This window comes from Acinetobacter sp. GXMZU3951 (assembly GCF_054457875.1).
The window spans coordinates 1-57671 of the sequence record NZ_JBTLFO010000009.1; the positions used below are offsets into that span (position 1 = coordinate 1).

Below are 57671 nucleotides of genomic sequence, written 5' to 3' on the forward strand. Positions count from 1 at the left end.
AAAACTTATTCAATCAACTTAAAAATTTAACTCTTTCGCTAAATCCTTGTTAATCAACAAGTTTTTATCTGCATCACCGCCGATGGATGTGCATTCTACAGCATTTCAGATACGTTGCAAGCATGTTTTTATAAATAATTTGACTGATGTTTATTTTTCAAACCATAAAATTTATAAGTTATTGTTTTTCAATATTAATTATTTTTAAATTTTTTCAATTTATTCTACTCTTCACTATGCATTTAAATTTAAATCTTTGTTTTTAATAAATATATTTATAGATCACCTTTATTATTAGGCGTTATTTTAGTCAACTTGACTTTTATTCCATCAACTTATGCTGTTTATGTGATCACAATTCAAATTTACACCTCATTTTTCATCATTGTCTTATACCAAAACAAAAAAAAGCCATCCTTTTACAAGAATGGCTGTGTCACATCTAAGATGATCTCTAGAACTTCATACTGATGCGTGCCCAGTAGTTACGTCCTATATTGTTGAATTGTTCTGTTGCAGCATAACCAAAGCCTGAACTTCCCAATTTATTCAAATGTTCGGCATAGTTCTTGTCAAAGACATTATCAATCCCCACAGAAAGATCGATCCCTTTTTGCAAGTTATAGGTGCCATTTAAAGACAATGTGCCAAAGCCTTTGCTGTCTGCGACATCATATCCAATAATATTGCCCTCACGGTAACTGGTGCGATCTTGTGCTGCGACCACACGCCAGAGTAGACCGAGATTATATTTATCTTGTACGTAACGCAGGTTAAAGCGTCCTTCCAAGGGTGCAATTTGCGGCAATGCAGTATGGTCGGTAGTATTTTCACCCCAAGCATACATCGCACTTAAGTCTGCCTGAATCTGATCCGTCAACTGGTATCCTACACCAGCTTCTGCACCTGCAATGGTCGCATCTACATTACGGCTTTTGGCTTCAAGTTTACCCATCATGCCAGTAGGTGTGTATGCCACCAAAATATAATCTTGGATTTGACCCGCATAAGCTGAAGCCCATGATTTAAATGCACCGTGCTCATATTGATAACCAATATCCAACTGTGCCGTTTTTTCATTCTCTAAATTGGCAAAGGTCGTACCTGTACTTTGATGGTATTTAGTACTAAACAATTCCCAATAATCTGGCACACGCTCTACATAACCAAGACCTGCATAAGTTTTAATGTGATCCGCCCATTGGCTTTCCAACCGAACAAAACCACTCGGTAAGGTTTCTTTACGTTCAGTATCCGTTGTCAGATTATCAATTTTGGCTTGATCAATACGCGCACCTGTCACCAATTTTTGCTGTTCATTCAAGACATAGCTTAATTCACCAAAAGCTCCATAAGATTCAAAGTTCATATTGGTTGCAAAAGGAGAGTTCATACTCGGCATGGCGTACATAATCATATTGCCGCCATGTTTATTTCGCTGTGAATCTATTCCCGTTATTAGAGTTGTCTTGCCCCATTCTGAAGTCATGGCTGCACGAGCATTTAAAGTACGACGGGTCACTTCCATTTCCATTTTATTAGGAACGGCACTATTCATCCCTCCCATACCCATTCCCCCCATACTCATCGTAGTCATAGGCGGGGTTCTTAAGCGGAAGTTATCCATGACATGATCGTTATAGCTATAGTCCACCTGAGCTTCAACTTTCTTGATCACATCACTGAGGTTTTTCTTTTCAAGATGTAGTCCTAGACTTTCACGGGCAAATTTCGAGCCGTCCATTGGTCGTCCAGCATAGACTGCTTCGCCATCACTCTTACCGCCCTTCAGTTCTACCCATGTATCTTTATTGGGTGTCCAACCGAATGCCAGATCCGCATTCCATTTTTCCCAGTCCGAAGGCACCGTATTACCAGCTCCATCCTGATAACTATCGGCAACTGAACGGTTGGCATTTAAACGTGCATATTTGTTTTCATCCCCCACGGCAGTTTCAATATTATGATCTAAACGTCCATAAGAGCCTGCCATGACACTGGCTTGACCACGATATGACTTCTCGGAAGTGAGTTGTTCAGGTTCACGCTCAAATATGACAGTCGCAGCAGAACCAGTATGCGCATATTGCACCGTTTGCGGTCCTTTCACCACGGTAATTTTGTCGTAGCTTTCGGGTGAGATATAAGATGCTGGATTATCCATCCTTCCAGGACATGCACCCAGATTTTCCGTGCCATCGGTTAATATTTTAATGCGCGAACCGAACATACCACGGAAAGTCACATCCCCATTGGCACCGCCATTTTTAATTTGATTAAAACCGACAATGCTTTGCAAATAAGCAGCTCCATCTACTGCGGGAATTGGTTGTGTCGGTTGTTTCGGATCCGCCTGTACAATTAAACCATTCGCATCATTACCTTGCTGGGCCGTCACCACAATTGGGGCAAGGTTTTGCTGTACGACCATTTCTTCCGCAAGAACGGTCCCTGAATAACATGCAACACAAATCGCAGCCGATAAAGGCTGTAACAAGAATTTTGGCTGAGCCATATCTATCTCTCAAATACATAAATAACACTGTGCTTAAGTCCAACGACCCAAGCGTAATAAAGCGGATTTATGCAAAAAGAGGCGGTGCCCGTCCCTGCGGAATCAGGAAGAGTTGCTGAAGAACAAACCAAACATGACGATAGGCCCGTTGCAACGCAATCAGACGAATCTGAATCCGATCAAGCACTGGCTTCACTTGAAGTTCTGGCGGTAAAACCAGATTGCCGTAAACGGTACAGTACTGACATTGGTGATGGGCGTCGTGATGATCATGCATTTGCTGCTGATCGATCTGTTCGACTTGATGATGATGTCCATGCTGCATCATTGCACTGTGTGCAGAAGTCTGCATGGCAGAAGGAAGTAAAAGTGCACGCGTAATGGTTTCACAGACCGGAGCAACTTGATATTGCTTCGGCAGCAAAGGCTGTAAAAATACAGCGATCTGTAAAAATACTGCAGCACAGGCCAGCAGCAAACCACTACGAAAAAGCAAAAATTATCATCCTGCAATTTGTGCTGGGCAAGTATAACAAAACCCAATCGAAATTGGGTTCATTCTTAAGGATGAGTCCGACTGAAAATCTGTTTAGCCGCGCTTGACTGCAACTTTTTCCTTTTGACGCTGACGGGTCACTTTTTCGACCTTTTCACGTGCACGCTGGCGCTTCAATGGCGATAAATAATCGACAAATAATTTGCCGTTTAAGTGATCCATTTCATGCTGAATACAAACAGCGAGAAGTCCGTCCGCTTCTAACGCAAAGGATTGACCTTCAAGATTAATTGCCTCAATTTTTACGCGTGACGCACGCTCAACTTTGTCGTATATTTGAGGCACTGATAAACAGCCTTCTTCATACGGCTGGGTTTCTTCAGTCAATGGGGTAATTTTGGGGTTAATGAACACCATGGGCTGATCTTTATGTTCAGAAAGATCCATAACAATCAACTGAATGTGACGGTCGACTTGCGTAGCGGCTAAACCAATACCTGGCGCTTCATACATGGTTTCAAACATATCTGCAGCAAGCTGACGAATTTCATCAGTAACTTCTTCGACTGGTTGTGCAATGGTACGAAGACGGGGATCGGGGAAACTTAAAATAGGTAATAAGGCCATAAACGTCCTCACTTATGCCATTGATCAAAAAACCAAATGAAGGAATGCTTCATCAAAAAAATGTGTGTAATATCGTTATTATAACGCAAATTACCTACATAATTTTAGGAATTATGATAATGAAAAAGGTTTTGAAGGGCATGCCATCTTTTAGTGCCTTGGGGTTTAAACAGCAATTGCTGGCGCTGACTGTCGGTTTGGCAATCAGTGTTGGTTCTATCGCAGTGGTCGAAGCTGCACCTGCCCGTAACGTCAATCCACCTGCTCTCAAAGCAGGAGCACCGCATGTCTATGTGGTGAAAAAAGGCGATACGCTATGGGACATTTCTGGAAAATTTTTAGATAAACCTTGGCGCTGGCCGGAAATTTGGGCGAGCAACCGTCACGTGAAAAATCCACACTGGATTTTCCCCGGAGATAAACTTTTACTGTGCAGTTATCAAGGCAAACCTTTGATTGGTAAAGATGAGGGAGATGGCTGTGAAGGCATTATCCGTCGCTATACCGGTGGCACAAAATTACAACCGCAAGTCCGTGTTGAATCCCTGAATAATGCGATTCCTGTCATTCCATTAGAAAACATTAAACAATGGCTCGAGCATTCAACGATTGTGGCGCCAGAGTCGATTAACAATACGCCTTATGTTCTGGGTACTGCCGATCAACGTGTTTTGGCCGGTAAAGGGCAAACCATTTATGCTCGCGGTAACGGCTTAGAAGTCGGGCAGCAATATGCGGTCTATCGTGAAGGCGAACCGTACACCCTGATGAATGAAAAGGGTAAAAAATACACTGCCGGCCTTGAGCTGAATCAAGTTGCGACTGGCGTTGCCGTGGCAAGTGAAAATGACATCACCACCATTGAATTAACGGACAGCTTTAATGCTGAGGTGCGTCGTGGTGACCGAGTACTTCCAGTCTATGATCCAATGCTCCCGACCTTGTTCTACCCGACCATGGCTGAAGATGTCACCGCAGGTGGGCAGATTGTGCGTGTCATGGGTTCAATTGGTACTGCTGCCAAGCACAGTGTCGTGACCATTGATCGTGGAAATTTTGAAGGCGTTCAAGTCGGGCATGTCTTTAGCATTAACCAAAAAGGTGAACAGGTTCGCGATCCAAAAACCAAAGAAATGGTGCAATTACCAGGGCAACGTATTGGTAACCTGATGGTGTTCAAAACCTTTGATCATTTTAGTTTTGGCTATGTGCTCGATAGCTCATTACCAATCAAAGTTGGAGCCGCTATTCAACCACCATTGATGGACGATTAATTCGGAGTACCTCATGCTGCAACCATTATCACAAGAGCAAATGGACACCATTACCTTGTGGTATTTGGTTCAGCATTCTCTCAGCAGCTTTTATAAACTTGAACAGCACTTTGGTAGCATTCACCAAGCGGTACAAGCAGAAAATTTACCGCAATGGTCCAATCTGGGTTTACATAAAAATCATCTTCAACGCGCTCAGCAATTTTATAGCCCTACCGAACAATCAAAGTTCCAACGCATTTTACAAGATATTCAGCACAGCAGTGATTTTGTCCTAAGTTATCATGATCCTGAATATCCGCAGCAATTACTCCCATATAGCGATAAGCCTCCTATTCTGTTTGGACAAGGTCAGCGATCATTATTACGACAAGCTCAAATCGCGATTGTTGGTAGTCGCAAACCCAGTCCGCATGGCCGACAAATTGCGTATGATTTTGCCTACTATCTCAGTGAAAAAGGCTTTGTCGTGACCAGTGGCCTAGCCCAAGGCATTGATGAAGCAGCCCACCAAGGTGCTCTGCCGCATCAACGCACAATTGCAGTTATGGCCACGGGGCTAGATCAGACCTATCCAGCACAGCATCAAACGCTGAGACAGCAGGTCTTGCAACAATCAGGAACGGTGATCACTGAATTTTTACCGCACACACCCCCACTCCAGCACCATTTCCCTCGGCGCAATCGAATTGTTAGTGCCTTAAGTCTGGGCATCTTGGTGGCGGAAGCCAGTTTAAAAAGTGGCTCACTGATTACCGCCAAGCTCGCTGCTGAACAGGGCAAATTAATTTTTGCTATCCCCGGACATATCTATAGCGAATCACATCAGGGTTGCCATCAACTGATTCGGGAGGGCGCGATTTTGGTCGATCATCCAGAACAGATCCTTGAAGATGTAGCTTTGCCAACTCAATGGCAGGCTCAACAACAGACACCTGCCGTATCACATATAACAACGCCCGTGACCGAAGCCCAAGTACCAGAACATCTCAGCAGTCTCTATGCAGAATTAAACTGGAGCGGTCTTGCCTTAGATCATTTGGCGCTACAGCTTCAGCAAGATGCAGCAACTTTGACTGCACAGTTGATGGAGTTAGAGCTTTTAGGACTATATGTGCAACAATCTGGGGTATATTTGCGTTGTCGTCCTATTCAATAAGGTTCAGAATAAACCTTTGCTCAAATTAGGACACCATCATGATTACCACCTCTGTTGCTGAAGCAGCCGCCATGTTAAAAAACGGACAGGTCTTGGCATATCCGACAGAGGCCGTGTGGGGCTTGGGATGCGATCCCTATAATGAAAGTGCATTTAATGAAATCTTAAGACTCAAGCAACGCCCAATTGAAAAAGGGGTGATTCTACTGGCTGGCCATATTTCCCAAGTTGAACATCTGCTGACGGGATTAAGCACAGAGATGCGAGAGCAAGTGATCGCGTCTTGGAGCAATGCCAATCCGACCGAACGCGCCACAACATGGTTACTGCCTGCCAGTGCAGATATTCCCGTTTGGATTAAGGGCAATCATCCTAAAGTTGCGATCCGTGTCACGACCCATCCATTGTGTGTGGCCTTATGCAGCGCATTTAATGGTTTCATTGTCTCGACCAGTGCCAATCCTGCTGGGCTGGAACCTGCTCGCTCATTGCAACAAGCAAGTAAATACTTTAACAGCCAGCTGAACTATTTAAATGGTGATTTAGGCTTAAGCCAAGAGCCTAGCCGTATTCTAGATGCCGAAACCGGACAGGTTATCCGCGCATAAGTTTTATATGCAACAGCATGAAATTTTAGACAAAAAAAAGCTCAATCAAATAGGTTGATTGAGCATAAAAAGGATGTGTATTAATCACATCCAGAGGGTTCAAGAATCTCGCAGAACAATTGGCTAAACGTATTGTTAAGAAATACTTAACCATTCATTCGTGATGTGAACATTATCTAACATTTAAATCGAAAATACAAATAGATTATCTAACGCACGCTTTGGCTTAAATCCATGATTAAAATGTGAAATTTTTTCAAAAAGTCAAACTATCCTCCTATTTTTAAAATATTTTTAAATAAATAATCATTTGACAGCCGCTGAAATAGCCCTTATAACTGGTAGTTTACTCCAAGAAAAAATTTCCTAAATTCTATTTGTTTGCCTATTTATTAATCAGCTTGGCAGCTTTAAGCACCGCATTTTTTTCCGCCGCGGTTTTCATTTGCGCCATGACAATTCCAATAATAATAATAATCCCGCCTATACTATGCTGCATGGTCCAGATTTCACCTAACCAGAAATACGCCAAAACGGCAGTAAAAATTGGCATCAGGTTCATAAAAATACTGGTACGATTCGGCCCCAGTTTTTGTACGGCAAGCATCCACAGCCATGGGGCAATTAATGAGGCAAATAAGCCAGCATAAAAAACACTGGCACTATTCTGCCGATCTAAAGCATCCAATCCCAGCCAAAGGACAAAAGGCAGGTGATAAATTAAGGAAAATCCAATTTGTACATATAGGCTAATCATTAACGGGATTTTCAGCTGCCATTTTTTTAAAAAGACCCCATAAAACGCATAAAAGAACACCGCCACCACCATCAAGGCATCCCCCCAATGCCCGCCCAAATGCAATAAAGTCTGCAGATTGCCCTGTGCAATTACATACAGCAATCCTAAAAAGGAAATGAGACCGCCCACGATCGCGAAAAGATTGGGACGTTCTTTTAAAATCAGCATGGAAACCAAAATCGTGAAAATCGGGATAAAGGCATTCACAATGCCCATATTGGTTGCTGTCGTATAATGGGCAGCACTATATGCCAATCCTTGATAAAGCAGCATCCCAAATGCACTGAGCACCGCCAATTGCCGCCAATGTAGGCGTACCATCTCCCGCTGTTGCCAGACTTTCGGCAACATAAATGGAGTAAGCACAATAAATGCCACCAACCACCGGTAAAAGCTGATACTGACCGGCGAAATATAATCGGCAACATATCGTGTGACCGCAATATTCAGGGCCCAAATAAAGACCGCAACAAGCGGTAATAGGATTGCGAATTTAACTGCTTGCCGTTGCTGCATGTTGTGTCACTCATCACATCTTGAGTCTATTATTTTCGCTAAAGTCTGAAATAATAAAAATACGGTTTTTCAGACATCAATACCGTGGTTATGCCATGTTTTATCTGGATTCATCTAAAACGCCCTTTCCCCACAGGTTTAAGACGATGACTTTACCCTTATCAACATTGATTGAAGTGCATGAATATTTCTATGAACAGAATGATGAAATTGCAGCGCATGCTTGTATCTGGGGAGATTTCAATTTCAGCTTAAATGGCATTTTAGATTATGAAATTGAAGGTACACACTACCTATCACCCCCAAACTATGGGCTCTGGATTCCCCCACATACCCCACATGCCTGTATCGCCCGTGAGGTCAAAACCACGCACTATATTTGTATTCACCTACATCCTCAACTTTGCAGCTTATTTTCTGTAGATACCAAAACTGTCGAAATTAGTCCTTTTCTGCGACATTTAATTAAGGAAATCCTGCGGCAGCAAAACGCAACGACTACGGCAGAATATGAACATTTATTGCAAGTGTTGCTCGACCAACTCTGTGCCGCCCCAGCCTATAAACATTATCTTCCGCAAACCCAACATATTGTATTAAAGCCGATCTTGCAGCAATTGGCTGACCCAAATCGCTTTATGCAGAGCCTGCCACAAATCCTGAATACCAGTTCCTTAACGGAACGACATCTGCTGCGTTTAAGCCAGCAAGAATTGCAACTGAGTTTAGCGGAATGGCGCAATCGAGCAAAAATTCTCTATGCAATTGAACAATTGCATGCTGGTTCTTCGGTCAAAAAACTGGCGTATGATTTGGGCTATCAACACAGTTCTAGCTTTATTGAGTTTTTTAAACGCTATACAGGACAAACGCCTGCTCAACTACGTGACGCATAACCGCCGGCCATCTAATCTTTTTTCCGTTCAGTTGCAGGATTCAACTTGCAGTTCATCGCAATTCTCGTTACAACATGGAAACCCAATAAAAAATCAATGGATCTAGAGATGAGCCAGTCTGTTTATGATATTCCGATGAAAACCATTCAAGGCCAAGACATTACCTTGAATCAATACCAAGGCAAAGTACTGCTGATTGTGAATGTTGCATCAAAATGCGGTTTAACCCCGCAATACGAAGGTTTAGAAAAACTTTATCAGCAACAAAAAGATCAAGGTTTAGAAATTCTCGGCTTCCCTGCCAATAATTTCTTGGCACAAGAACCAGGCAGTGATAGTGAAATTCAAGAGTTTTGCTCAGTCAACTACAAAATCGATTTCCCGCTATTTTCAAAAATTTCGGTTGCAGGTGAAGACAAACACCCATTATACCAAACCTTAACGCAAGCCATTCCTGAGCGTATTGGTGAAGGACCTTGGTGGAAAGATCTCGTCGACTACGGCTTAACGCCAAATGAGCCACCAGAAGTCTTATGGAATTTTGAAAAATTTTTAGTGAATAAACAAGGACAGGTGGTAGCGCGTTTTGCACCAGACATCACTGCCGATGATCCACGCATTCTAGAAGCGATTCAGGCCGAATTGCAGAAATAAAATCTCAACACAATGATCAGGAAGTGAGACGATCACTTTCTGATATTCGTGTGCATTGTTTTACTTAATTTCTCCATAATTTTAATATTATTACAACACTAAATTCAAACTCACTCAGCGACTTACTGTTTTAATAACACGATCAGAACAAGATAAATAACATACAGGTAGATTATGAATCGTTTAGTACAAGCTGTTGTTTTGTCATTATCAACTGCATTGCTGGCTGCTCCTGCTTTTGCAGCACCGCAAAATTCGCAAGAGCATAAACAGCATGCGACTCAAAATCACAATGATGCAAATCATAAAGACATGCATCATGATGCCTCAAGTCATCATGATGCAAACAACAAAGCGAGCTATAACAAATCAGCTCGCCCATCAGCTGCGTGGAAACCGGGTAATCCAGTTCCAACACAATATCGTGGCAAAAGCTATCAAGTCGATCACACCAAATACAAAAAGCTCTACAAACCTGGCAAAAATGAACAGTGGATTAAGGTCAATGGTGACTATGTGTTAACTAACGTGTTAAACCACAACATCATTAAAATCATCCCAGGCATGTAATCCTCTGCCTTGCAAAAAAGAGTGCGATAGGCACTCTTTTTTTATGCACTGTACCTTTTTGTTGTTGCTTTGCAGCCTGACTTTAGAAAGTGAAGTACCCGTCCTATAATTGCTTTCCAGCGATATCCCCCTAGATTGAGATTCAGCAAGATGATGAAAAAACTTCTGCAAGGCGCCTTACTTCCTTTTGCCATTTTTGCGGCAGGAATAAGTTTGATCGGCTGCGATCAAGCCACTGACGAGAATCATGCATCTCCTGATACCTCAAATGTCCAAGAAAAAAGCACGGCACAAACAGATGAGGGAAGTTCAGAATTAAAAAGTGGCAATATGCTCTATGTGGTGAGTGATGTCGCGGATCTGCAATTGAAGGCAGGCGATTATGTACAACAACTTAAACAGACCCAAGCCGATTTAGAACACGCCTTACAAGCGCAAAATCCTGAATCCGTGCAAACTGCCGTCAATGCATTACGTCAGCAACTGACGGACTTTAATCGTGCTTTGGACAGCTTGAATTTAAAAAGTCAGGAAATCGAATCCATTCGTGAAAAAATTCGCTCAAGCAACCAACAAATCTTAGAGCTACCCTATTTAAATGGTCAACTCGACATGACCGCGGCAGAGCTGAAAAAAATTGAACAGCAACTTTCACTGGTACAGTCCGAAATGCTGACACTGGCTAAAATGCTCCTGTTAAAACCCGAATCAACAGAAAATTAAAGTTCAGCATCGAGTTCCCAAGAATGGATCAATCGCTAAAATTGAAATAGGATTGATCCCTTACATAGCGTCAAAGTTTAAAATCAATCACAATTCGCCCATCAATCTTGCCCTGCTCCATGCGTTCAAAAATATCATTAATATTTTCTAAAGCTTCGACATGAATATGCGCTTTGACTTTGCCACGCGCCGCAATATCTAAGGCTTCTTTAAGATCTAAACGGGTACCGACTATCGAACCTCGGACAGTAATCCCTTCTAATACCATATCAAAAATAGACAGATCAAACTTTCCTGGCGGCAATCCGTTCAGTACCATGGTGCCACCACGACGTACAATAGATACCGCTTGTTCAAAGGCTTTTGAAGAAACGGCTGTGACCAAGACTCCATGACAGCCTTCCCCTGTCGCCTTCAGCACCTCATCTTTGACATTCAGCTTCAGTGCGTTAATTCCCACATCTGCACCCAGCTGTTTTGCCAAGTCCAGTTTGCTATCATCAACATCAATAGCCACTACATTAAAGCCCATGGTTTTCGCGTATTGCACCGCAACGTGCCCTAGACCACCAATACCGGAAATGGCAACCCAATCCCCAGTTTTGGCCTCGGTCATTTTCAGTCCTTTATAGACCGTCACGCCTGCACATAAAATCGGGGCGATTTCTAACAGGTCGACCCCTGCAGGAATCACACCGACATAATCGCCATCCGCCAGACAATATTCGGCGAAGCTTCCATTGACAGAATAGCCCGAGTTCTGCTGCTGTTTACATAGGGTTTCCCAGCCTGCATAGCAATGGTCACAGTGACCGCAGGCGGAGTAAAGCCAAGGGACACCAACCAGATCGCCAACCTGTAAATGCTCAATGCCTTCACCAATTTCCACCACTTCACCAACACCTTCATGACCTGGAATAAATGGCAGATTGGGTTTGATCGGCCAGTCACCATGCATGGCATGTAAATCGGTATGACAGACGCCGGTAGCAATCATTTTCACCAGCACTTTGCCAGCGCTAATTTTTGGAATTTCAACTTGCTGAATTTGTAAAGGTTGATTAAATGCAGTCACGACTGCAGCTTTCATTGTGTTTGCCATTTTCACTCTCCATATACTCGAGTTGAGTAAAATACTTATCAAGCAATCTGATTCATGAGTAACATAAATGGTGGGGATGAAAGGTTGGAATTTGGTATATTTTTTAATCAACTTGAGGCAGATCATTCACGATCAGCGCCAAACCAACCATGTGCATAGCGCAACATGCTGTTCAAAAACTGATGCTTAAAGGAAAAGATCGGACGATGAAAGCAAATCACGCTAGTGGTTTTCTGCACGCCAATGTAAAAAAGCATTTTGCATGGCTGCTTTAACTGCTTCTGGAGCTTGATGCTGTTCTAAATAACTAAAATCACCGCGATAAACGGCATCAATAATGGTTTTAGCAAGATGATGAATACTGTCACAGCCGTGTTGCCAATAATTCTGAATTTGTTGCTGTGTCAGTACCAGTTCCCAACATGACACCACCGAACTCATATCAACAGCAATGGCGAGATAGAGTTGCTGATCATCCTGATAAAGTTCCCAAAAGTGTGGCGCATGTGCTATGAGTTGCATGAGATAGACTCGGTTTTAAGCAATACGATTTTATAGCATAAAAAAAGCCACCTTTCGGTGGCTTTTTCAATCTCAAACCGTCAATTACATTGCGCGGTTTTTGATTTTGCGGATAGTTTCGAGCTGAGCCGCAGTTTCTGCCAAAGCAGCTAACGCAGCAGCCGAGTCCAAATCGCTCTTTTGATTTGCTAACAATTGTTCAGCTTGTTTACGAGCTTCTAAAATTGCAGCTTCATCTAAGTTGTCAGCACGGATTGCAGTATCTGCAAGAACCGTAACAACGTGCGGTTGAACTTCTAACACACCACCAGATACATAGACGATCTCTTCTGTACCGTTCTCCAAAATCACGCGAATTGCGCCAGGTTGGAGTAAAGTTACAAGTGGCGCATGGCCAGGCATAATACCCAACTCACCACCTGCACCTTTAGCGATTAGCATGCTGATCGTGCCAGAGTAAATTGACTCATTAACACTTACCACATCACATTGCATAGTCGACATGAGATGATCTCCTTAAATTAGAGTTTCTCAGCTTTAGCAATCGCTTCGTCAATACCGCCAACCATATAGAACGCTTGTTCTGGAAGGTGGTCGTATTCACCAGCCAAGATACCTTTAAAGCCACGAATCGTTTCTTTAAGAGGTACATATTTACCAGGAGCACCAGTAAATACTTCAGCTACGTGGAACGGTTGAGAGAAGAAACGTTGGATTTTACGCGCACGGTAAACAATCAACTTATCTTCTTCAGACAATTCGTCCATACCCAAGATCGCGATAATGTCTTTCAATTCTTTATAACGTTGAAGAACGTTTTGAACTGAACGAGCAATACCGTAGTGCTCTTGACCAACTACTAATGGGTCTAACTGACGTGAAGTAGAGTCAAGTGGGTCGATCGCAGGGTAAATACCTTGAGAAGCGATGTCACGGCTTAATACAACAGTTGCATCTAAGTGAGCAAACGTTGTCGCAGGCGATGGATCTGTTAAGTCATCGGCAGGTACGTATACCGCTTGGATAGACGTAATCGAACCAGACTTAGTCGATGTAATACGTTCTTGAAGAACACCCATCTCTTCTGCAAGTGTTGGTTGGTAACCTACTGCAGATGGCATACGACCTAGAAGTGCTGATACTTCAGTACCTGCTAGTGTATAACGGTAGATGTTGTCAACGAACAATAATACGTCACGGCCTTTACCGTTTTCGTCTTTTTCGTCACGGAAATATTCAGCCATTGTTAAGCCAGTTAACGCTACGCGTAAACGGTTACCTGGTGGCTCGTTCATCTGACCGTAAACCATGGCTACTTTGTCAAGAACGTTAGAATCTTTCATCTCGTGGTAGAAGTCGTTACCTTCACGAGTACGCTCACCAACACCAGCGAATACAGATAAACCTGAGTGCGCTTTAGCGATGTTGTTGATTAACTCCATCATGTTAACGGTTTTACCAACACCCGCACCACCGAACAGACCAACTTTACCACCTTTCGCGAACGGGCATAGTAAGTCAATGACTTTAATACCAGTTTCAAGAAGGTCAGTAGAACCAGCTTGTTCAGCATAAGAAGGCGCTGCACGGTGAATTGCCCAAGTAGTATCAGTTGCTACTGGACCAGCTTCATCGATAGGGCGACCAAGAACGTCCATGATACGACCAAGAGTAGCCGTACCTACTGGAACAGAAATTGGTGCATTTGTGTTGGTTACGTTCAAACCACGCTTAAGACCTTCAGTAGATCCCATTGCAATTGTACGTACAACACCGTCACCAAGTTGTTGCTGAACTTCTAAAGTAGTTTCAGTGCCATCAACATGGAGAGCGTCATAGATCTTAGGAACGCTGTTACGTTCAAACTCGACGTCGATTACCGCGCCGATGATCTGAATGATACGACCGCTACTCATTGCTGTCTCCTCAATTCAAACTAATAATGTTAAACGGCAGCGGCACCGCCAACGATCTCGGAAATTTCCTGAGTAATCGCGGCTTGACGCAGCTTGTTGTAAATGAGTTGTAGGCTTTTGATCAAGTCACCTGCGTTATCTGTTGCAGCTTTCATTGCAACCATACGCGCAGACTGTTCACACGCGATGTTTTCAATCACGCCTTGATAAACCATAGACTCGATATAGCGAACCAATAAACCGTTCAGCAATTCTTCTGCTTCTGGTTCATAGATATAGTCCCAACCGTATTGACGGTTAAGGCTGTCGCTGTCTTCTGCTGGAGCAAGTGGAACCAGTTGTTCAACTTGAGGCTTCTGCGTCATTGCGTTAACGAAACCATTTGACACTAAATAGATGCGATCAAGTTCGCCCTTGTCAAATGCATCAAGCATAACTTGTACAGAACCTGTCAACTGTTCAAGAGTCGGTGCATCACCGATCTGAGTCGTTGCTCCAAGCACTTTACCGCCGTAGTTTTTAAAAAACGAAACCGCTTTTTGACCAATTAAAGCAAATTGAACTTCAATTGACTGCTCTTGCTGTTCCTGTACATGCTTAGCAACTTTTTTGAACAAGTTAATGTTCAAACCGCCAGCAAGACCACGATCTGAAGAAATCACGATATAGCCAACGCGCTTTACAGGGCGTTCAACCATATAACGGTGTTTATATTCAGGATTCGCTTGAACCAAGTGAGCAATTACACGGTGCATATTTTCGGCATACGGACGGCCTGCAGCCATGCGCTCTTGCGCACGACGCATTTTAGAAGCAGCTACCATCTGCATCGCACGCGTAATTTTCTGCGTCGACTTGATACTAGCTACTTTGGCGCGAATTTCTTTTAAATTTGCCATACGCTTAACCTAGTATTCGAAAGCCCTTCCGAGCTTTCGAAGGTTGATCCGTGAACCAAACTTTAAACTAACCAGCTAATGCTCAATTAGTAAGTTTGAGTCGCTTTGAATTTCTCAATACCTGCTTTAATTTCAGCTTCGATGTCTTTGTTGAAATCACCAGTAGCATCGATATTTTGCATTAACGCAGCATGTTCAGAACGGAAGTAAGCAATTAACGCAGTATCAAAGTCTACGATTTTCTTCACTTCAACGTCAGTCATGTAACCTTCGTTAGATGCATAAACTGAAACAGCTTGGTCAGCAATTGAGTAAGGAGCATATTGTTTTTGCTTCATTAACTCAGTTACACGTTGACCGTGTTCAAGTTGTTTACGAGTTGCTTCGTCAAGGTCAGAAGCGAACTGAGCAAACGCAGCCAATTCACGGTATTGTGCAAGAGCGGTACGGATACCACCTGACAATTTCTTGATGATCTTAGTTTGAGCAGCACCACCAACACGCGATACCGAAATACCTGCGTTTACAGCAGGACGGATACCAGCATTGAATAATGAAGTTTCCAAGAAGATCTGACCGTCAGTAATCGAAATTACGTTCGTTGGTACGAATGCAGATACGTCACCCGCTTGAGTTTCAATAATCGGTAATGCAGTTAATGAACCAGTTTGGCCTTTAACTTCACCTTTAGTGAATTGCTCAACGTAGTCAGCAGATACACGTGAAGCACGTTCTAATAAACGTGAGTGTAGATAGAATACGTCACCTGGATACGCTTCACGACCTGGTGGACGACGTAACAATAATGAGATTTGACGGTAAGCAACAGCTTGCTTAGACAAATCATCATAAATGATAAGTGCATCTTCACCGCGATCACGGAAGTATTCACCCATTGTACAGCCCGAGTACGGAGCTAAGTACTGCATAGCAGCTGGATCAGCAGCAGCAGCAGCAACAACAGTTGTATACGCCATAGCGCCAGTTTCTTCTAGCTTGCGTACTACGTTAGCGATAGTCGATTGTTTTTGACCAATAGCTACGTATACACATTTAATGCCAGAATTTTTCTGAGCGATGATCGCATCGATCGCCATAGCTGTTTTACCAGTTTGGCGGTCACCAATGATCAACTCACGTTGACCACGACCAACAGGAATCATTGTATCAACTGATTTATAACCAGTTTGTACAGGTTGGTCTACTGATTGACGCCAAATTACGCCTGGTGCTACTTTTTCAACAGCATCAGTAAGTTTTGCATCAATAGGGCCTTTACCATCAATCGGATTACCCAAAGCGTCTACGACACGGCCAAGAAGTTCAGGACCAACCGGAACTTCTAATACACGACCTGTGCAACGAGCTTTTTGACCTTCTTGAAGGCTTAAGTAGTTACCTAAAACAACGGCACCCACTGAATCCTGTTCTAGGTTCAGTGCCATACCAAATAAGCCGCCGTCGAATTCGATCATTTCACCGTACATTGCATCAGCAAGGCCGTGAATGCGCACAATACCGTCGGATACCATAACAATGGTACCTTCGTTTTTAGCGGTCGCGCTGGTGTCCAGATCGCCGATACGCTGTTTAATGAGCGCACTGATCTCGGATGGATTCAGTTGTTGCATTGCGCTATACCTCAATCTTTTAATAGTTCAGTCTTTTTGCGGTTAAGCAAGAAGACGAGTCCGCATTTTTTCAAGCTTGTTAAGCGCAGAATCATCTATCACTTGGTCGCCTGCACGAATAACAACACCTGCAATGAGCGCAGGGTTAACTTCTACAGTTACATTTACTGCTGCTTCGAATTTTTTCTCTAATGCATGGACAAGTAATTGTTCTTGAACAGAAGTCATAGGGAATGCTGATTCAATCACAACATCCACAGTATTGTTATTCTGTGATTTGAGCTGTTCGTATTCTGCAGCGATTTCAGGAAGAAGAACCAAACGATCGTTTTCAGCAAGCAATGTCAAAAAGTTTGACACTGCTGCAGTTTGGTCTTCGCCTAATACTTTTGCGAAAATACTGACCTGCTCAGCAGGAGTAAGCTCAGGGCGATTTAAATAAGCTGAAAATGCTTCGTCTTGTACCGCAGCACTAAGCACTTGTAATGCATTTGACCAGTTGTCAGTTGCATGTTGCTCAGATGCGTAAGCAAATGCTGCTTTTGCGTATGGGCGAGCCAACGTCAAGAGTTCAGCCATATTCCGCCTCGCTTAAAGTTTAGCAGCCAGCTGAGTAAGCATGGCATTGTGAGCTTCTGCATCAACTTGCTGGTTAAGGATTTTCTCCGCACCAGTAACTGCCAAGGCAGCAACTTGTTGACGTAATTCTTCGCGAGCAGAATTGATTTCTGTATCAACAGCTTCTTTCGCTTGTTGACGAATACGCTCACCTTCAGCAGCAGCTTGAGTACGAGCTTCTTCTACCAATTGTGCTGCACGACGGTTCGCTTGTTCGATCAATAGAGCCGCTTGTGCTTTAGCTGCGTCTAATTCTGCCTTAACTTGTGCTTGCGCATCAGCAAGGTCAGCTTTAGCTTTTTCAGCAGCATTTAAGCCATCAGCGATTTTACGCTGACGCTCACTAATCGCATTGATTAGTGGTGGCCATACAAACTTCATGCAGAATGCGACAAAGATCGCAAATGCAATTGCTTGGCCAATCAATGTGAGGTTGATATTCATTGCTATTCCTCAATAGTTTAATTTAGGAATTAAGCTGATTAACCTACAAATGGATTAGCGAAGATGAAGAACAAGCCAATACCAACACCGATCATAGGCACAGCATCAAGAAGACCCGCGATTAAGAACATACGAGTTTGAAGTTGTGGAGCCAATTCTGGTTGACGAGCAACAGCTTCAAGGAAGCGACCGCCTAAAAGACCAAAACCAATCGCAGTACCTAAAGCACCGAAAGCGATCAAGATAGCAGATGCAATTGCAACTAGACCTAAAGTGAGTTCCATGATAATTCCTCAGAGGTTAGGTTTATACCAAATTAAAGTAAAAAATTTTAAGCCCAACCATCCGGTGATAGTTAGGCAATACCATTAATGTTTTTCGCTTGCCATGCTCAAGTATACGATAGTCAGCATCATGAAAATGAACGCTTGTAACGTAATAACAAGAATGTGGAAGATCGCCCAAGGCACAGACAACGCCCACTGGATCCAGAACGGTAGTAACGCGATTAAGATGAAGATTAACTCACCTGCATACATGTTACCGAATAGTCGTAGAGCCAATGAAATTGGTCGTGCAAGGAAAGTTACTAATTCCAGAATTAAGTTCACAGGAATAAGCAACGCTTTTGCAACTGGATTACTTGGGTTAAATGGGTTAAGTGCCAATTCACCAACGAAACCGCCAACACCTTTTTCACGGATGCTGTAGAACAAGATGAGCACAAATACAGATAAAGACATACCAAGGGTAATGTTAGGATCTGTAGATGGAACGATCTTGAAGTAAACGTGGTGTGGATCCATACCAAATACGCTTGCGCCAACGTGCTGAGCTACATAAGGAATCCAGTCAACAGGAATCAAATCCATCAAGTTCATGAGGAAAATCCACACGAAGATGGTTAAAGCTAGCGGAGCAATTAAGCGTGATTTGCCATGGAAAGTGTCACGAACACTTGAGTCAACAAACTCAATGATCATTTCAATTGCAGACTGGAACTTGGTAGGAACACCAGAGTTTGCAGCTTTCGCTACAATCCAGAACAACAAACAGAAAATGACACCAAGGCCAATTGACCAACCCATTGAATCCAAGTGAATAGCAGTGAACCCCATCTGTTGAGCTTCAGCACCGTTCTCAGCCAATTTCCACGTACCGTCTGGCATTTTGCCATAGGTCATATTGGTCAAGTGATGCTTGATATACTCGGTCGAAGTAAGGGCATGTTCTTCAGCAGCCATAAATCACACCTGGTCAATGTCAAATACAAATAGAGTAAGCGAATATCACATGCTTCGCGATATCTCGCTTATCTCCAAAAAAACTTTTCAATTTAGCTGCGCTTAAACTCGTTTTTGTAGACGTGACACCCAAAAAGGAGCGACCCACGACATGGTCTGAACGAGTATAAAACCACAAAACAACGCCGCCGGAGATAACGGCTGGACATTGCTTAAAATTAAAATAAATCCGACGATCACAATCGCAAACTTGCCCATCATCCCCCGGTACATATTTGATAGTACCTGTTTGGATGCTCTCGCTCCTGCAGCTCGAAACGACTGCCACGAAAAATAACAACTCGCAAGCCAACATACGCCTGCACCAAGTGCGGCACTTAAAGCAGCTGTTGCATCTTTCACAGCCCACGCCAGCAAGGCTGACACAGGAATCATACATGCTTGTAAGATGACTAATGCTTTCGCTAATCGTCGGTCAATCAAGCGACTAGTTCGGCTCATTATTTATCCACTCACAGCATAAATGCTTGACAAGTTTAGCTGATGATCGTTTTTAATCGCAGGCATTATAGAGTTACACCCCTGAACATGCAATCATTTCCCGACCTAAGTCGAGTTTTTTTCCATACAACAAATGTCTAGCAACTGATTAATTATTGATTACTTTCGCTTCATTGACGTGCAGTTAATACACAATTTTTGACCTGCTGCGCCAAATCTGACCATGCCGAGATAAAGTTACTCTCGCCTGTTAGGCTTTCGTCAACGGCTTGAAACACAATCGGCTGTAGTTTTTGATACTGATTGGCACTGGCATGAGACTCTGCCAATAGACACATTTTCTTTTGACTGCGATGATCATTCAAATATTTAATTTGCGCCAGCGTCGGAGCAATATGTGGATCATCGGTCATGGATCCTGCCAACCGCAAATGCAAAGGCTGCTCTAGATACTGATAGGCATCGTGATAGGCCCAATAAGGTTGAACAGTCGCTTTATTTTGGAATTTCTGTGCTGTACTAAACATCTGTTTAGCAAACCCCTGTGCATTGTGCCAATACTTGTCACGATACTGTGGTTGCTGCTGCGAACGTAATGCCGCAATAAAAAAACCTATTCGCACAGCATTATTCGGATCTAACCATACATGGGTATCCACGGTATTGGCGAGCGGTGTTCCGCGTGTACTGCGCTGTGGCATAGTTTTGACCAGCCCCGAAGAAAGAATGGAAACTGCTTTGGGATTATTGTGCAGTAATTTATCCAGCGGTGCTTCATGCGCCTTACCCAGCCAAATCACCAAATCTGCATCTTGAATCGCTTTGCGATGGGCCGGGGTTAAAGACACATCATGCCCCGTCTGATTTTGCAAAAGCAACACAGGCTGCTCTACGCCACGCGTGACTTCCTGCGCAATCAAGTATAAAGGATGTGTTGAAACCACTAGACTTTGTGTCCACCCGACAGTACTCAGGATAGACAGCAAGCAAAATGCAAAGATACGGGACATGAAGCAAAGATACCAAATTCGATCAGATGTTATAATATAACAATTGAACAAAAATACCTACGTCTAATCGTAACTTAAGGCGGTTCATGTTAAAATTTTGTGTCAAATATTCTATTTTAAGCCCGAACTGAGGTTGCTATGAGCTTATGTTCGCACGAACACCACAATGCATTACATGGCGTGCACGATCATCATAATGTTGCAACACGCCTTGCTGAAGCAGAAAGTCTCTGTGCAGCGACTGGCGCGCGCTTAACCCCATTGCGTAAAGAAGTATTAGAGCTCATTTTGACCGCCCATGGTCCAATGGGTGCTTATGACTTATTGGCTAAAATTAAAAGTGAGTCAGACCGCCCTGCTGCACCACCAACGGTTTATCGCACCTTAGATTTTCTCCTAGAAAAAGGTTTAATCCACCGTCTGACGTCAATTAATGCCTATATTCCCTGTTGCCATCCTCGTGAAGGGCATCAAGCGGCATTTTTGATTTGTACCGAATGCCATATTGTGAAAGAAGCCTCTTCTGAAGGCCTATTGCAACAGCTAGATGCCTTAGCCGCTTCCGACCATTTCACTGCACAACACAGCATTATTGAGATTTCTGGAAAATGTCAGAATTGCAGCCAAGCGAATTAAACACACCGACACTGATTACGCTGGAGCAAATTAGTGTCCGGATCGATGACCGCGATATTCTGAAACAGATTGACTTTAGCCTGCATGAACGTGAAATTGTGACCCTGATTGGGCCAAATGGTGCAGGCAAATCAACCCTGATTAAAGTGCTACTCGGTATTCTTAAGCCGAATGCTGGCCGCATCCAGTCTGCGCGTAAACTCAAATTTTCATACGTCCCGCAAAAGTTTAACCCATCACATAGCTTACCCCTGCGTGTCAAGGATTTACTCGAGCTTGAGCCCTGCCCTGCCGACATTAAACAAGAAATTATTCAAGATACGGGCATTGCCAAACTCCAGAATTCCAAAGTCCAGCAACTTTCGGGCGGCGAACGTCAACGGGTACTTTTAGCCCGTGCCCTTTTGCGCCAACCTGATATTTTGGTCTTAGATGAGCCGATGCAAGGGCTGGATATTCAATCTGAAGCCGAACTGTATGACTATGTCCGCAGCCTGCCTGAAAAATATCAGTGCGCAGTCCTGATGGTCTCACATGACCTGCAATGGGTGATGCAAGGCACACAACGCGTAGTATGTTTAAACAAGCATATCTGCTGTAGCGGTCTGCCAGAAAATATTCAACAACATCCCGAATACCAAGCTATTTTTGGTAGCAACCGGGTCTTGTATCAACACCATCATGATCACTGTGCCCATGGAGACAGTGCAACGGCTTGCCAACATGACCCTCGCCCACATATTCACCCCGAACCGGAAGCCTAATAGATGATGGAATGGTTAGATCTACTATTACCTGCTTGGATCATGGGAACGTTATTGGTGTTTTTAACCGCCCCTTTGGGCTGCCTAATGCTTTGGCGTCGCATGTCTTTCTTTGCCGACACCATGGCGCATGGCACCTTGCTGGGCGTTGCAATTGCAGGAGCACTCAGCTTGCCGTTTTGGGTAGGTGTTAGCTTGTTGGCATTTATGCTGGTCGCCATCTTATGGGTGTTACATGATCCTCGTTTACCCAATGATGCCCTGTTAGCCCTCTGCTCCGCGACCCTGCTGTGTGCAGGTTTAATGCTCATTCAACATTTACCCAGCTTAAGACCCGAATTACTCAGCTATTTATTTGGGGACTTACTCACTATTGCTTGGGCTGATCTCCCGATATTTGCCATTGTGATTGTGCTTGCACTTGCAGTGCTGTGCAAATACTGGAAAGCCCAAATTCAAATTGCGATTGATCCCGATATTGCGATTAGTGAAGGCATTAATGCTAAATGGCAACGCCTCGTATTTATGTTACTGCTTGCGGTCTTTACCGTACTGGCCTTACGCGCAGTGGGTTCATTATTGATGGGGGCCTTACTGGTGATTCCTGCTTTAACCGCACGCTTGCTTGCACACTCACCTAAACAAATGGTGATTTGGGCCTTTGTGATGGCTCAATTGGGAGTAAGTGTCGGCTTATGGTCCAGTGCAGCACTCAACACCCCAACAGGTTTAAGTATTGTCTTGTGTATGGCTTTGGTCTTTGCGCTGATTTTTACGCTACAAAAAGTCCGTAAAATGGCTTAATTCAGCCACTCTTCGCACAATTTAGCCAAAAGTTATTGTTATTGATGCACCAGACTTAACAAACCCGCTGCACAGCTAAATAACACCGCAAAAGTACGATTCATGTACTTTTGCTGTTTTGGTGATTTCAGTAGTTTTAGTACTTTAGCTGCCAAGCCGGTATAACCTGCCATTACAATCAAATCGATACTGATCATAGTCACCGCCATCACCACATATTGCATCCATTGTGGTTGAGACAAATCCAAAAACTGCGGCAAGACTGCCAATAAAAAAACAATTGCTTTCGGGTTGCTCATATTGACCAAGAAGCCATAAGCCACCAATTTAGGAACCGATTTCACGACTTGTTGTTCTGCTTTAATATCAATCGACTGTACAGGAGCTTTCCATTGCAGATAAGCCAAATACAATAAATAACCCACACCAAACCATTTCACGACGAAAAATGCCCAAGGCGTCGTAGCAAAAAGCACTCCTACTCCAGCAGCAACAATGCCAATCTGTACCAGTAATGCCAACTGTAAACCAATTGCATTCCAGTAACCGCGACGAAATCCATAGTTTAAGCCACTCGACATCGAGGCAATTGCACCCGCTCCAGGTGAAACACTAATCACCCAGCATGCCAACATAAACGCTACCCAAACCTGAAAAGACATCACCGTACCATCCCAACCTAGACAATGTATTATATGACTATTCACACTTTATATGTGCTGAGAAATGCTCAATCCAAGAATAATGCGCATTAGGCTATTCAGCCCAAGATTGATCAGGCACAATAAACCCAGCCACATATTGAATAAAAATCAAAGGAGCTATAAATGACCGCACAATCAGTAATTTTACCCTTACCTTCAGATCATGCCCGCTTTATCGTATTGCGCTTAAAAGATTTAAGCCTGTCTGAGCTGAAAGACAAGATCGAAGATTTACTGAATACGCGTGATCGTTTAATCACTCAGCACCACAATGCTGAAATTAAAACAGCTGTTGCCTTTGGTCCTGAACTTTGGGCAAAACTTTACAATCAGTCTCCTGCTGGATTTAAGCAACTGAATCCAATTCAAGGTGCGTTTGAGATGCCTGCCGTACCTGCGGATGTGCTAATTCATATTGCCGCTCAACGCAGTGATATTTGCTTTACCTTGAGCCAAGCCTTTTTTGACGGTATTCAGGATAAAGTTGAGGTTCTAGACGAGCGTGTTTGCTTCCGCTATTTTGATGGTCGGGATTTGACGGGCTTTATTGATGGCACTGAAAACCCGCAATTCCCTGATGACCGTGCTGAAACAGCCCTATTGGGTGAAGATGCAGGAATTTTCAAAGATGGTTCTTTCGTGTTTGCACAACGTTATGTACATGATTTAGAGAAATGGAAGCAACTGAAAGTGGACGCGCAAGAAAGTGTCATGGGGCGTTCCAAGCTTGAAAGCATTGAAATGGACGATGATGTCAAACCAGAAAATGCGCATATTGCGCGTGTCGTGATTGAAGATGATGAAGGCGAAGAAATGGAAATTCTGCGTCACTCTTTACCTTATGGAGATGGTAAAGGTGAACAAGGACTGTTCTTTATTGCCTATACCAAAAATCTTGCCATTATTGATGACATGCTAGAGCACATGTTTGGCACAACGGGTGATGGCATTCATGACCGCTTACTGCATTTTGTGACTGCAGTAGATGGTGCTTACTTCTTTGCACCAAGTGAAGAGTTGTTGGAAGAGGTTTTATAAGATAAAAGATTCAAGCCGACTGAAGTCGGCTTCATTTAACCTATTAAAAAATAATACATTTAATTGAATTTAGTTAAAATCCAAGTAATTTTTTTATCAGAAATAGCTTTGGAATAGCCACACGCACTAAAAGCTATTGAAAATAAAACAAATATAAATCTCATATCATTCATCCTTATTAAATGTTAATGATAAACCCTGTAAATGAAGATGATTATTATGTCTTGGGTTAGTCCATTCACTACTCCTAGGGAGTATAATGCTACCAAAGTTAAGCATAGCGATAACAAAAAAATCATTCATAATACACATTTCAAAAAATTGATATTTAAAAAGATGTTCTCATGAACATCCCTCTTGATATTTCAATTTATCAAGTGTTCCATATGTAACCTCTGCTACCCTATTCTCAACAATATAAAATTTAACACCATTATTATTGTCAAATTGGTGCTGCAAATAGTATGTATTTTCATCATATGCACTTTTCACCAAAATTAAGTCTTTAACCTTAGATTTTAAATCTTCAACAGAAAGTCCCTTAAATGCAGATTTTTGATATGAAGCAGTAGAAAGCTTATTATCAAAGACCAAATAGCTAATATTTTCATCCTTATTTTCTGCATACAAACAATTATCGATAATTTCTGTATCATCCACTTGCTTTACAAGGCCTTCTTTTTCCAACTTAATGTAATCTTCACCGATATCCATATTTTTAAATTCAGACAATAAACTATTTAATAAAAAATTATTATCAACTATTTTTGTTTCTTCTTTGACATTACATGCTATCAAGATAAAAAATAAAGGGAAAATACATAGTTTATACATTATTAAATATCCTCAGTTTTGGGCAAGCATGCGCCAATATGTAAATGGTGGTAATGATTATTTGCATAGCTTGTGCCTGATATTTTGGGTTTCTTACTATAACCATCCTGAGTATAAAACACTGTAAAACCAAACTTTCTTAATTCACGAACTAGAGTAATATTCCGTTGTTCATCATAATCATTATTTTGTGTCCAAATTGCTTTCGCTCTATGTGCATTCTTTTTTCCTATGTATCTAAAATCACATGCTTCACCATTACGATGTGTAACACTTGGTGCCTGTGAACTGCCATCAATAAGGCTTCCTCCTGAACTTGGGTATTCCTCATAACCGAGACTCATGAATGTACCAAGAACTCCTGACATGGTAATACCATTTAAATAAAATCTAATATTCCCTCCTGTCATAAACCATTTATATCCAATATTTCCACTCTTATAAGAGCCATGCTTTGTAAAATCAATGAGATAACAACTCCCAGAGATAACCTCATTTCCTGCTTTACGCATAGGTGCTTTAACAAATTTAGATTTCCCTAAATTATGAGTCTTACCATTCTGGTCATAATAAATGAACTCAGCAAAACCAGTTGCAGCTTTATTCTCTCTTTTGATTTTTCCATCATGATAAATATGATATCGAGTCGTATCACTTGTTGGCGGTGATTGATTACTTACCGTTGTTAATGGCTTTCCTCCACTTTCAGTATACGTATTATTTTGCTTCGTTTGATTCTTCTTATCTGCCTCAGTTTTTGCTTTTTCTGCTTCTTCTTTTGCTTTCTTTTCCTGAGCTTCTTTCTGCTGTTGTTGCTTTTTTAGATCTTCGGCCTGCTTACGCTTTGCATTTGCAACTTCATACAATTTAGAAGCTTTAATAGTACTATCATTTACTGTGAAGAGCTGCATAGGTTTAGATTTTTCAACACGGCTCAAAACTAAACTTTTACCCTTTATACCAAAGCCATAAACAAAACCCGTTAACATTCGCACATTTATTACACCACGATTATTTGTTCTTTTCGGTATTTCTCGGCCTCGATAAAAGAGACTAAACAATGTATTTGGGACAATTTTATCATCTTGAGTTACTGAAATATTAAAAGAATGTACAGGAAGCTTCACTTTAATTGTTTTATTTTTCAATGCGGCGCTAACTTGAAAATGATGAATTACCTGTTTCTGTCCATCACCTTCTACTGAAACCTCAATATCTTGCCCTTCCTCCGCATTAACCCCTTGCTTAATCCCACGACTATCAGCTGTATGCTTTTTAATATTACCTTTATAGGTAAGAAAAAAATTCATATTAGAGATTGCTTTACCGGAATCGCCCTCGACTATTTCAATATTAAAATTCACATCTTTAGATGCAGGAATTACATTTGCCTCTTGAGATTTCGAGGATTGTCTTTGTTCATTTCTTACTTCTTGAGGTGTTTTATTAACCTGAGGTCTCGGTTGAGGCGTACTATCTGTCTCTAAAGTTGCTGAATGACTTGTAACTTTGAAATCACTTAAAGTTGCTTTTTGTTTTTCATTTGCTTTTTGAATAATACTGTTCGACTCTTTGCCATCAGCCACAATTTTTATTTCTGTATTTGGGTTTCTAACAATAACAGGAAGGTTACCATTCTCATCACTCTTAACCTTAACTCTTGTTTCTCCTGAAATATATTTACCATTGTTTTTAGAAATAATCGTTACTTCTTTATTTTTTAATTCTAAGCCTGAACTATCTTTTAGAGTAATATAAATTTTTCTTTTGCAACAGCTTTCTAAATCAAAACCACCGAACATTGATAAGTATGAAGAAATATGTGTTCCAAGCCCATCCGATACAGCAGATTTTATCTTAAATACAGGTGAGCCAAGAAAAGTTGCTAGTCCTCCTTCACCCATTAAATGTGCACTAGCTATTGCTCCCGATTCAGTTACCTCAACCCCATTAATAATTTTCCCATAATATTGATTGAAATTTAATATCTGCATACGTTTACATAAAAAATTTATCCAATCACTCACTGCCATTAATTGTAATTCAGGCTTTGTAAGAAAATCATTGAAAGAATGAATTCCATTCTTACCTGACCACTCCCCTTTCCAGTCATTTTTATCAAAAGTTGCCCTAATCGTATTTATTCTTTGCTTCTCTTTCTCTGGGTTTAGCTTTCTAAAATCTACACCTAAATCTCCTAAATAGTATCCAGTTTCAAATAATGCAGACTCTCCCATTTGAAAAAAACCACGATATCCTCCTGAGCTTTTTTTGGCTGCTGCTATTATATTCGATTTGTGGTTTAAGCTTAGTTTCAAATCAGCACTTGATTCCTTATAGCTAACAGCCTGTATAAATCCATTTCTATTTAATTCAAAATCTTGTACCGATCCATCTTGAAATTTTATAGTCTTTTTCATTACTTAAACCTGTCATGAATCTTATATTTAGAAATATTACTAATAGATGTTTCTTTGAATAAATACCCATTTAAAGCTGATACAATATTTGCATCTTCTCCAACTTTACTACAAGATAAATTCACATCTACGGAATCTTCTTTTCTAAACCCACCTTTAATTTTTTTTCGATCTATTTCTCTTGAATATGCGAATGAATTAATATCATTATAAATCATGATAAGATCAGTTTTATTATGTTTCATTTCCGCCCAATAAATATAATAATTTTTATTTTTATACTGAACATGGTTACATGTTCCTGTAGATGTCCAATTTTTATCTTTTAAATCAAAGCCAATTTTTTTTGCTATTTTTTTGTTTTCTTTATTAAAGTTATCTTCCCATATATCAGGACACTGAACATCCTCTAATACAATCACTTGTACTGCTGGCTCGCTCCAATATTTCATACATTCTTTGGCACCCTCTGCATGTAAATTTATACTATTTAGCAAAATACATGCACCAATCATTATATTTACAGTTTTCATTATTAAATTAATCCTTAAGTCCAAAACTTTCAAAATCTGCTTTTAAATCTGTATCTTCAATATCTTCAATATCTTCATCACTATCGTGCTCATGGTTATGACCATCATCACCACCGCAACAGGCCTCATCTAAACCATGACCTTGCCCTTCCGTGATCACTTCTTCAACCAGTTGTAGCTTATCTGAACTGTCATCATTCTTACCGAGTAAAAGAATTTCGACGCTATCTGGGTTATCACTAAAGATCCGCCCGGTCCTTGCGAACTGATCAAGAAAACCAATGTATTCTGTTTTCTTAGCATGATTAATAACTTTATATTTAAATCCATCTTTCAATAAATCAGCATTAACCAACTCGCTAAAATCAAACCGACGACTAAAGACTCCGCTCTCAGGCATTTTCGGCAACTCAGCATTTACTGTTGCCCCACTCGTAAATACATGCTGCCCAGCTTTACTTTCAAACTTACCGCCTGTTGTTGAAAATACGCCATCTGCATTAATTTTGAGCTGAGACCCACCCGCTGTTAGTACAATTTCTTTTGGACTTGTCAGTTCGATTTTATCTTCAGTAGAAATGAGCTTGATAACCTTCTTGGCGATTGCTTCAATTGCATCATCCTGTGCTTGTAACTCCAATTTTCCTTTTGCGGCATAAGCTTTGAAGCCCTTTTGTGCGGCAAACAAACTGATTTTGTCCTGTGCATGCCCGATAATATTTTTCTGAGCACTCAGGTTAATTGAACCACTGGCACTCTCCGCAATATCCTGCGAAGCCTGCAAAATAATGTTTTCAGGTGTTGTTAAAGCAATCCCATTCGGTGATGCTAATAACATCAATGCCTGTCTGAAAATCTTTCCTTGTTCTTGCTGCTTTGCATCAGCACTGCTTTCTAGACCTTGGGTATATCCCTCCATGAAGCCTTGCAAAGAATCCAAAGCTTTGGATGGGGTAACTTCTAATTTATTACCTTTATGAAAAGTTCCACACGTACTCATCAAATCAAAATCTTGAATATCAACATTGGCTAAAACTTTTCCAACTTCCTGAATACTCTCAAAAGGGTTTTGCTGAATTCGATCCTTGATACTTGCCAGTTTACCTTTAACAAGATCAGCGCCATGCTCTTCAACATTTTCAATAAATGCTTTTAAATTTTCAGCAGCATCTATGGCATCACCAAAGAATGCATTGAACTCCTCTACAACCGTTTTGGTATCACTCCCTAATGCCCCAATATCTGCAATAAAACCACCACAATCTTTCAATGCATGAATTGGATCTTTATTCATACTTTCTTTAAATAGATTTAATGTGCTTTCTAGCGCTTGCCCTGTGGTTTTTAACTCGAGTGATTGAATAAACTTCGGCAACCGATGAAGCACATTCAAAGCATCCGTCTGCTGTTTCACTGCAATTTCGCTCAGTACATTCATACTGTCATAACCTTGCGACAGTAAAGATTGAGCTTGAGCCGCTTCTAAATGATCCGCGATTGCTTGTTCTTGCGCATAGGTACTAATCAACATACCTTTACCAGCACGTACGGCTCCCCAAGCATCTGTTCTGAGTTCAAACCCCTCCCCACGACCACTGCTTTGCTCAGTTTCTTTAGGATGACTGAGATTGCCCAAGTTCAACTGACTCGCTCCATGGCTACTTTGCAACTGGGCACTGATCTGCCCCGTCGTATCATCAAAACGCAACTGATTAAAACCGCTTCCACCCACTTCTTGAGAGCGGATGCCACTCAGCTTTTTGGTGGCTGGCAATTGTCCTTTTACATCAAACTTGGTTGGAGAGCGCTGAGCTTCATGAATTCGACCCAGCACAAAAGGACGATCAATACATCCCTCAAAGAAGTCTACAACAACCAATTCTCCCACTCGTGGAAGAAAGCGTGCTCCATAACCTTCGCCAGCCCATGGCGTGAGTACATCCACCCAAGCTGAGTCGGTATCATTATCATTACTTCCAGCACCGTCATCATGTTGATGATCATGCGCACGAGTAAACAGGAAGCGAACCTTAATTCGGCCCCACTCATCGACATAAATCTCCTCACCTTCAGGTCCTACAACCCTTGCATGTAGCGGGTTTGCATTGGGGCGATGTTTGAGTAGATCATATTCAGGCACGACTTTAACTTGACGACGAATTAAAATCAGTTGATTCCCCTGCCGCTCATCGGATCCCAAGAAACTTAAAATATTTGAATCCAATATCTGCATCAGCTGAGTTTGTAATTCCGTTGGCAGATTATTCTGGTTATAAAAGTGCTTTTCATAAATCAAGAATTGCTGATCACTTTCAGCATGTAAATCAATTTCAGGATGTCCTTGCAAAGTAAACCAGTAACCTACATGTGCATCGCGTACCGAAGTCTGAGCTTTAAAATACTTGGCTTGCAAGGCTTGGTAAGCCCCTAAATGTCCATTTAGCCGATCTAATTGCTGTGAACTTGAAGCTGTCGCCTGATCATCTCCATTTAAGTCAGCTACCCAAGCAGGACTGCAAGACCATGCTTGCTCCAAACTCAAACTTTCATTCTCAAAATGTTGGCTATGTTGATGTGAACTGAGTTGTGCACCAGAGCCATCTTCTTGGCTTAAGCCTTCCGCTTGCCAGCGCTGAACATGACTCACCGTCGATTGTAATTGCCGATGAGCCACCAAACGAGTCATATTATCAAAATGCTCAGTAGCATGGCTGCGATGAAATCGGATGACCTGACGGCTTAAGGCTGAAAAATATTGATTGTTATCAATGAGTCTTAAAACTTGTGGTTCGATTGATTGCAAAACATGTGGAACAAAGAGTTGTTGCTCATCGACCCACCAATTGATGCCTTCACTTCGCCATAACCGTGTCAGAAACTCATAATCAGTTTCATTAAACTGCATTACAAAAGGGCGAACATCATAATTTTCTGAAAGTTTTGATAAATCGAATATGAGGGCTGCACTAAATAAAGAACTTTTTTCTTGCCACTCTTTAAATAAAATGGTGCTGATTTCTGGCACAGTCTTATTCATAAAGACTCGACTATTACGCCGCTTATGCCATAGCGCAGTCGGATCTTGCAAGGTCAGTTGATAGATTGTAAATGCACCATCACTATAAAGTTGACTGGCTTGGGTAATAAGGCCTGTTAATCGCGTGTATTGCCCCATATCTGTGACTTGATCAACAGCAACCCGACACCCAATAAACTGCTTCAAAGCGAGATGAACTGTGGTCGACAAACAGGTCAACTGGACATTTAGCTCCCCATTCAAGACATGCTTACCTTGAATACGCTGCAAGAAAACGAGTGAATTCAATTCTGGATCAGAAAATTGAAGATGCATAGCCCGCTTAAGCGTTGTTAGCCCCAATTGGTCTAAAACACTCTGAATATTATTCAACATAGTTGTAATTCTTTATTAAAGTTATACGTATATAAAGCGCGACATTCTAATTAATCGCTTAAATAATCGTCTAGTGTTTTTTATCTTATTTTTATTCGAGACACAGATCATGACACTATTATCTCGCACTTATTTTATAATGATCTGCAATAAAAAGGGGCTTTTAGCCCCTTTTCAACACCAATTAAGCAAAAATTTAGAAAGTCACTCGACGATACTGACGATATTCAGGCTTCCAGAAATTCGCTTCAATCGCCTCATGCAGCAACTCATCACTGATCATTGGCGCTACACCCGCCTCCATCGCTGCTTTTGCAACTTTAAAGGCAATAATTTTAGACACCTGCTGAATATCATTAATATCTGGCAGTAAATCTGCATCAGGGTTTGTTAATTTAGGTGAGCAGTCCGCCAAGGCATTACTCGATGCCATCAGCATGCTGTCAGTTACTCGGGTTGCACCCGACGCCACCACACCCAAACCAATCCCTGGGAAAATATACGAGTTATTACATTGCGAAATCTGATAAATTTTGCCTTGATAATTCACAGGTGCAAAAGGACTACCTGTGGCAATTAAGGCACGTCCTTCGGTCCACTCAACAATATCAGCAGGCACTGCTTCTACACGTGAGGTTGGATTCGATAACGGCAAGACAATTGGCGACGCACAATTGCTGGCTAAAGTCTTGATCACTTCTTCAGTAAATAATCCCGGTTGACCTGAAACCCCAATTAATACCGTTGGTTTAGCCTGCTTTACCACATCCAATAAAGAAATGTGCTCTTCAACATTACCCCAAGCTGCAATCACTTCAGGTTTTTGTGCCAACTTTCGCTGGAAGTCTAGCAAGTTCGGCTGATTTTCTGTAATCAAACCAAAGCGATCCACCATAAACACGCGGGCACGCGCTTCAGCCTCAGTAAGACCTTCAGCCATCATTTGTGCCACGATTTGTTCTGCAATACCACAGCCTGCCGAACCCGCACCCAAGAAGGTAATGATCTGGTCTTTTAACTGTTTACCCGCAGCACGTGAGGCCGCAATCAAACTACCAACGGAAACCGCAGCAGTGCCTTGAATATCATCATTAAAGCAGCACACTTGATCACGATATTTATTCAATAAAGGCATGGCATTATTTTGGGCGAAATCTTCAAACTGAATCAGTGCTTTTGGCCAACGACGTTTAATTGCCGCCATCACTTCATCCACAAAGCTATAGTACGCTTCACCACTGATTCGTGGCTGACTCCAGCCCATATAAATCGGGTCATTCAACAGTTGTTGGTTATTGGTGCCCACATCAATCGTAATCGGTAAGGTATACGCTGGGCTAATTCCGCCACATGCGGTATAGAGCGAAAGCTTACCAATCGGGATGCCCATGCCACCAATACCCTGGTCACCTAAGCCTAAAATACGCTCGCCATCGGTGATCACAATCACTTTGACATTCTTTTTATTTACATTATGCAAAATATCATCAATGTGGGCGCGATCTGGGTAAGAAATAAAAATACCACGGTGACGGCGATAAATATCCGAGAAGCGTTGACATGCTTCACCCACTGTTGGGGTGTAAATAATTGGCATCATCTCGCTGAGATGATTTTCAATCAGATGATAAAACAGGGTTTCATTGGTGTCTTGAATATTGCGCAGGTAAATGTGCTTATTGATCTCATCATTAAATGCACAATATTGCTGATACGAGCGTTGGCTTTGCTCTTCAATCGATTCAATCACATGTGGAACCAAGCCATGTAGGTTAAAGCGAGTGCGTTCTTCTTCTGTAAATGCCGAACCTTTATTTAACAGCGGGAGTTCTAACAGGGTGTTTCCAGCATATGGGATGTATAAAGGGTGTTTCGTCTTCAATTCTGCAGTTGTCATAACCAGTCTCAGTGCGCGCAATTTGCTCAATCAAATTGCAATTCGTCATCAAATTCTCTTCGATTCGCTGAATAGATTAGCCCTATTTTCCCAAGAGTGTATATTTAGATACGTGATAGTAGTATGAAGATAATTTCGCTATTAAATAAAGATTTTTTTATCGTTTTTAACTATTAAAAAATGAAACAGAAAAATCAAATCTTGCGAATAATAAAACAAAATAAAGCAAATTCAGCCTATTAATCCCGAATAAACAAAAAATTTGATAGAGTTTAAAACGATTATTTAGTTTCCAACCCTGTATTCCATGCACTTTACTTAGTATTTTTTAAATTAATAATAAAAAAGCAGGAATATTAAAATATTATAAATAAAAACAATAATTTATGTAATTTTTAGACCATTGGCTAATTTATTCGGTGTTTTGACGCTTATTTCGGTGGCTGGTTCGGAGGCATCTCGACAAACACGCCTGTGAGTCTGCGCACCAACGGCAACATCAGCAATACCACTGGATAAGCAATTGCCCATGACATCATCCATGTAGAAAACCAAAGGGACAAAAAGGTATCACTCCAACCCAAATTACGTAACATATTAATGAAAGAGATAATACCGCTCATAAGACAGGACAGAAAAAATGGCATGACCCAGCCCACAAACTTTGCAGGTAGCTTGGGAATGTTCCCAATAATTTTAGCTCGATCATGCGCCATCTGATTCATCCAAGATATTGTATTCATTCACTATGCCATAATTTGTCTGATCTGTGGCAAGCATTCTGGTAAAATTTGCCGCAGCGCTGCTGCTGGGTAAAAAACATTCTCTACAAAGGACTCACCTAAACAGCCTGAAATTTGCTATATTTGCTGTTTTTCTGCGACATTTATTTTCGACTCTATGAACACGGCAATACAAGCAGCGCTCGATCATGCAGTGCAATCCCTTCAAGCGGAAGGCGTACTCCCATCTGACTGGAACAACAACAGCAATTTGACGCGTACTAAAGACCGAAGCCACGGGGATTTCGCATCGAATATCGCCATGATTGGTGCTAAAGCTGCGGGTATGAAGCCACGTGACTTGGCCGAAAAAATTCTGGTATGTTTACCAGAAGTGGCTGATATCAGCAAAGCAGAAATTGCAGGTCCCGGCTTTATCAACTTTTTCTTAAATGCAGACCAGCGTTTCGCAGTGCTCGATCAAATCCAAGCGCAAAGTGCGCAATTTGGTCGCACCCAAGCCAACGCAGAAAAGCGCATTCAAGTCGAATTTGTTTCTGCAAACCCAACATCTAGCCTGCATGTAGGCCATGGTCGTGGTGCAGCATACGGCATGACTGTAGCCAACTTGCTTGAAGCCACAGGTGCAACTGTTGATCGCGAATACTATGTAAATGATGCTGGTCGTCAAATGGACATTTTAGCGACTTCAACCTATTTGCGTTACCTTGAGCTGATGGGTCAGGAATTGGTTTTCCCTAAAAATGCATACCAAGGCGACTATGTGAAAGAAATCGCCCAAAGCATTATTGATCAAGATGGCAATGCTTATGTCCACCCTGTCGCGGATGTCTATAAAGATGTGCCTGAAGATGTACAGTATGCCGAAGAACTGGATGCCGAAGGCAATAAAGTCGTGCTTTCTGGCGACAAAGAAAAGCATATTGATGGCTTGATCTTTAATGCACAACAATTGACGGGCGAAGGCTATCGCGTTTTCCATCAAGCGGCACTCAAAGCCATTTTGGATGACATTAAAGACGACCTTGGCGAATTTGGGGTAACCTTCAATCAATGGTTCAGCGAAGCATCTCTGACTGAAAAAATTGATGAAGCCCTTCAAACTCTTGATCAACGTGGCTTCCTCTACGAAAAAGACGGCAACATCTGGTTCAAATCAACTGAGTTTGGCGATGAAAAAGACCGCGTAGTGAAACGTCGTAACGGTCAAACGACCTATTTCGCTTCTGACATTGCCTACCACCTGAACAAATTACAACGTGGTTATACGGACCTGATTGATATCTGGGGTTCGGACCACCACGGTTATATCTCTCGCGTGAAAGCCGCGATTGATGCTATGGGCTATGACTCGAAAAAACTGACCGTCCTGTTGGTGCAGTTTGTGAGCTTATGGCGCAGCGGTGAAATGGTGCAAATGTCCTCGCGTTCAGGTCAATTCGTGACTTTGCGTGACCTACGTAAAGAAGTCGGTAACGATGCAGCACGTTTCTACTATGTGATGCGCAAATCGGAACAACACATTGACTTTGACTTAGACCTTGCCGTTTCACAAAGCAAAGACAATGCCGTGTACTACATTCAATATGCCCATGCACGTATCTGCCGTATGCTAGAAAAAGCCGCGGCAACAGGCGTCAATTTCAGCGCCGCAACTGCACGTCAATTTGCCCATAAACTCGACCTCGAAGCGGAAACCGAAGTTCTGGCGAAATTGGCGGCTTATCCGGAAATCGTGCTCCGCGCGGCCAATGCTTATGAACCGCATCAAGTGGGTAACTACTTGAAAGAATTGGCAGCTTTATTCCATGGCTGGTATAATGAGCACAAAGTACTGAATGATGATGCTGAACTTACACAAGCACGTCTATTGCTTTCAGTAAACGTACAACAAGTATTACGCAATGGTTTAGAATTATTAGGTGTATCTGCACCTGAAGCCATGTAAGTGAATTTTTACATGGCACAATGATCTCGGGCTTCTGCCCGAGTCGCCATGTGAAAATGACAAAAAGAGGAATTTCCACGTGTTTGGAAAAACGCAACGCGGTGTCTCAGAACGACCAAACAAACCGAAAAAACCCCTGATTCCTGCGTGGTTGGGAACCCTTGTGGTCATTCTAATCGTCTTAAGTTTTGCCGTTGCTTTAATGCTGTGGAAACCGTGGGCTCCCGTACAGCCTAAAAATCAGGTGAGCTCTGAGCATTATCAGGAAGAAACCAATAAGGATTATCGTTTTTACGATTTGCTGCCGCAACAGCAAGTGACTCCAATTCCTGAACAGGCTATTCCTGAAACGAAAGATCAAAGTACCGTGGTGATTGTGGAAGCTCCTCAGCCTGAACAAGCGGCAAGCGCTGCAAACTCAGCTGACGCCCAATTGAGTACCACCCCGACGGAACACGTCAGCAGTTATATTCTACAGGTTCGTAGCTATCCAGATCCTGACAGTGCAGACGCACGTCGTGCTGAAATTATTCTCAATGGATTATCGGCCGATGTCGTGAAAACTGTTGAAGGTGGAAAAACCTGGTATCGAGTTGTTTCGGGTCCCTATGATTCGCAGGAAGCTGCTGTGATTGCACAGCAAACTTTGCAGCATAGCGGGATCGATTCGATTGTGGTGAAACGCTAAAAGTCATAAAAAAAGATGCTTCGGCATCTTTTTTTATGTCTCATCAACGGCCAAATTATGCCGCACAGCTTTGCTCTTTATGCTTGGCACGCGCATAAGCGGGTCGAGCCGCAATGCGCTGAATAAAAGCCTGAATATTCGGATAGCGCCCTTGCGTCCTCGACAGCAATGCCTCTAAGGGAAAACTCATTTGAATGTCGGCAAAAGAAAACTCACCCGCAAAATAGTCATGTGATGCTAAATAGCTTTCCAAAAATTGGATGTGGTCTTTGAGTCGAGGTTGAATAAAAGCAGCTTTCACCCCATCGGTAATTTTTTGGGCAACTGGCTTAACCAGAAAAGGCACATGCTGAGTCACATTACTCATCACCAATTGCATGACCAAGAGCGGCATTAAAGACCCTTCGGCATAATGCATCCAGTAACGGTACTGCTGCTGTAGGGCTTGATCTTGTGGCTTGAACTGCTGCTGCGAATCATGCTGTTCTTGCAGGTACTCTAAAATGACCGCAGATTCAGCAATATTGCTCTCGCCATCCGTTAATACGGGGGCTTTACCCAAAGGATGTACCTGTTTTAATTTAGGGGGTGCTGCCAAAGTCGGTAGACGACGATAATACTGGATCTGGTAGCTCAGCTTTAGTTCTTCTAAAGCCCATAAAATACGAAAAGAGCGCGACTGCTCCAAATGATGCAAGGTAATCATATGCCTCAATATCCCAATAGGACGCCGTGAGCGCCTTCATTTCCTATCCTGCTTAACCTAATCCAATGCAATCAGCTGTGTGTCTATCTCTAGACTTCTTAACAAGGTCTTGGTCACAGGCGTTTTTGCACTAATTTCTAGAACTTTCTGCTGCAACTCTTGCGACAAAGGCTGCTGAAAAGACAAACGGCGTTCAATCCATTCTCTGCCTTCTTTATTGCTATGAAAATCAGCCTCTACGCTAAAAGCACCCAACTCAATTTGCTTATGCTGGGCATACATTCTTAACGTAATCATGGTACAAGAGACCAAACCTGAGCAAATAAAGTCATAAGGTGCAGCTCCCTGATCCTGCCCGCCAAACGAGGCTGGTTTGTCCGTGAGGAAATGATGGGTACCACTCGAAATCTCTCCGAGCCAATGCTCTGCTCGCGTACGCACTTGAGCCTGCGCAATAATGGTCATGTGTTTCTTCCTTAATTATTTGGATGCTTTCATTTTTTCTGGAAACACCGGTGCTTCAAGGCGTGGCCCATCATAATCCGGAATTGAGCCAAAACGCTCATCCTGATTTACCCACTGCTCGCGCGCTAGTTCCAACTCATCTTGTGTCCGTCCAACAAAATTCCACCACAATAAAATGGGTGATGCAAAAGGCTCTCCGCCCAGCAATAGAATGCGCGCGCCCTGATGCAGCTCAATCCTAATTTCTGTCACACCCGGTTCAAGTGCCAACATATTATCATCATTTAATTCGTGACCATTGACCACAACCGTACCTTCTAGCGCTAAAAAGCCATATTCAAATTTAGGATTTAAAGGTAACCGTGTCGCGGTTGCTTCTCGTGCCGTCATATCAACCCCCAACAGTTCAGTATGCACTTTTACTGGTGAGCGAGTCTGCAAAAACTCACCTACTAATACGGTAAATTCAACTTGATCCTGCTGAACTGTGGGCAATTCAGGGTAATGATCAAAACGTGGTGCCATATTCTGTTGATCATCAGGCAAGGCTATCCATAACTGTGCCGCATGCATATGGGTTTCAGTATCCGGTGCAACTTCAGTATGTGAAATACCATAGCCTGCTGTCATTAAATTGACCTGTTTGGGGCGTATCAGCTGCTTGGAGCCCAAACTGTCAGTATGCATCATGGTGCCTTCAATCATCCATGTAAAGGTTTGCAATCCCATATGTGGATGTGGCCCCACATCCAAACCCTCACCTTGCGGAAAGCTCACGGGACCTGCATGATCTAAAAAGCACCATGCGCCAATCATCCGTTTATGTCGGCTAGGCAATGCACGTTTAATAATCGTGCCTTGTCCAATTTCGGCAGAACGCAGGGGAAATTCCAACAACATTTGATTGATATACTTTTCACAGTCGTCTGAATCTGATAATTCAATATAATTACTATTGGTCATATTCTTATCCTAAATTTTTGTTTGACGCCCTCCATCAGCATAACGGCTACTGCGGAAAAAACTAGCACCTATTCAAATTTGGATGCAATCTTTGTCCAAAGAATAAAAATTCAATACAATAAAATACAACTGTCTATAGGATGAACCTCGATTATCCCCTAGAATAAGTAAAAATCTTGACAAGAATAAAGACGACTATCTACAGCATCATTTCAATGAAAAATGCACACTTTATATACAACACTAGGATTAGTGTTTATTATTTCATAAGAATACATTGTAGATACAATGGAGTAGCCTATGATTAAAGGAGGACATGGACAGACTGAATCGAGTCATAAGTATACTTCTGCAGCGCAAGATCGACATAAAATTCAACATGCACCTGAGCATAGTTATATCTTGCCCTCTCAATTATGTGAACCTGAGAATCGTATCCTCATTGCAAATGCCTTACAGGATCCAAATGCATTCATTCCTACCCAATTTCAGCAATGTTATTTCGACTATCAAAACGCCCATCAGCGTCGCCATTTAAGACAAATTAATTTTTTAGCACAACTCTCCTTTCTTTCTTATTTTTTTGCAGACTGGTTTTTACTGCCAGACATTGCCTATTTATCTGGTGTCGTGCGGGTAATGGCCGTCCTCGGTTTTATTCTGATTAACTGGGCGATGTTTAAATACTCGAAGAATATTCAGATCTTAGATTTGCTTCTGCCCCTGTCCAGTGCCTTTGCGGCCAGCGTTTGGTTCTGGCTCTTACATCAGTCCAGCAGCTCCAGTGTTTATTTCTATCAATATGCTTCAGTCATTTTTATTCTGTTGGGGTGCTTGTCGATTCAGGTGCGCTTTCGCCCCTCTGTGCTGACGGCCCTGCTGATCAGTGTTGTGATTATTTCCGGAGTGATGCAGATAAATAATTTGCATCAAACCATTATCTTTTTATTGGTATATGTGCCAATTCTGATTTTCAGCCTATACATTAGCTGGAACAACACTTTAAATGCACGACGCACATTTTTACGTTCGATGTTAGATGAGTGGGATCGACATATGCTACGTGAACTGGCACATACCGATGAACTCACACAACTCAATAACCGCCGCCAATTTGAATTCATCGCAGAACAAAAAATTCATCAATGGCCACAGTTTAAATCGATTTGCTTGCTGATGTTCGATGTTGATTTCTTCAAACGCATCAATGACAGTTATGGACACGATATTGGGGATCAGGTGTTGCAGAAAATTGCTGAAATTGCCCGCAAGGAAATGCGACGTGATGATGTGCTTGCCCGTTTCGGTGGCGAAGAGTTCGTCGCGCTCTTACCTGAAACAACGCTCGACGATGCCATGATGATTGCCACGCGATTAAGACAGAAAATTGAGGCGAATACGGTCTGTATTGGCAATAACATTAAACTCAATTTCACCATTTCGATTGGGGTTTCCCAGCTTAATCCCGAAGATATTGATTTGCATCTTTTAATCAAAGAAGCGGATGTTGCCTTATACCGTGCTAAACAGAATGGTCGTAATCAGGTGGTCAGCTTTGACCCTTTACCCAACGAAGCATAAGCAGGCCTTGTGCTTACACATAATCAACCCATCGGTTACTGCGGGGTGGACTGTTCTGCCAATGTCTGTTTTAAATGCTTCATAAACTGCCCAAACTGCGGCAAAAATTGTTGAAATAATGGATGTTGGCGATTTTCCAGTAGCGTTTCCCCAAATAACTTTAAGCCTACCGCAAAAGCTGCCGTAGCTTCCGCATCAAATAATTGAGCTTGCTGCATACGTGCAACAATCGCCAGAATATCGTCATGATTACCAACATTAAACGCTAATTTTTCGGTATAAGTAGAAGCTTGCCCTTTGGCATCGCAAAGATGTTCGAGCGTAATATGATATTGGTGCTGTTTCATTTTACAGTCCTTTAAATGAATCAATTTAAAACTCAACTTTGGGTTGTACATGTAAGATGAGCTCAACTTTGATCAGCTGCTGTTGCATGACATCAGCCAACTGATTCAAATAGTTGGATAAATCTTGATGTTCAAATGTCTCTACTTGCCCATTTTGCACATGTAAGATTTGAAATGGCGTCCGTTGTTGCCGTATCACAAAACTGGCTTTGGCACGCTGATGATATTGTCGCTGGATCAGCTTTGCCTGCTCTAACTCGGTCAGCACTCGGTATACTGTGGCCAAACTTAAGCCACTCTCTTGCTGTTGTAGTTGCAAATACAATTGCTCAGCACTACAGGCTGTTGTGGCATCTAGTAATTGCTGCAAAACTGAGCATCGGGCTAAAGAGACTTTTAAATGTGCCTGTTTCAATAATTCCTGACTTTGCATATCTGGCTTGATATCCTTAAAGTCGGCTGATGGCGACTGCCGCAGCATCAATCTGTTCTGCAATACGTCTGACCGTTTCTGCATCGACCGACTTGGTATGTAACTTTAAGCGTAGAGATGTTTTTAGATTTTCCATAGCACGATGAATATCTAGCAATTCATCTTGCGTTTGTATTTCTCGCTTGGTTTCTAATTTCTCTAATAGCTGCTGAATCACGGTTTGCTGTTCATTCAGATGTCCTTGCCCAGTCTCAGTAATATAAAACTGCTTACGCTCCCCATCTGTGAGCTTAACCTGCACAAAACCCATGTCTTCAAGATAGGTCAGCGTTGGATAAATGGTACCTGCACTCGGACTATAGCCCCCACCGACTAACTCGCTAATGTCTTTAATCAGTTCATAGCCATGTTTAGGAGCTTGGGCAATCAGATACAAAACCAGCAGCTTCATCCGCCCTGCTTCAAATAAGCGACCACGACGTCCGCCATGCGGGCGTTCTGAATGATGGGAGTACAACTCGTAGTCATGATGAGAACCATGTTTCATAATGATTGCTCGCTTTAATGGTGAATTTATAATTATTAAGATATATCTTTATATATCTTAAAGCAACAACTGTTCTTGTGGATACCTTAAAGATCCTGACTTTTGATGGACGTTATTTTTTGTTCAGAACAAAAAAATTAAGCAATAAAAAAGGACGCTGACGCGTCCTTTTTTAAATCATTCTATTCTGCCGCGAGCACAGCTCTTGGCGTAATTCAGGCAAGAAGCTTCGCTTCTTGAAATCCCTGAATTACTCCCACTCAATCGTTGCTGGTGGCTTAGATGACACGTCATAAACAACACGTGAAACATCTTTAATTTCATTCATAATACGCGTAGAGATCTTGTCGACCAACTCATACGGTAAGTGTGCGAAACGTGCAGTCATAAAGTCCACAGTTTCAACGGCACGAAGTGCAACTACCCATGCATAACGGCGGCCATCACCCACTACACCCACAGATTTCACAGGTTGGAATACCGCAAAGGCTTGCGCAGTTTTGTCATACCAACCGCTTGCACGCAATTCTTGCATGAAGATGTCATCAGCAAGACGAAGAATATCGGCATATTCTTTTTTCACTTCACCCAAAATACGCACGCCCAAACCTGGACCTGGGAATGGATGACGATAGATCATGCTGTGTGGTAAACCTAACGTGGTACCCAATTTACGCACTTCATCTTTAAACAAGTCACGTAACGGTTCAACCAAGTCAAAGGCTAAATCTTCTGGTAAACCACCCACATTGTGGTGTGATTTAATCACGTGTGCTTTACCTTGTTTGCTCGCAGCAGATTCAATTACGTCTGGGTAAATTGTGCCTTGCGCCAAGAATTTCACGCCATCAAGTTTACGTGCTTCTTCAGCAAAAACTTCAATGAACTCGCGACCAATGATCTTACGTTTTTTCTCAGGATCAACTTCACCCGCCAACGCAGTCAAGAAACGCTCTTCAGCATCGGCACGGATCACACGGATACCCATGTTGTCTGCAAACATTTGCATCACTTGATCGCCTTCGTTTAAACGAAGTAAACCGTTGTCTACAAATACGCAAGTTAACTGATCGCCAATCGCTTTATGTAAAAGCGCAGCCACAACAGATGAATCCACACCACCCGACAAACCGAGTAGCACTTTTTCATCACCAATTTGTTGGCGAAGTTGTTCTACACGTAGGTCGATAATGTGTTCTGGTGTCCACAAACCGCCACAACCACAAATTTTGTGAACAAAGTTAGACAATAACTCTGCACCTTTTGCTGTGTGCGTAACTTCTGGATGGAACTGTACGCCGTAGAAACGACGGCTTTCATCAGACGCCGCAGCAAATGGACAGCTTGGTGTGCTTGCCGTCGTTGAGAAACCTTCCGGTAAACGGCTTACTTTGTCACCGTGGCTCATCCACACGTGTAATTGGTTTTCGCGGTCTTGAAGCTGGCCAATTAAATGGTCGCGCTGCTGAATATCAACTTCAGCATAACCGAATTCATGTACTGTACCCGCTTCAACCTTACCGCCTAGCTGTTCAGACATGGTTTGGAAACCATAGCAGATTCCCAGTACTGGCACGCCTAATTCAAAAACCACTTGCGGTGCGCGTGGGCTCCCTTCAACATGAACACTTTCAGGTCCACCCGATAAAATAATACCGTTTGGATTAAATGCACGGATGTCTTCTTCAGACATGTCGTAGGCATACATTTCAGAATATACACCCGCCTCGCGTACGCGACGTGCAATAAGCTGACTATATTGAGAGCCGAAATCCAAAATAAGGATACGATCTTCAGTAATTTGAGAATTGGTAGTCATGACAAACAACTATGATAGGCAAACGAATATAAGCGCCATATTCTAGCATTTTTCCAGTTATTAAGCACACTATTTGGACAACCAATAAATAAAAATATAAAACAAATACTTAAATAAAAAGCACCGAACGCTTCGGTGCTTTTTGTGTAGCACTGGATACAACTGTCCCTCTAGCAATCATGAGAGCTATTATTTTTCAAGTAGAGCATCTAGACTGAATTTGCCCGCACCATGCAGCATCAAGAAAAATAAGCCACCTGCCATGGCAAAGTTTTTCATAAAGTTAATCGCATCTTCAGCACCGCCGTGGAAAATGAATGCAGTAATAAGACTAAACACACCTAGGCCGAGTGCGGCAAAACGGGCTTGAAAACCCAATAACAGCGCCAAGCCGCCACCAAACTCAACCAAGATGGTGAGTGGCAATAATGCGCCCGGTACTCCCATGGCTTCCATATAACCCACCGTCGCACTATAGGCCGTCAATTTGCCCCAGCCTGCAACCAAAAAGATATACGCCAATAACACACGGGCAATCAAACTGAAGAGACTGTCGAGCGTAGGTTGAGCCACGATATTTTTCACAACAACATTGGGATTAAACATAATTGAACCTTTTCTTAATCTTGTGGATAGGCACAGCTTAGTTTTTGTTGATAATAGAATAAATATCCATTATTCAGACTTATCGTTTTAAATATGGAACGATAATCTGGCAAATTAATTACGTTTTAGTACTGACTTTCCCTATATGGACTGCTAGGATTTGGCTACATTTTCGCGATGTTTTACCCCATGGACCTCATTGATTTTATTTTACACGTAGATGACCATTTACTCGAATTTATTACAAATTATGGGGTATGGATTTACGCTATTTTATTTTTAATTATTTTTGTCGAAACCGGTTTGGTGGTCATGCCATTTTTACCTGGCGACAGTTTGCTATTTGCGGCAGGTGCCTTGGCGGCATCGACAGGTGCAATGGACCCTTGGGCATTGGGTGTTTTACTGTTTATTGCTGCGGTTTTAGGCGACACCTTAAACTATCACATCGGAAAATATATTGGACCTCGCGTATTTGAAATTGATTCACGCTTTATTAATAAACAGCACCTGATTAATACGCAAAAATTCTTTGAAAAACATGGCGGCAAAACCATTATTTTTGCCCGATTCGTGCCTTTTGCTCGTACTTTTGCCCCATTTGTGGCGGGTGCAGGACAAATGAACTATAAATTTTTCTTAAGCTATAATGTGATTGGGGCGTTTTGCTGGATCGCGTCTTTTATTACCTTGGGTTATTTATTTGGCAATATGCCAGTTGTAAAAGACAACTTCACGCATCTAATCTTTGGCATTATTATTATTAGTGTGCTACCTGGGATTATTGGTTTTGTACGACAAAAGCTTTCCCAAAAAGGAAAATGATGCTTTAAAAGAAGCGAATGACCACAGGTAACATACAAACAATCAATAACATTGCCGATCCTTTATATAAATGATCGGCTTTTATTTGCTTTAAATTTCCCGCCAAAAGGGCTTTTCCAAACACCATCCAAAATAAAGCCGCAGGAATCAAAATTAAGGCAAACAGCAGAAATACCAAACCTGCACTCAACGCACTATTCCACATTTCAGGCGGCAGAATACCTGCGGCAAAAAGCAAGGCTTTAGGGTTTTTCAAGGTCGAGACAAATAATTGGTGTGGACGAATATAGGGATGCTTCTGATTATGGGATGCCAGATGTACCGACTTCCATAAATGGAATGCCATCCAAAACACGTACAAGGCACTGAGGACATGCAGTAAGGTAATTAAATGCGGCCAAACAGGACTAGTCAAATGAATGAACAGCGACCAAAGACTAATCGCATAAATATAGCCCAGTAACTCCGCAGGAATAAGCAGACTGGCTTTAAGTACCCCTTGTTGATGTGCAGAGCTTGCCAGTAATGCGTTCGTGGGTCCCGGAATGAGAAACACCGCAATCATCGCAAATACAAATAGCCAACTCTCAATCATAAAAACCTATCATTCCACACCCAAAGTGTTGCACACCTTATATGAAAGCTGCCCTGCAGAACAAGCCAAACCCACTCCCCATTGAGAACCGATAGGTTTAATTCAATCCTATAAAAAACACTAAAACACTGTTTAAATTATATTTTTATTGAAATATTTTGAAAAATATTTCTCACTCTATCCGACCAAAAGCCAGCAGACAGAGTGAAAAATACTCGTAGATTATGATTGATTCACGACCTGAATAGGACAGTTTTTAAACTGGGCGGCTTGCACTACGGCTTCTTGCTGCCCCATTAAACGTGAAATTTCAGTTTTTTTGGTGTTTGAAGATTGCCCCATATTTAAAGAAACACTCGGACCAAAGCCCCAACCGCCACCACTGCTCCAACCACCACCCAATCCAACATCGACCCCGACTCCAGTACGTTTTGCTGTCGACACGCCCTGATCTAAATATTGTTGAATACGGTCATACTCTGCCTGTAATTGTTGACAGTTTAAAGACTGGTATTGTGTCGGCGAAACATAGGTCGGCTTTACTGTAGTCGCACATGCTGTCAGCAATACACTACTCGCAGCAAGCATAGACAAAGCAATTTTTTTCATAACTTTTCTCAATCTTATTTTTGCTCAATTTCATTGAACAATGAAAGATAGGCCTGCGTCAATTTGTGATCTTTCGCCAAATGAATTAAAGGTTGATTTTGATGATGGGATTCTTTCATCAGGACTGAAGGTGGCAACATATTTTCCAATACAGGCAGACCTTCATCTTTCAACTGTTGTACCACTTCTCGCGGCAACTTGGCTTGTGCCTGATATTGATTCACCACAATGCCTTCAATCTCAAGCTGATCATTGTGGTCATCTTGGGTTTCAATCACATTTTCAATTAGGCTTTGTAAGGCACGCTTAGAAAACACATCACAATCAAACGGAATTAGCACGCGATCTGCAGCAATCAATGCCGACAAGGTAAAGAAGTTAAATGCTGGCGGGGTATCAATGTACACGCGGTCATATTTACCTTCCAGCAACTTTAAAGCATCGCGCAATTTATAGATTTTATGTTTGGCTTCCAAAGCATAAGCCAAAGCACCCAGACTCGGACTTGCCGGAATCACATCCAACTGTTTAAACGGGGTTTGATGCACATAACTTTCCAGACCTTTGGCACGATTTTTCAGTAAAGATCCGATAGCATTGCCCAATAGTCCTGCCTTGCTTTGTACTGAGCCCAGCACTTCTTCAAAATAATTTTCAATATTGGGTTCGAGTGCAGGTTTATCGACCGAATACGTCGCATCATCGCCCAATAAATATTGACTGGAGTTGGCTTGTGGATCCAAATCAATCACCAATGTTTTCAATCCCTGATGCGCACTAATCGCAGCCAAATTCACTGTAATACTCGACTTGCCTACGCCACCTTTCTGATTAAATACCACACGTGTCCGCATATTCCCCCTCCCTCAATTTTTATTACTTGTCAATCCGCAGTGTAATCGATCGTTTTTTTATCACTGTAGAAAATGTCTGACAATTAGCCAAAATTTGGCTGAATCATCACTAACCCCAAGATGGCGATAAACGCTACGACCGCTAAGAATAGCCCTGCACGGCGCTGCGCCAAGACAATTTGATCCTGCTTTATATACGCCTTGCTTAATGAAGATAAAAGCACTAAGAACAGAATAATTTTGGCATAAAACCAAGACTGTACCTCAAAATCTTTTATGACCAATAAGGCGATACCCGTGACCACCAAGAGCGTCATGGCGCTATGTTGTAAGGCGACCAATACAGTTCGGGCAGAAGGGTTGGGCAAATTCCCTTCAGTTCCTGAAAACAAGGTTCGAGCGCGCAGTAAAATCACTACAGCAGCGAAGAACACTGCAACCCAATGCAACATTGATACCATTTGAGCATCCATAATGACCCAATTTCCTTAAGTTTTAGGTGCATGGGCACATTCTGGACTGCTGGTATCCTGTCCCTGCCACTCCGATTCGACAAAAGCATGAATTGCTAAAGCATGAATCCGGCTCGGTGCCAATAAATCCCCTACAGCCGCATAGATTTTTTGATGACGTTGCACTAAACGTAAGCCGTCAAAGGCTTCACTGACAATGACCACTTTAAAATGCGATTCTTTACCAGGGAAATAGCCGCCATGTCCTGAAGACTCATTCACGATTTCTAAATAAGTCGGAGCCAGTTGCTGTAAGCGGTCTCGAAGTTGTAATTCTAAGCTCATGATGATCTGCCTTAATCTTTTCACTTTCTTACAGTATAGCGGTTCTGCCCGATGGTTTTGTATTCTGAACTTGCTTTTCGCGCTGCAAGCCCGATTTTTTAGAAAATTTGGCATAAAATGCTTTTATTTTATGCAATTGATACAAGTTTTTTCAGAAACATATTGACCGTATTTTTTCATACTGTATTATACACGGCATGCGGGAATAGCTCAGTTGGTAGAGCACAACCTTGCCAAGGTTGGGGTCGCGAGTTCGAGTCTCGTTTCCCGCTCCAAATCATTTTTTAGTGTAAGTTTTAGCAAAAACTGCTCAATATGCGGGAATAGCTCAGTTGGTAGAGCACAACCTTGCCAAGGTTGGGGTCGCGAGTTCGAGTCTCGTTTCCCGCTCCAGATTCTAAAAAGCCCTAGTCGAAAGATTAGGGTTTTTTTATGCTGTCAAAAAATGTACCCCATTCAAGACTTCACTCGCTGCTCAACAGCATCAACCGTCATGTCTTAAATGGCAAATAACTCAACCCGCCTTATCAACCCATACAAAAATGCTCCATGCCTGAACTTTCAGACATGGAGCAAAATCTGGTTTTAACAATGAAATGTCAGATTAGCGCACGGCTATTTTAGGATTGGAATTACCCCAAACGGTGTAGAGATCTGCAAGCAGTGCACCATTGTATTCTTCCAAATCACTTTGTTTCACGCTTTGATTGCCCTGTTGTCCGAACAGTACCACTTCATCACTGGCACGAATATCAGGAAAATCAGTCACATCCACCATAGTGGTATTCATGGAAGTACGCCCCACCACCGGTACTTTATGTCCGCGAATTAGCACATAAGCTTTATTACTAAACACACGGCGGTAGCCATCTGAATAGCCCATCGGCAAGTTCGCCAACAAAGAATCACGCTTTAAAGTGTAAGTTTGGTCATAGCCCACTGTTGTACCTTTTAAATAGGCATTTACAGTAGCGACTTGGGTTTTAAAGGTCATGAGCTTTTTATATTCCACGCGGTCTGGAATACTATCGCCATAAATGACCCCACCAGCACGGACCATATCTAAATGTGACTCTGGCACGGTTAAGGTGGCAAATGAATTGGCGGTATGCAGGGTTAAATCTTCACGTTTTAATTTGGCTTTTTTAATCAGCCAATCTGTTTGCTGATTAAAGATTGCCAAATGCTCACGCACATACTTTTCATCTTCAACCGCATAATGCGTCATGATGCCCACCAGTTTTAGGTTCGGCAATTTGGTCATGTTCAACGCCTGCTGTTTACCGACTTCCGAGCTCATTTCCAAACCATTACGATCCATACCACCCGCATTCAAGCCTAAATGATAAGAGATGGTCACGCCTTGTTGTTTCGCCCATTGCGACACGCGCTGTGCCTGTTCGTAGTTACCAAACAACTCTTCAATTTGAAGAGATTTTGCATTCTGGATTTCTTTATCGGTTGCGGTACGTAATCTGAAAATCCGACCTTGATAACCCGATTGGCGAACCACAGCAGCTTCGGCATTACTGGTAATCCCCACACATGGTACTTTTAGTTTGATAATGCTCGGCATCAGCAATTGAATACCATGCCCATAAGCATCAGCTTTCATTACAGCGCAAATCTGACTTTTATCCTGCAATTGCTGCTGTAAAGTCTGAATATTCTGCTCAAAAGACTGAACATTAATTTCCATCCAAGCATTGGCTTGCGGTGCCGTGGTTTCAGTCGCAGAAATTTGCGCTGTCAGCATCGGTGCCGCCATGGTACTGCTCATATTCAGCAGCCCTGCCCCCAACATACAAGTTAATAATGTTACTTTTTTCAAGATAAGTCCCTCTTCATGATTATAAAAAAGAGAGGGCAGAATACCCTCTCTCACGCTACATTAATTATTTTCTGGCATTTCTTCATGTTCTACACGGCGACCATGTTCTAAAATCCAGGTACGCTCTGTGTTTTTGCGGTTACGGCGCTTATAAGCAATCCATAGTCCGATAAACCAAAATGGTGAAACGAACAATGAAATACGCGTATATTCATCAAGACATAGAATCGCGACCACAAACACCATAAATACAATCCCGAACCAGCTCATAAAAATCCCCGCAGGCATTTTATAAACCGACTGCGCATGCAAATCAGGACGTTTTTTACGATACGCCAAATACGATGCGAGGATCATACCAAAGGCAAACACGGTCAAAATTGAGGTCAATGACGTCACGATATTAAATGCAGACATGACATTTGGCGTAACAAACAAAATCAATGTGCCGATAAATACACAAATCATCGAACACAACAGTGCTTGTACAGGTACTTTGCCTTTGGACAAGGTTTTAAAACGTTGCGGTGCATCTTTTTCAACCGCCAAACCATACAACATACGGCTGGTCGCAAAAATACCACTATTTGCCGAAGACATCGCTGAAGTCATGACCACAAAGTTCACCACCGCAGCAGCAGCTGTCAGCCCTACCAGTTGGAACATGGCAACAAATGGACTTTGACCTGGGTCAACTTGCTTCCAAGAGGTCACACAAATGATGACGATTAAGGCACCCACATAGAACAACAGAATGCGCAAAGGAATTGAGTTTATGGCTTTCGGTAATGATTTTTCAGGATTTTTAGTTTCTGCTGCGGTTGTACCAACCAATTCAATCCCCAAGAAGGCAAACACCGCCATTTGGAAACCCGCCAAGAAACCGGTCACACCATGCGGTAAAAATGCATCTGGATCAGTCAAATGCGAAACTGATGCCTTAACCCCATTCGGTGATGTAAAGCCCATGACCACCAAGCTTATACCTAAGATTAAAAAGGCCACAATCGCAACAATCTTGATCATGGCAAACCAGAATTCGGTTTCACCAAACATTTTGACGGTTAATAAGTTCAGAATGGTCAAAATACTGATCGTCGCCAAAGCAGGCAACCACACCGGTATATCTGGATACCAGAACTGCATATAACCGCCAATTGCGATGATATCGGCAATCGCAGTGATGACCCAACTGAGCCAGTAAGTCCAGCCTAAAAAGTAGCCCGCCCATGGACCTAAGTAATCGGTGGCAAAATCGACAAATGACTTATAGTTGGTGTTGGAAAGTAATAACTCTCCCATGGCACGCATTACAAAAAATAAGACAAAACCAACGATCATATAAGTCAAAATGACTGAGGTTCCAGAGTTGGCAATGGTTTGCCCCGAACCCATAAATAGACCTGTACCGATGGCTCCACCGATCGCAATCATTTGAATATGTCGATTGCTGAGTGAGCGTTCTAGTTTTTCGTCCTCAACCGCCTCGTAATGATGTCCACCCAGTAAATCACCCTCAAGGGCTTCTGGCGACTTATTGAGATTCTTTCCATTCATCATGTTTGTTACTCCAATTTACAGTGAATCACTGTACATCATGTTTGTTACTCCAATTTACAGTGAATCACTGTAAATATGGGACTGCGATTAAAATAAAATCCGTTTTAATCCCAATCCAAAATTAAGCTACTGTTATCTTTCAATAACATTAATTTCTATGTTCAAAACTTGCCATTTACCTGTCAGACAAATACACAGCAAGTACTACATAGCTTGCAAATCCTATGCTAGCAATCTTAATTTTATGTTAAAAATCAATGATTTAGCTAATGCACAATACGAGTTTACCCAATGTCATAAGCGCACTTATGATCATTGGGTAATAAAAAGGCATACATATCTTTTTCAATATCCATATATTCAATTCCATTGAAAACTAATCAAACGACTTAAGTTCTATAAACCACCATCATCATCTTGAATAAAATCGATGCAAATCATCACACTTAAACCTCAGTTAACATCAAGCCGGCTCTTAAGCCTTTTTTCACTTGGGTATTCGGGAATAAAATCCAAACTTGTTCGGGTGCAACTACATAGGGTTTGCCTTGTTGTAATGCAATCACTGTATTGGATTCAAATACCGAGAAATTCGGGGCAGAATCGGCAAGATTAAGCTGAAAATCATCTTCAGTTTTGATAATTGATTCGACGACACGAAAGCTTTTGATTGGCTGTTTGTGGCGTGTCGGCAAAGGCTGTTCACTGACCACGGCACGCAGCACTTGATTAATGGCGGCAAAAGCCGATAAATCATTTTGACCAAAAGGTTTGGCATGACCCAGTTCGAGGGTTGAACTGGAGGCATGAAATCTTGAACTGGTGTAATGGGTAAAAGTACGACCTGCGGCATTGTGATACACCAAGGCATCCAATTCTGCAGACTCAAGGCATGCCAACATGCCCGCATCATACGCATGGGTTTGATACGGGAATAACGCGAAGGTCGGCATTATAGAGGGACGAATTGCAGTGTGCAAATCATAATGATAACGCTTCACCTGCGCTGGGCATGCCGTGAAAAACTCTGCCACGATCTGTTCTAATTCAGCAACACGCTTGGCTTCAAAGGTTACTGCAAACTGCTTGTGTGCACCACAGAACATGCGATTCATATCATTTTCAACATAGCGTTGACCTGAACGTATCGCGACAGGATTGCCCAAAACCAACAACAGGCGAACCTGTAATGGCAGTGCCCCAGAAAAAATATCCTGGCTGATCTGCGCCAACAACTCGATTGGCGCAGTTTCATTGCCATGTACACCTGCGGAAAGCACGATGGCTTTGCTATAAGTATGTTTTGGAGTAAAACAAAGTACGCCCTCAGCCAGCCATTCCCAGCTAAAATCGTCCTGTTCACCACGCGTCACTGTCGGTAGGTTTTGCTCTAAAACACCACTTAAAAAATCCATCATTTGCTTTCCCTGCCTGCTCTGCTAATTAACGTTGGAAGTGATACACCGAACCCAAGCCTAAAATTTGCGTCAATTCATCTAACGCTGTACGGCTTTCGATTAATAATTTTGGATCAGCCAAATCTTGCTGACTCAATTCATCACGGTAATGTTGATCGACCCACGCATTTAAACGTGTGAACAAAGCATCATTCATGAACAGATTCGGATTGATTGCGTTTAACTCCGCTTCATTCACCGCTACACGTAAGCGTAAGCACGCTGGCCCACCGCCATTACGCATACTTTCACGTAAGTCGAAAACTTTAATGTCATCAATTGGCGTACCCATTTGAATCATGTCATTCAAATAGCCCCAAACTGCTGGGTTTTGACGAGATTCTTCTGGCACCACAATGCTCATGCCACCATCTGTGCGCGTCAAAATCTGACTGTTGAACAAGTAGGTATTTACTGCATCTTTGACAGAAACACGTTGATCAGGCACTTCAATCGCGACGAATTCTTGACCCAAGCGCGCCATCTTTTCACGAATTTCTGCCAAAGCTGCTGTTTGGTTCAAAAATGCATGTTGATGATGGAACAAGACATTTTGGTTACTCACCGCAATCACGTCGTTGTGGAACACGCCTTGGTCAATCACATCTGGATGCTGCTGAACAAAAACAGTCTGTTCTGCTTTGAGTTGGTGCAAACGTGCAACCGCTTCGCTCGCCTCAAGAGATTGACGCGCTGGATAGCGTTTTGGACCAACACCACCACCCATGAATTGCTGACCATAAACAAACACTTGAACGCTGGCTTGATCATAAGCACCGCCCAAACGATTATGGTTAGCTGCACCTTCATCACCAAACAATGCCACTGGCGGCAACGCTTCATGGTGTGCAAAATGACGCTCATCGTTAAACATGGCAGCCATCACGCGTGAGGTAGTTTCATGTTCAATTGAACGATGGAACTTATTGTTCAAGTTGGCTGCGGTAAAATGCACACGACCATCTGCACTGTCTGCCGAAGGTGAAACCGTTGCAGCATTAGCAGTCCACATACATGAAGCTGAACTTAATGCAGACAAAAGCTCTGGTGACGTACGCATGGCTTGTTCAATCACACTGTGATCATCGCCACGGAAGCCCAATTTACGTAAAGTTGGCACATGTGGGCGTTCTTGCGGTGCAAACACACCTTGCTTTAAGCCCATGTCTGCCAAAGCTTTCATTTTCAGCAAACCTTGTTTTGCCGCTAACTTAGGATTAGAGACATTATTACGGTTTTTAGTGGACGCTTCGTTCCCGAATGACAATCCCGCATAATGATGCGTTGGACCCACTAAACCATCAAAATTAATTTCATAGCCTGACATTTCTAAACTCCCTATCCGTCGACTACAGCACAATGCCTGGCGATAATTTTTCAGGTAAAGCTACCTGAGGACTTTCCAACGATGCCATTGGCCATGCGCAATAATCTGCAGCATAGAACGCACTAGCACGATGGTTACCCGATGCACCTACACCACCAAATGGTGCAGCACTTGAAGCGCCGGTAAGCGGCTTATTCCAATTCACAATCCCTGCGCGGGCTTCAATCAATAAACGTTCAAATAATTCACGTTCTGGAGAAACTAAGCCTACCGATAAACCAAAACGAGTCGCATTGGCTAAGGCTAAGGCTTCATCAAAATGGTCATAACGGTAAATACAGCTCAAAGGACCAAAATATTCTTCATCTGGAACTTCATTCACCCCTGTGACCTCTAACAGTCCAGGGCTTAATAAGCTGCTGTTTGGATCTGCTTGAGTCACAGGCAATAACACTTGCGCGCCTAAATCGATTAAACGTTGTTGTGCTTGTAAAATCTGTTGTGCAGCATGCAATGAAATCACACCACCCATAAATGGTTGTGGCTGTGCATCCCACTGTCCCACCAGCAAATTACGGCTTACTTCCACCAAACGTTGAATGAAGGCATCACCGGCAGCACCATTTTTAATAATTAAACGGCGTGCACAGGTACAACGCTGACCTGCCGAAATAAAGGCAGATTGAATGGTTAAATTCACCACAGCATCGATATCGCTCATGTCATCGATAATCAGCGCATTGTTGCCGCCCATTTCGAGTGCGAGGATTTTCTCAGGTGCACCAGCCAATTGTTTGTGCAGGTGGTAACCCGTGTTGGCACTCCCTGTGAACAATAGACCATCAATTTCATGCGACTGCGCCAGTGCTTCACCTGTGCTACGACCACCCTGCACCAAGTTCAATACGCCCGCAGGCAACCCAGCTTCGTGCCATAACTTCACGGTTTCTTCCGCAGTCCACGGCGTGAGCTCACTTGGTTTGAACACAATGGCATTGCCCGCGATTAAGGCAGGTACAATGTGACCGTTTGGCAAGTGACCTGGGAAGTTATATGGACCAAATACCGCAAGTACGCCATGCGGGCGGTGGCGCAAAGATGCTGCGCCATCGGCCATTTCTGTCACGCTTTCGCCCGTACGTTCATGATAAGCACGGATTGAAATCGCCACTTTAGCAATCATGGACTGAACTTCAGTTAAAGTTTCCCAAATCGGTTTGCTGGTTTCACGACTGATGACTGCCGCTAACTGTTGTTTATTTTGTTCTAATAAGCTGGCAAAACGCTGAATCACCTCAATACGTTCTGCAAGTGGACGACGCGCCCAAGCAGCAAATGCAGCACGTGCCGACTGACATGCTTGTTCAACTTGTGCTGCAGTCGCTTCGACACCTTGCCAAATAATTTCTTGGCTGACAGGATCCAGTTTGTTCCATGCTGCACCATGCGCAGGAGACCATGTCCCATTAATATATAAATTTCCTTGTGACATTATTTTTGCTCCGCCTTATCTAAAGGCAACATACGAATACTTTGCCCCGCCTGCACACCCAGTGCCTGCGCTTGCTCAGCCGTTAAATTCAAACTTTCAGCATCCGCAGCATGCTGAATTAAGATGGCACGATAATCGTGATACTGGTCATTGGCGACCAAATGACGCTCACCACCCACTGGCACACTGTCTACAATACTTACGCGGCGGATTTGGCTTTCATTCACCGCACGTAAGTTTTTCACTTCAGCTTCTAAGGTTGGACCCGCATCAAAAATATCGACATAACCTTGGTAACGTAGCCCTTCCGACTCCAACACCCGCGAAGCAGGCACTGTTTGCGGATGAACTTGCGCAATCACTTGCTGTGCTGCAAGCGGTAACAAATCGGTGTAGACCGGAAAACGTGGCATCAACTCCGCAATAAAGACTTTTTGCCCAATACCGCTGAGATAGTCCGCAGTGGCGAAGTCCATATTGAAAAAGTGGTTGCCCAAAGCGTCCCAAAAAGGTGAACGACCATTGTCATCCGAATAACCGCGCATTTCGGCAATCAGGGTGCTTTGGAACGCCTGCTGGAATGCTGCGATAAAGAGGAAGCGGATTTTAGAGAGCAATTTGCCATTTTGATCTTTGCGATAATCAGGATCTAAAAATAGCGTACACAGCTCACTACACCCGGTATGGTCATTACTTAAAAACAGGGTATTTAATGCTTTGTAGACATTCAGAGCCTGCGAGGCATGAACTTGCTTGCCCACATGGAAGTTATAAAAAGGTTCAGTCAAACCCACTGCCACTTCAATCGCACTCACACCAACCACGCGCTGTAACTGGGTATCTTCTAAAACAAATAAGTACCCTTGCTCATGTGGTGCAGCTTGACCGTGTAAAGTCTTTTGTGTGCGCGCAATTCGAGCCGATAAAATCTCCTTGTTTTGCGGTAAGGACGTCAGACCAACGCCTGACTTTCCCGCTAGAGTAAAGATGTCATCTAAATCCCGATACTCTGCATGTCTAACAATCATCATATGCAGAAGCCTTTACGCGCCAACAAAACGCGCAAGCGCACGTTCAAAACGTTGTAGACCTGCTTCAATATCTGCTTCAGGAATGATTAATGATGGCGTAAAGCGAACGACATTTGGGCCTGCAACCAGAGCCAACAAGCCTTCTTCACCCGCCAGCGTCACGATGTCTTTGGCTTTGCCTGCATATTCAGCTTTTAATACACAACCAATCAACAAGCCTTGACCACGCACTTGCTCAAACAAGTCAAAACGTTGATTCAAACGGTTTAAACCATCAACAAAGTATTGCGCGCGGGTACGTACACCATTCAATACTTCTGGGGTATTAATAAACTGGAATACGGCATTCGCGACCGCACATGCCAATGGGTTACCGCCATACGTAGTTCCGTGGTCACCAACAACAAACATGCTGGCATATTTGTCTGTAGTAATCATGGCACCAATGGGGAAACCACCGCCCAAGGCTTTGGCTGTGGTTAAAATGTCTGGTGTCACGTCAGTATTCATGTAGGCATACAACGCCCCTGTACGACCCACACCAGTTTGTACTTCGTCAAAAATCAGTACAGCACCATGCTGGTCACATAACTCACGTAAACCCGTTAAGAATTCTGCGGTAGCCGCAATGACTCCACCCTCACCTTGAATTGGCTCCACAATCACGGCGCAAGTGTCAGC

General features: G+C 42.6%; 58 protein-coding genes and 2 tRNA genes (1 of these 60 running past the window's edge). 17 read left to right on the top strand and 43 right to left on the bottom strand.

Annotated features, from left to right (window positions below; translation table 11 throughout):
- Nucleotides 1-454 precede the first annotated feature (454 nt).
- From ACX17N_RS13240 to def, 3 genes are all read right to left on the bottom strand, one after another.
- Nucleotides 455-2515 carry a TonB-dependent copper receptor gene (locus ACX17N_RS13240; RefSeq protein WP_458893040.1) on the bottom strand — a complete coding sequence of 687 codons (2061 nt, stop codon included), beginning with the start codon at nucleotides 2513-2515 and terminating at the stop codon, nucleotides 455-457.
- A 67-nt stretch (nucleotides 2516-2582) separates the two neighbouring features.
- The gene (locus tag ACX17N_RS13245) at nucleotides 2583-3011 is read right to left on the bottom strand and encodes a DUF2946 family protein (protein WP_458893041.1); all 429 of its coding nucleotides are present in this window, start codon (nucleotides 3009-3011) and stop codon (nucleotides 2583-2585) included.
- Nucleotides 3012-3104: 93 nt separating this feature from the next.
- Complete coding sequence (def, locus tag ACX17N_RS13250) at nucleotides 3105-3638, bottom strand: peptide deformylase (protein ID WP_458893042.1); 534 nt, start codon at nucleotides 3636-3638, stop codon at nucleotides 3105-3107.
- Between the two features lie 119 nt (nucleotides 3639-3757).
- Here def and ACX17N_RS13255 point away from each other — a divergent pair, with 119 nt between their 5' ends.
- The 3 genes from ACX17N_RS13255 to ACX17N_RS13265 are packed head-to-tail and all read left to right on the top strand — an operon-like array spanning nucleotide 3758 to nucleotide 6679.
- Nucleotides 3758-4912, top strand: a complete 1155-nt coding sequence (locus ACX17N_RS13255; RefSeq protein WP_458893043.1) for a LysM peptidoglycan-binding domain-containing protein — start codon at nucleotides 3758-3760, stop codon at nucleotides 4910-4912.
- A 13-nt stretch (nucleotides 4913-4925) separates the two neighbouring features.
- Nucleotides 4926-6071: a DNA-processing protein DprA gene (dprA, locus tag ACX17N_RS13260; protein ID WP_458893044.1), complete on the top strand. Its 1146-nt coding sequence runs from the start codon at nucleotides 4926-4928 to the stop codon at nucleotides 6069-6071.
- A gap of 38 nt (nucleotides 6072-6109) precedes the next feature.
- The gene (locus ACX17N_RS13265) at nucleotides 6110-6679 is read left to right on the top strand and encodes an L-threonylcarbamoyladenylate synthase (protein ID WP_458893045.1); all 570 of its coding nucleotides are present in this window, start codon (nucleotides 6110-6112) and stop codon (nucleotides 6677-6679) included.
- Between the two features lie 385 nt (nucleotides 6680-7064).
- On the opposite strand, the gene ACX17N_RS13270 is transcribed toward ACX17N_RS13265, so the two are convergent.
- Nucleotides 7065-7994: a DMT family transporter gene (locus tag ACX17N_RS13270; RefSeq protein WP_458893046.1), complete on the bottom strand. Its 930-nt coding sequence runs from the start codon at nucleotides 7992-7994 to the stop codon at nucleotides 7065-7067.
- Between the two features lie 146 nt (nucleotides 7995-8140).
- Between ACX17N_RS13270 and ACX17N_RS13275 the strand changes: the two genes are divergently transcribed.
- The 4 genes from ACX17N_RS13275 (at nucleotide 8141) to ACX17N_RS13290 (ending at nucleotide 10837) form a co-directional block, all read left to right on the top strand.
- The gene (locus ACX17N_RS13275) at nucleotides 8141-8890 is read left to right on the top strand and encodes an AraC family transcriptional regulator (RefSeq protein WP_458893047.1); all 750 of its coding nucleotides are present in this window, start codon (nucleotides 8141-8143) and stop codon (nucleotides 8888-8890) included.
- Nucleotides 8891-8998: 108 nt separating this feature from the next.
- Nucleotides 8999-9544, top strand: a complete 546-nt coding sequence (locus ACX17N_RS13280; protein ID WP_458893048.1) for a glutathione peroxidase — start codon at nucleotides 8999-9001, stop codon at nucleotides 9542-9544.
- 174 nt (nucleotides 9545-9718) lie between these two features.
- Nucleotides 9719-10114 carry an RcnB family protein gene (locus ACX17N_RS13285; protein ID WP_458893049.1) on the top strand — a complete coding sequence of 132 codons (396 nt, stop codon included), beginning with the start codon at nucleotides 9719-9721 and terminating at the stop codon, nucleotides 10112-10114.
- Between the two features lie 153 nt (nucleotides 10115-10267).
- Entirely contained in the window at nucleotides 10268-10837 is a 570-nt protein-coding gene (locus tag ACX17N_RS13290; RefSeq protein WP_458893181.1) for a hypothetical protein, read from the top strand.
- Between the two features lie 70 nt (nucleotides 10838-10907).
- On the opposite strand, the gene adhP is transcribed toward ACX17N_RS13290, so the two are convergent.
- The 12 genes from adhP to ACX17N_RS13350 form a co-directional block, all read right to left on the bottom strand.
- A complete protein-coding gene (gene adhP / locus ACX17N_RS13295) occupies nucleotides 10908-11939 on the bottom strand; it encodes an alcohol dehydrogenase AdhP (protein ID WP_458893050.1) in 1032 nt (343 codons plus the stop codon).
- 222 nt (nucleotides 11940-12161) lie between these two features.
- Entirely contained in the window at nucleotides 12162-12461 is a 300-nt protein-coding gene (locus tag ACX17N_RS13300; RefSeq protein ID WP_458893051.1) for a hypothetical protein, read from the bottom strand.
- 84 nt (nucleotides 12462-12545) lie between these two features.
- Nucleotides 12546-12965, bottom strand: coding sequence for a F0F1 ATP synthase subunit epsilon (locus ACX17N_RS13305; protein WP_458893052.1), 420 nt, complete (start codon nucleotides 12963-12965; stop codon nucleotides 12546-12548).
- A 17-nt stretch (nucleotides 12966-12982) separates the two neighbouring features.
- The gene (gene atpD / locus ACX17N_RS13310) at nucleotides 12983-14377 is read right to left on the bottom strand and encodes a F0F1 ATP synthase subunit beta (protein WP_458893053.1); all 1395 of its coding nucleotides are present in this window, start codon (nucleotides 14375-14377) and stop codon (nucleotides 12983-12985) included.
- A gap of 29 nt (nucleotides 14378-14406) precedes the next feature.
- A complete protein-coding gene (gene atpG, locus ACX17N_RS13315; RefSeq protein ID WP_458893054.1) occupies nucleotides 14407-15276 on the bottom strand; it encodes a F0F1 ATP synthase subunit gamma in 870 nt (289 codons plus the stop codon).
- 86 nt (nucleotides 15277-15362) lie between these two features.
- Nucleotides 15363-16907 (bottom strand): F0F1 ATP synthase subunit alpha, encoded by a 1545-nt coding sequence (atpA, locus tag ACX17N_RS13320; protein ID WP_458893055.1) that lies wholly within the window; start codon nucleotides 16905-16907, stop codon nucleotides 15363-15365.
- 42 nt (nucleotides 16908-16949) lie between these two features.
- Nucleotides 16950-17486: a F0F1 ATP synthase subunit delta gene (locus ACX17N_RS13325; RefSeq protein WP_458893056.1), complete on the bottom strand. Its 537-nt coding sequence runs from the start codon at nucleotides 17484-17486 to the stop codon at nucleotides 16950-16952.
- A 12-nt stretch (nucleotides 17487-17498) separates the two neighbouring features.
- Nucleotides 17499-17969: a F0F1 ATP synthase subunit B gene (locus ACX17N_RS13330; RefSeq protein ID WP_458893057.1), complete on the bottom strand. Its 471-nt coding sequence runs from the start codon at nucleotides 17967-17969 to the stop codon at nucleotides 17499-17501.
- 38 nt (nucleotides 17970-18007) lie between these two features.
- Entirely contained in the window at nucleotides 18008-18253 is a 246-nt protein-coding gene (atpE, locus tag ACX17N_RS13335) for a F0F1 ATP synthase subunit C (RefSeq protein WP_000424060.1), read from the bottom strand.
- A gap of 84 nt (nucleotides 18254-18337) precedes the next feature.
- A complete protein-coding gene (gene atpB, locus ACX17N_RS13340) occupies nucleotides 18338-19213 on the bottom strand; it encodes a F0F1 ATP synthase subunit A (RefSeq protein WP_100242265.1) in 876 nt (291 codons plus the stop codon).
- A 102-nt stretch (nucleotides 19214-19315) separates the two neighbouring features.
- The gene (locus ACX17N_RS13345; protein ID WP_458893058.1) at nucleotides 19316-19714 is read right to left on the bottom strand and encodes an ATP synthase subunit I; all 399 of its coding nucleotides are present in this window, start codon (nucleotides 19712-19714) and stop codon (nucleotides 19316-19318) included.
- 170 nt (nucleotides 19715-19884) lie between these two features.
- Nucleotides 19885-20724: a metal ABC transporter solute-binding protein, Zn/Mn family gene (locus tag ACX17N_RS13350; RefSeq protein ID WP_458893059.1), complete on the bottom strand. Its 840-nt coding sequence runs from the start codon at nucleotides 20722-20724 to the stop codon at nucleotides 19885-19887.
- A 138-nt stretch (nucleotides 20725-20862) separates the two neighbouring features.
- On the opposite strand from ACX17N_RS13350, the gene ACX17N_RS13355 reads away from it, so the two are divergent.
- The 3 genes from ACX17N_RS13355 to znuB are packed head-to-tail and all read left to right on the top strand — an operon-like array spanning nucleotide 20863 to nucleotide 22928.
- Nucleotides 20863-21360, top strand: a complete 498-nt coding sequence (locus tag ACX17N_RS13355) for a transcriptional repressor (RefSeq protein ID WP_458893060.1) — start codon at nucleotides 20863-20865, stop codon at nucleotides 21358-21360.
- A complete protein-coding gene (gene znuC, locus ACX17N_RS13360) occupies nucleotides 21333-22124 on the top strand; it encodes a zinc ABC transporter ATP-binding protein ZnuC (protein ID WP_458893061.1) in 792 nt (263 codons plus the stop codon). The genes ACX17N_RS13355 and znuC overlap by 28 nt, the downstream gene beginning before the upstream one ends.
- Before the next feature lie 3 nt (nucleotides 22125-22127).
- Nucleotides 22128-22928: a zinc ABC transporter permease subunit ZnuB gene (znuB, locus tag ACX17N_RS13365; RefSeq protein WP_458893062.1), complete on the top strand. Its 801-nt coding sequence runs from the start codon at nucleotides 22128-22130 to the stop codon at nucleotides 22926-22928.
- A gap of 38 nt (nucleotides 22929-22966) precedes the next feature.
- Here the strand turns inward: znuB and ACX17N_RS13370 are convergent, their stop codons facing one another.
- Nucleotides 22967-23590: a LysE family transporter gene (locus tag ACX17N_RS13370; protein ID WP_458893063.1), complete on the bottom strand. Its 624-nt coding sequence runs from the start codon at nucleotides 23588-23590 to the stop codon at nucleotides 22967-22969.
- Nucleotides 23591-23755: 165 nt separating this feature from the next.
- Between ACX17N_RS13370 and ACX17N_RS13375 the strand changes: the two genes are divergently transcribed.
- Nucleotides 23756-24670, top strand: coding sequence for a Dyp-type peroxidase (locus tag ACX17N_RS13375; RefSeq protein WP_458893064.1), 915 nt, complete (start codon nucleotides 23756-23758; stop codon nucleotides 24668-24670).
- A 342-nt stretch (nucleotides 24671-25012) separates the two neighbouring features.
- On the opposite strand, the gene ACX17N_RS13380 is transcribed toward ACX17N_RS13375, so the two are convergent.
- From ACX17N_RS13380 to ACX17N_RS13405, 6 genes are all read right to left on the bottom strand, one after another.
- Nucleotides 25013-25504, bottom strand: a complete 492-nt coding sequence (locus ACX17N_RS13380; RefSeq protein WP_458893065.1) for a hypothetical protein — start codon at nucleotides 25502-25504, stop codon at nucleotides 25013-25015.
- Between the two features lie 2 nt (nucleotides 25505-25506).
- A complete protein-coding gene (locus tag ACX17N_RS13385) occupies nucleotides 25507-27924 on the bottom strand; it encodes a hypothetical protein (RefSeq protein ID WP_458893066.1) in 2418 nt (805 codons plus the stop codon).
- A complete protein-coding gene (locus ACX17N_RS13390) occupies nucleotides 27924-28457 on the bottom strand; it encodes a hypothetical protein (RefSeq protein ID WP_458893067.1) in 534 nt (177 codons plus the stop codon). Before ACX17N_RS13390 ends, ACX17N_RS13385 begins: the two co-directional genes overlap by 1 nt.
- Before the next feature lie 7 nt (nucleotides 28458-28464).
- Nucleotides 28465-31869, bottom strand: a complete 3405-nt coding sequence (locus ACX17N_RS13395; RefSeq protein ID WP_458893068.1) for a type VI secretion system Vgr family protein — start codon at nucleotides 31867-31869, stop codon at nucleotides 28465-28467.
- Nucleotides 31870-32065: 196 nt separating this feature from the next.
- A complete protein-coding gene (locus ACX17N_RS13400; RefSeq protein WP_458893069.1) occupies nucleotides 32066-33766 on the bottom strand; it encodes an NAD-dependent malic enzyme in 1701 nt (566 codons plus the stop codon).
- A 431-nt stretch (nucleotides 33767-34197) separates the two neighbouring features.
- The gene (locus ACX17N_RS13405; RefSeq protein ID WP_458893182.1) at nucleotides 34198-34482 is read right to left on the bottom strand and encodes a DUF2798 domain-containing protein; all 285 of its coding nucleotides are present in this window, start codon (nucleotides 34480-34482) and stop codon (nucleotides 34198-34200) included.
- A gap of 184 nt (nucleotides 34483-34666) precedes the next feature.
- Here ACX17N_RS13405 and argS point away from each other — a divergent pair, with 184 nt between their 5' ends.
- Nucleotides 34667-36457 (top strand): arginine--tRNA ligase, encoded by a 1791-nt coding sequence (gene argS / locus ACX17N_RS13410; RefSeq protein ID WP_458893070.1) that lies wholly within the window; start codon nucleotides 34667-34669, stop codon nucleotides 36455-36457.
- Nucleotides 36458-36536: 79 nt separating this feature from the next.
- On the top strand, nucleotides 36537-37145 hold the full coding sequence (locus ACX17N_RS13415) for an SPOR domain-containing protein (RefSeq protein WP_458893071.1): 609 nt from the start codon (nucleotides 36537-36539) through the stop codon (nucleotides 37143-37145).
- 55 nt (nucleotides 37146-37200) lie between these two features.
- On the opposite strand, the gene ACX17N_RS13420 is transcribed toward ACX17N_RS13415, so the two are convergent.
- Genes ACX17N_RS13420 through ACX17N_RS13430 form a run of 3 tightly spaced genes read right to left on the bottom strand, consistent with a single transcriptional unit; the run spans nucleotide 37201 to nucleotide 39279 of the window.
- Entirely contained in the window at nucleotides 37201-37851 is a 651-nt protein-coding gene (locus ACX17N_RS13420; RefSeq protein ID WP_458893072.1) for a glutathione S-transferase, read from the bottom strand.
- Between the two features lie 57 nt (nucleotides 37852-37908).
- Nucleotides 37909-38316, bottom strand: coding sequence for an OsmC family protein (locus tag ACX17N_RS13425; protein WP_458893073.1), 408 nt, complete (start codon nucleotides 38314-38316; stop codon nucleotides 37909-37911).
- Nucleotides 38317-38331: 15 nt separating this feature from the next.
- On the bottom strand, nucleotides 38332-39279 hold the full coding sequence (locus ACX17N_RS13430) for a pirin family protein (RefSeq protein WP_458893074.1): 948 nt from the start codon (nucleotides 39277-39279) through the stop codon (nucleotides 38332-38334).
- A gap of 300 nt (nucleotides 39280-39579) precedes the next feature.
- Here ACX17N_RS13430 and ACX17N_RS13435 point away from each other — a divergent pair, with 300 nt between their 5' ends.
- Nucleotides 39580-40860 carry a GGDEF domain-containing protein gene (locus ACX17N_RS13435; protein ID WP_458893075.1) on the top strand — a complete coding sequence of 427 codons (1281 nt, stop codon included), beginning with the start codon at nucleotides 39580-39582 and terminating at the stop codon, nucleotides 40858-40860.
- Between the two features lie 35 nt (nucleotides 40861-40895).
- On the opposite strand, the gene ACX17N_RS13440 is transcribed toward ACX17N_RS13435, so the two are convergent.
- The 5 genes from ACX17N_RS13440 to ACX17N_RS13460 all read right to left on the bottom strand — a co-directional run bounded on the left by ACX17N_RS13440 (nucleotide 40896) and on the right by ACX17N_RS13460 (nucleotide 44612).
- On the bottom strand, nucleotides 40896-41207 hold the full coding sequence (locus ACX17N_RS13440) for a DUF3861 domain-containing protein (RefSeq protein WP_458893076.1): 312 nt from the start codon (nucleotides 41205-41207) through the stop codon (nucleotides 40896-40898).
- A gap of 25 nt (nucleotides 41208-41232) precedes the next feature.
- Nucleotides 41233-41688, bottom strand: coding sequence for a transcriptional repressor (locus ACX17N_RS13445; RefSeq protein ID WP_458893077.1), 456 nt, complete (start codon nucleotides 41686-41688; stop codon nucleotides 41233-41235).
- Nucleotides 41657-42187 carry a PadR family transcriptional regulator gene (locus tag ACX17N_RS13450; RefSeq protein WP_458893078.1) on the bottom strand — a complete coding sequence of 177 codons (531 nt, stop codon included), beginning with the start codon at nucleotides 42185-42187 and terminating at the stop codon, nucleotides 41657-41659. Before ACX17N_RS13450 ends, ACX17N_RS13445 begins: the two co-directional genes overlap by 32 nt.
- 250 nt (nucleotides 42188-42437) lie before the next feature.
- Nucleotides 42438-44006 (bottom strand): glutamine-hydrolyzing GMP synthase, encoded by a 1569-nt coding sequence (gene guaA, locus ACX17N_RS13455; protein WP_458893079.1) that lies wholly within the window; start codon nucleotides 44004-44006, stop codon nucleotides 42438-42440.
- Between the two features lie 189 nt (nucleotides 44007-44195).
- Nucleotides 44196-44612: a DoxX family protein gene (locus ACX17N_RS13460; RefSeq protein WP_458893080.1), complete on the bottom strand. Its 417-nt coding sequence runs from the start codon at nucleotides 44610-44612 to the stop codon at nucleotides 44196-44198.
- 189 nt (nucleotides 44613-44801) lie between these two features.
- On the opposite strand from ACX17N_RS13460, the gene ACX17N_RS13465 reads away from it, so the two are divergent.
- Entirely contained in the window at nucleotides 44802-45437 is a 636-nt protein-coding gene (locus tag ACX17N_RS13465; RefSeq protein ID WP_458893081.1) for a DedA family protein, read from the top strand.
- 4 nt (nucleotides 45438-45441) lie between these two features.
- Here the strand turns inward: ACX17N_RS13465 and ACX17N_RS13470 are convergent, their stop codons facing one another.
- The 5 genes from ACX17N_RS13470 to ACX17N_RS13490 all read right to left on the bottom strand — a co-directional run bounded on the left by ACX17N_RS13470 (nucleotide 45442) and on the right by ACX17N_RS13490 (nucleotide 48292).
- On the bottom strand, nucleotides 45442-46032 hold the full coding sequence (locus tag ACX17N_RS13470; protein ID WP_458893082.1) for a LysE family translocator: 591 nt from the start codon (nucleotides 46030-46032) through the stop codon (nucleotides 45442-45444).
- A gap of 222 nt (nucleotides 46033-46254) precedes the next feature.
- On the bottom strand, nucleotides 46255-46641 hold the full coding sequence (locus ACX17N_RS13475) for a hypothetical protein (protein ID WP_458893083.1): 387 nt from the start codon (nucleotides 46639-46641) through the stop codon (nucleotides 46255-46257).
- 14 nt (nucleotides 46642-46655) lie between these two features.
- Nucleotides 46656-47495: a ParA family protein gene (locus ACX17N_RS13480; protein ID WP_458893084.1), complete on the bottom strand. Its 840-nt coding sequence runs from the start codon at nucleotides 47493-47495 to the stop codon at nucleotides 46656-46658.
- An 83-nt stretch (nucleotides 47496-47578) separates the two neighbouring features.
- The gene (locus tag ACX17N_RS13485; protein ID WP_458893085.1) at nucleotides 47579-47968 is read right to left on the bottom strand and encodes a SirB2 family protein; all 390 of its coding nucleotides are present in this window, start codon (nucleotides 47966-47968) and stop codon (nucleotides 47579-47581) included.
- A 15-nt stretch (nucleotides 47969-47983) separates the two neighbouring features.
- Complete coding sequence (locus tag ACX17N_RS13490) at nucleotides 47984-48292, bottom strand: BolA family protein (protein WP_458893086.1); 309 nt, start codon at nucleotides 48290-48292, stop codon at nucleotides 47984-47986.
- A gap of 199 nt (nucleotides 48293-48491) precedes the next feature.
- Between ACX17N_RS13490 and ACX17N_RS13495 the strand changes: the two genes are divergently transcribed.
- Together ACX17N_RS13495 and ACX17N_RS13500 are read left to right on the top strand one after the other, a co-directional pair.
- Nucleotides 48492-48567 (top strand) — tRNA-Gly (locus tag ACX17N_RS13495).
- 42 nt (nucleotides 48568-48609) lie between these two features.
- Nucleotides 48610-48685: transfer RNA gene (locus tag ACX17N_RS13500), tRNA-Gly, on the top strand.
- 211 nt (nucleotides 48686-48896) lie between these two features.
- Here the strand turns inward: ACX17N_RS13500 and alr are convergent.
- The 7 genes from alr to ACX17N_RS13535 form a co-directional block, all read right to left on the bottom strand.
- Nucleotides 48897-50123, bottom strand: a complete 1227-nt coding sequence (alr, locus tag ACX17N_RS13505) for an alanine racemase (RefSeq protein ID WP_458893087.1) — start codon at nucleotides 50121-50123, stop codon at nucleotides 48897-48899.
- A gap of 60 nt (nucleotides 50124-50183) precedes the next feature.
- The gene (locus ACX17N_RS13510) at nucleotides 50184-51683 is read right to left on the bottom strand and encodes an amino acid permease (protein ID WP_458893088.1); all 1500 of its coding nucleotides are present in this window, start codon (nucleotides 51681-51683) and stop codon (nucleotides 50184-50186) included.
- A 446-nt stretch (nucleotides 51684-52129) separates the two neighbouring features.
- Complete coding sequence (astE, locus tag ACX17N_RS13515) at nucleotides 52130-53101, bottom strand: succinylglutamate desuccinylase (RefSeq protein ID WP_458893089.1); 972 nt, start codon at nucleotides 53099-53101, stop codon at nucleotides 52130-52132.
- 25 nt (nucleotides 53102-53126) lie between these two features.
- Entirely contained in the window at nucleotides 53127-54467 is a 1341-nt protein-coding gene (gene astB / locus ACX17N_RS13520) for an N-succinylarginine dihydrolase (RefSeq protein WP_458893090.1), read from the bottom strand.
- A 22-nt stretch (nucleotides 54468-54489) separates the two neighbouring features.
- Nucleotides 54490-55959: a succinylglutamate-semialdehyde dehydrogenase gene (gene astD, locus ACX17N_RS13525; RefSeq protein ID WP_458893091.1), complete on the bottom strand. Its 1470-nt coding sequence runs from the start codon at nucleotides 55957-55959 to the stop codon at nucleotides 54490-54492.
- A complete protein-coding gene (gene astA / locus ACX17N_RS13530) occupies nucleotides 55959-56990 on the bottom strand; it encodes an arginine N-succinyltransferase (protein WP_458893092.1) in 1032 nt (343 codons plus the stop codon). Before astA ends, astD begins: the two co-directional genes overlap by 1 nt.
- A 12-nt stretch (nucleotides 56991-57002) precedes the next feature.
- Nucleotides 57003-57671: the 3' portion of a bifunctional succinylornithine transaminase/acetylornithine transaminase gene (locus ACX17N_RS13535; RefSeq protein ID WP_458893093.1), read on the bottom strand. 549 nt of this gene lie beyond the right edge of the window; the window shows 669 of its 1218 coding nt (coding positions 550-1218); its start codon lies off the right edge, out of view — the gene reads right to left on this strand; it ends in the stop codon at nucleotides 57003-57005.

Coding starts and splice junctions, on each gene's coding strand:
- ACX17N_RS13240 (WP_458893040.1), bottom strand. CDS start 2,515: ATGGCTCAGCCAAAATTCTTGTTACAGCCTTTATCGGCTGCGATTTGT.
- def (WP_458893042.1), bottom strand. CDS start 3,638: ATGGCCTTATTACCTATTTTAAGTTTCCCCGATCCCCGTCTTCGTACC.
- ACX17N_RS13255 (WP_458893043.1), top strand. CDS start 3,758: ATGAAAAAGGTTTTGAAGGGCATGCCATCTTTTAGTGCCTTGGGGTTT.
- dprA (WP_458893044.1), top strand. CDS start 4,926: ATGCTGCAACCATTATCACAAGAGCAAATGGACACCATTACCTTGTGG.
- ACX17N_RS13265 (WP_458893045.1), top strand. CDS start 6,110: ATGATTACCACCTCTGTTGCTGAAGCAGCCGCCATGTTAAAAAACGGA.
- ACX17N_RS13270 (WP_458893046.1), bottom strand. CDS start 7,994: ATGCAGCAACGGCAAGCAGTTAAATTCGCAATCCTATTACCGCTTGTT.
- ACX17N_RS13275 (WP_458893047.1), top strand. CDS start 8,141: ATGACTTTACCCTTATCAACATTGATTGAAGTGCATGAATATTTCTAT.
- ACX17N_RS13280 (WP_458893048.1), top strand. CDS start 8,999: ATGAGCCAGTCTGTTTATGATATTCCGATGAAAACCATTCAAGGCCAA.
- ACX17N_RS13285 (WP_458893049.1), top strand. CDS start 9,719: ATGAATCGTTTAGTACAAGCTGTTGTTTTGTCATTATCAACTGCATTG.
- ACX17N_RS13290 (WP_458893181.1), top strand. CDS start 10,268: ATGAAAAAACTTCTGCAAGGCGCCTTACTTCCTTTTGCCATTTTTGCG.
- adhP (WP_458893050.1), bottom strand. CDS start 11,939: ATGGCAAACACAATGAAAGCTGCAGTCGTGACTGCATTTAATCAACCT.
- ACX17N_RS13300 (WP_458893051.1), bottom strand. CDS start 12,461: ATGCAACTCATAGCACATGCGCCACACTTTTGGGAACTTTATCAGGAT.
- ACX17N_RS13305 (WP_458893052.1), bottom strand. CDS start 12,965: ATGTCGACTATGCAATGTGATGTGGTAAGTGTTAATGAGTCAATTTAC.
- atpD (WP_458893053.1), bottom strand. CDS start 14,377: ATGAGTAGCGGTCGTATCATTCAGATCATCGGCGCGGTAATCGACGTC.
- atpG (WP_458893054.1), bottom strand. CDS start 15,276: ATGGCAAATTTAAAAGAAATTCGCGCCAAAGTAGCTAGTATCAAGTCG.
- atpA (WP_458893055.1), bottom strand. CDS start 16,907: ATGCAACAACTGAATCCATCCGAGATCAGTGCGCTCATTAAACAGCGT.
- ACX17N_RS13325 (WP_458893056.1), bottom strand. CDS start 17,486: ATGGCTGAACTCTTGACGTTGGCTCGCCCATACGCAAAAGCAGCATTT.
- ACX17N_RS13330 (WP_458893057.1), bottom strand. CDS start 17,969: ATGAATATCAACCTCACATTGATTGGCCAAGCAATTGCATTTGCGATC.
- atpE (WP_000424060.1), bottom strand. CDS start 18,253: ATGGAACTCACTTTAGGTCTAGTTGCAATTGCATCTGCTATCTTGATC.
- atpB (WP_100242265.1), bottom strand. CDS start 19,213: ATGGCTGCTGAAGAACATGCCCTTACTTCGACCGAGTATATCAAGCAT.
- ACX17N_RS13345 (WP_458893058.1), bottom strand. CDS start 19,714: ATGAGCCGAACTAGTCGCTTGATTGACCGACGATTAGCGAAAGCATTA.
- ACX17N_RS13350 (WP_458893059.1), bottom strand. CDS start 20,724: ATGTCCCGTATCTTTGCATTTTGCTTGCTGTCTATCCTGAGTACTGTC.
- ACX17N_RS13355 (WP_458893060.1), top strand. CDS start 20,863: ATGAGCTTATGTTCGCACGAACACCACAATGCATTACATGGCGTGCAC.
- znuC (WP_458893061.1), top strand. CDS start 21,333: ATGTCAGAATTGCAGCCAAGCGAATTAAACACACCGACACTGATTACG.
- znuB (WP_458893062.1), top strand. CDS start 22,128: ATGATGGAATGGTTAGATCTACTATTACCTGCTTGGATCATGGGAACG.
- ACX17N_RS13370 (WP_458893063.1), bottom strand. CDS start 23,590: ATGTCTTTTCAGGTTTGGGTAGCGTTTATGTTGGCATGCTGGGTGATT.
- ACX17N_RS13375 (WP_458893064.1), top strand. CDS start 23,756: ATGACCGCACAATCAGTAATTTTACCCTTACCTTCAGATCATGCCCGC.
- ACX17N_RS13380 (WP_458893065.1), bottom strand. CDS start 25,504: ATGTATAAACTATGTATTTTCCCTTTATTTTTTATCTTGATAGCATGT.
- ACX17N_RS13385 (WP_458893066.1), bottom strand. CDS start 27,924: ATGAAAAAGACTATAAAATTTCAAGATGGATCGGTACAAGATTTTGAA.
- ACX17N_RS13390 (WP_458893067.1), bottom strand. CDS start 28,457: ATGAAAACTGTAAATATAATGATTGGTGCATGTATTTTGCTAAATAGT.
- ACX17N_RS13395 (WP_458893068.1), bottom strand. CDS start 31,869: ATGTTGAATAATATTCAGAGTGTTTTAGACCAATTGGGGCTAACAACG.
- ACX17N_RS13400 (WP_458893069.1), bottom strand. CDS start 33,766: ATGACAACTGCAGAATTGAAGACGAAACACCCTTTATACATCCCATAT.
- ACX17N_RS13405 (WP_458893182.1), bottom strand. CDS start 34,482: ATGGCGCATGATCGAGCTAAAATTATTGGGAACATTCCCAAGCTACCT.
- argS (WP_458893070.1), top strand. CDS start 34,667: ATGAACACGGCAATACAAGCAGCGCTCGATCATGCAGTGCAATCCCTT.
- ACX17N_RS13420 (WP_458893072.1), bottom strand. CDS start 37,851: ATGATTACCTTGCATCATTTGGAGCAGTCGCGCTCTTTTCGTATTTTA.
- ACX17N_RS13425 (WP_458893073.1), bottom strand. CDS start 38,316: ATGACCATTATTGCGCAGGCTCAAGTGCGTACGCGAGCAGAGCATTGG.
- ACX17N_RS13430 (WP_458893074.1), bottom strand. CDS start 39,279: ATGACCAATAGTAATTATATTGAATTATCAGATTCAGACGACTGTGAA.
- ACX17N_RS13435 (WP_458893075.1), top strand. CDS start 39,580: ATGATTAAAGGAGGACATGGACAGACTGAATCGAGTCATAAGTATACT.
- ACX17N_RS13440 (WP_458893076.1), bottom strand. CDS start 41,207: ATGAAACAGCACCAATATCATATTACGCTCGAACATCTTTGCGATGCC.
- ACX17N_RS13445 (WP_458893077.1), bottom strand. CDS start 41,688: ATGCTGCGGCAGTCGCCATCAGCCGACTTTAAGGATATCAAGCCAGAT.
- ACX17N_RS13450 (WP_458893078.1), bottom strand. CDS start 42,187: ATGAAACATGGTTCTCATCATGACTACGAGTTGTACTCCCATCATTCA.
- guaA (WP_458893079.1), bottom strand. CDS start 44,006: ATGACTACCAATTCTCAAATTACTGAAGATCGTATCCTTATTTTGGAT.
- ACX17N_RS13460 (WP_458893080.1), bottom strand. CDS start 44,612: ATGTTTAATCCCAATGTTGTTGTGAAAAATATCGTGGCTCAACCTACG.
- ACX17N_RS13465 (WP_458893081.1), top strand. CDS start 44,802: ATGGACCTCATTGATTTTATTTTACACGTAGATGACCATTTACTCGAA.
- ACX17N_RS13470 (WP_458893082.1), bottom strand. CDS start 46,032: ATGATTGAGAGTTGGCTATTTGTATTTGCGATGATTGCGGTGTTTCTC.
- ACX17N_RS13475 (WP_458893083.1), bottom strand. CDS start 46,641: ATGAAAAAAATTGCTTTGTCTATGCTTGCTGCGAGTAGTGTATTGCTG.
- ACX17N_RS13480 (WP_458893084.1), bottom strand. CDS start 47,495: ATGCGGACACGTGTGGTATTTAATCAGAAAGGTGGCGTAGGCAAGTCG.
- ACX17N_RS13485 (WP_458893085.1), bottom strand. CDS start 47,968: ATGGATGCTCAAATGGTATCAATGTTGCATTGGGTTGCAGTGTTCTTC.
- ACX17N_RS13490 (WP_458893086.1), bottom strand. CDS start 48,292: ATGAGCTTAGAATTACAACTTCGAGACCGCTTACAGCAACTGGCTCCG.
- ACX17N_RS13510 (WP_458893088.1), bottom strand. CDS start 51,683: ATGATGAATGGAAAGAATCTCAATAAGTCGCCAGAAGCCCTTGAGGGT.
- astE (WP_458893089.1), bottom strand. CDS start 53,101: ATGATGGATTTTTTAAGTGGTGTTTTAGAGCAAAACCTACCGACAGTG.
- astB (WP_458893090.1), bottom strand. CDS start 54,467: ATGTCAGGCTATGAAATTAATTTTGATGGTTTAGTGGGTCCAACGCAT.
- astD (WP_458893091.1), bottom strand. CDS start 55,959: ATGTCACAAGGAAATTTATATATTAATGGGACATGGTCTCCTGCGCAT.
- astA (WP_458893092.1), bottom strand. CDS start 56,990: ATGATGATTGTTAGACATGCAGAGTATCGGGATTTAGATGACATCTTT.